This is a genomic window from Hymenobacter jejuensis, assembly GCF_006337165.1.
In the GTDB taxonomy this organism is placed as follows: Bacteria; Bacteroidota; Bacteroidia; order Cytophagales; family Hymenobacteraceae; genus Hymenobacter; species Hymenobacter jejuensis.
Genome location: NZ_CP040896.1, coordinates 1,844,353 through 1,902,023 on the forward strand (window position 1 = coordinate 1,844,353; position 57,671 = coordinate 1,902,023).

The window sequence follows — 57,671 nt, forward strand, 5'->3', positions numbered from 1 at the left end:
ACCCATCGATCGTCTGATAGGTCTGCGTCGTATCCACCACGATTGTCGGATCCTGATTAACTGAGGTCGCGAAGTACAGAGACACTTTCTGCTTGGTAAAAAGCGCTGATTTATCGGGGTTCGTCAGCCAAAAGGCGACCTGCGAAGGCACGCTTGCGGTGGGCGTAGCTGGAGGCGTCGGCTGCGGGTTAGAATTCGGATTTTCTTTCTTCTGACAGCCGCTTACGAGCAACAGAGCCAACAACGAGCAGCCGAGCAGCCGACTTTTTAGGGGGAATAAATTCATGAACTTTAGCAGAGAAGAAAGAAAATAGTAGAGATTCAACGAGAGGCTACCAGACGTAGGTGCCCACGGCTCCCGCGTTCAGCGTGGCGGGCGCGAGCTTGCCCTGGTAGCGGATGTTGAACGTTTGGGGCGTTGGCTGGTCGTTCTGCACAATCAGTACTTTGTTGCCGTTGGGCACTTTGAAGGCCACGTTGGGGAGTACGCTGGCGCTCGTAGAAGCAATGCGTACCGAGCCAGCCCGCACAAATTTGCTGGCGTGCGCAATGATATAATAGGCCACGTTGCGCGTCGTTGCGTTGCCGTCGAGCGTGATGGCTCCCAGGCACTCGGTGCAGCCACCCGGCGTGTGCGGATTCTGCTGCGGATCGGATGCCAAGTTCCACTCCAGTACGGTGCGCGCCCAGTTGCGCGTAGCCCCGATAATCAGGGTCTTGACGTGCCAAGCCAGGTTGTCTTCGAACTTGCTTTTGGAGCCTACCCACTGCTCCGTGAAATATAGGTTCTTGTCGGGGTAGGCGTCGTGCACCTGCGAAAGCGCCTCAATTTTGCCGCCGTACATGTGAAACGCCGACCCATCGACGTATTGGCGCGCCTGCGCGTCGTTGAGTACCGTGATAGGATATTCCGGTTTGTCAGCGTTGTGGTCGTAGGCAATGATTTTCGTGTCGAGCTTAGCCGCTCGGAAAGCCGGCCCGAGGCTCTTCTTGATAAATTCTGCCTGCTCGGTCGCGGGCATCAGCAGGCTAGGGTTGTTGCCTGGGTGCAGCGGTTCGTTCTGGACCGTAACGGCGTCAATGCGAATGCCTTCTGCTTTCATGCCCATGATGTACTTTATAAAGTACTGAGCATAAGCATCATAGAATTCGGGTTTCAGCGAGCCGCCTTTCGAGTTGTTGTTGGTCTTCATCCAGGTTGGCGGCGACCACGGCGAACCCAAAATTTTGAGGTCGGGGCCCAGAGCCAAGATTTCCTTCAGAATCGGGATCAGATACGGGCGGTCCGGCGCCAGGCTGAATTGGCGCAGTTCGGGGTCGGTTTGCCCCTCGGGCAGGTCATCGTAGCTGAATACGCGGTCGTCGAGGTCAGAAGCCCCGATGCTCACCCGCAGATAGCTCACCCCGATGTTATTGCCGCTGGTCGTAAACAGTTCTTTCAATAAAGCCGCTCGCTCGCCGGCGCCCATCTTGCTGAGTAGCAGGGCGCTGCCGCCGGTCAGGCAGTACCCAAAGCCGTCGATGGTCTGAAACTTCTGGCTGTCATCTACTTCGATGGTCGGCCCTTGGCTGGTAGCGGTGCTGAAAGCCAGCTTCGCTTCCTGTTTTTGAAACAGCGCCGATTTATCGGGTGAGGTAAGCCAAACTCCTGTGTCAGAAGTTTTTGTCGCGCCCTGGCCCGACAATTGTTCCTGGCAGGCTGCGGCACTGCCGAGCAAGGCCAGCAACAGCGTACCTTGTTGAAAAAGGCTTTTGTATTTGAGGTGCATGCGCAGTTTATAGCTCTAAATTCTAAGTATAGGAAATTGTATCAACGCCGCCAGGCAATTAGGGTTGGGCTGAGAGCAGATGTTGAGTGGCGGGAAGTATCAAAGCAGCCATTTAATCTTCAAATTATTGATATTCATATACTTACCTACACCAAGAATTCATCCTGCTACTTGCTCCACAGCTCCTGAGGGCACTTGGCATCTTAATATACACGGCCGTAGTTTCTGCGTATCTTTAAGAACACTTCCACCCTTGTTGCCTTATGGACTGGATTACGGTTGCCGTGCTGCTACTATTCGGCTTAGCGTTTCTAATCGCCGAAGTTCTGTTTATTCCCGGCACTACCTTGGTCGGGCTGGTCGGATTTCTGCTGCTGGCTGCAGGTATCTGGCTGGGCTACCGCGACTTAGGCACCCCGGCCGGGCACTACGCGCTCGCCCTTTCCACAGTGCTGACCGGGCTGATTCTTTATATAGGCTTGCGGCCCAAGAACCTGGCTCGCTTCGCCCTCACCGACGTCAATGACTCGCGCGTGCGCGATGTCCGCCGCCCCGATGTGCAACCCGGCACGACCGGCCGCGCCCTGTCGGCGCTGCGCCCCTCCGGCACGGCTCTCTTCGACGACGACCGGCGCGAAGTCGTGACGCGAGGCGAATTTGTGTCGGCGGGCACGCCGGTGCGGGTGCTGCGCATCGAGCAGAATCGCATTGTGGTAGAGGCTGCTTAGTCGGCTGGGGCTTGGCTTTTTCGACTATTTACTGCCGAGTCAAAACTACTTGTACATTCGTTGAAGCGGAAGTACTGCTGGCCATTCGGCCACTGAAACCACCAAAACACAAGTACTTATAAATCAATAATTTACCTTATGAATTTACCGATCGTTCCGATTGCCGTTGTGGCCATTGTGCTGCTGGTGATTTTATACTTTTTCCCCATCAGCCTCTGGATCACGGCTATTTTTTCGGGCGTACGGGTAAGCTTGTTGCAGCTGGCTTTTATGCGGGTGCGGAAAGTGCCACCGTCCCTGATTGTCAACTCGCTGATTACGGCTACCAAAGCGGGGCTCGAAGTATCGGCTAACGATCTGGAAACCCATTACTTAGCCGGTGGCAACGTCCCGAGCGTCATTAAAGCCCTGATTTCGGCCGACAAAGCCAACATTCCCCTGACGTTCAAGCAAGCAACCGCCATTGACTTGGCCGGGCGCAATGTGTTTGAGGCCGTCACGACCTCCGTCAACCCCAAAGTAATCAACACGCCAAACGTGGCGGCCGTGTCGCAGGACGGCATCCAACTCATTGTCATTGCGCGCGTTACGGTTCGCGCCAACATCACCCAACTGGTAGGCGGCGCTGGCGAAGAAACGATTCTGGCCCGCGTGGGCGAAGGCATCGTGACTAGCATCGGCTCGTCGCGCTCGCACAAAGAAGTGCTCGAAAACCCCGACAAAATCTCGAAGCTGGTGCTGAGCAAAGGCCTTGACGCGGGCACGGCTTTCGAAATCCTCTCCATCGACATCGCCGACATCGACATCGGCGAAAACATCGGGGCCAAGCTGCAAATCGACCAAGCCACCGCCGACCTTAAAGTAGCCGAAGCCAAAGCTGAAGAACGCCGCGCCATGGCCGTGGCCATCGAGCAGGAAAACCGCGCCAAAACGCAGGAAGCCAAGGCCCGCGTTGTGGAAGCCGAAGCCGAAATTCCGAAGGCCATGGCCGAAGCCTTCCGCTCCGGCAACCTGGGCATTATGGACTACTACAAGATGCGTAACGTGCAGGCTGACACCGACATGCGCGATTCCATTGCCAACCCCGGCAACCAAAGCAGTAGCAGCAAACCGGGCCGCGATGAAACACGCCTGAGCTAGTTTTCACGATCCTACAAAAAGCCGCAAGCCCTTCTCCTGACGTTCGGGAGAAGGGCTTGTGGCTTTTTGTAGGATCGTGTGAGGGCGGCTGGCTTGCCGCCTCAACGCAGTCCCTTTACTTCTTCGTAATCCGGAATTCTACCCGGCGATTGAGCTTGCGGGTTTCCTCCTGGTCGTTGCTGGCGATTGGGTTGGCGCCGCCCATTCCTTCCGTGGTGATGCGCGTGCTGCTGATGCCTTTGCCTACCATGAACTTCTTTACCTCATTCACGCGGTCCTGGCTAAGCTTTACGTTCAGCTGCGGATCGCCTTGGTTGTCGGTGTGGCCTTCCAGCTTGATTTCCAGGGCCGGATATTCCTTCATAATTTTCACCAGGCGCAGCAGCTCCGGGAAAGAATTTTCGCGCAAGTAATACTTGCTCTGGGTGAAGAAAATGTTGTTGAGCTTGATGGTCTGTCCCACGGCAAACGGCACCAGGAACAAGTCTTGATTGACCTCAGAATACTTGTCCCGGTCCACTACGTCCAGGTTGTCGCTTTCGGCCAGATAGTCCTTCGCTTCGGCCCGATACCCATACTGCACGCCCGAAGGCAGCACGATGGTGTAAGAACCGTCCACGGGGTTAGTTTCTGCAACCCCGATTTCTTCGCCCGTCAGCAGGTTTTCATAGTGGATTACGGCCATAACGGGCTTTTTGGTCGAAGCATCCAGTACCTGCCCGCGTACGAGCGTTACGACTTCGGGCTTAAACTGCGGCGTCAGGTTGATGCGGAAAATGTCGCGCGAGTTGCTGATGCCGTTGCGGGAAGAAACCAGGAAAGCTTCGTCACCGGCGGCTGAAAGCGTGAAATAGGCGTCGAAATCCGGCGAGTTGATGCTGGAGCCCAAGTTGCGCGGGGCCGTCCAGTTGGTCCAGGTATCGTCGAGGCGCTTGCTGTAGAAAATGTCGCTTTTGCCGTAGCCGCCGTGGCCTTCCGAAGCGAAATACAACGTCTTGCCATCGGCCGCCAGAAACGGCGCAAAGTCCGCTTTTTTGGAATTGATGGCGCCGCCTAAGTTGCGCGGCTTGCTCCACGTCGAGCCATCTTCGTTCAGAAAGCTTACGTACAAGTCCTGCTCGCCTTTGGTATCGTTGCGCTCCACGGCCATCAACAGCACCTTGCCCGACGTACCCAGGAAGAAGTCGATGTTCTCCTTGTCGTTGTTGTAGAAGTCGTCGATTTCCATTTTCACCGGCAGCGTCCAGCCCGTACGGGTGCGCTTGGAAAGCGAAGCACCCTGTCGGTCAAACGAGCCATCGGGCTTGTAGAGGCTAATCAGCACGGCCGCATTGCCGTCCGTAGATACCGACGCCACCCCGTTGCCTTCGGCATTGTTGATGGGAGCCCCAATGTTTTTGGCGGGGCTAAACGCCTTGGTTTTGGCGTTGGCCAGAGTTGAATACCATACGTCCTGCGGGTCGTTGGTGCCGCCCACGTTTTGGGGATGCTCTTGTCGGGCAAAAAACAGCGTCCGGCCATCCGGCGAGATAACCGGGTGAGTATCAACGTATTTTGAATTCACGTTGGGTCCCAAGCTTACCATCGACGAGTCGAAGCTAACCGCCGCGGGCTGGCCCTGGAATTCTTTCTTTACCATGGTTTCAACCACATCGGCAATGCCAATGGCATCGATTTGGTTGACGCCGTTGACTTTGGCCGTGTTCATGGTCACGGCCACACCGATGGTCCGGTAGGTAGCCGCCGGAAACGTAACCTGCAGAGAGCGAAAGGTTTCCGGAATCGGACCGGGATTTTTATTTTCGTAAACCTGGTGCCGCTCGCCGCGGGTGTCTATCAGCTCAATTTTAGTAATGGAGCCAGGGTTGAAGTTCTCGACAACAGTTACTTGCTTGGCTATCAACGATTTAACGAATTTAACTTCGATCGACTCGTTATTGCCTTCCTTTTTCGGAATCCAGGCTTCGTTGCTGATTTGCCCGAGCGGCTGCGCATTGGGCTCGCCCAATACTTTTTCGGGCGAAAAGGCTTCTTTGCCCTCGGCTTTCTGCGACGATACCTCAACGACCTTAGCGGCCCACACGGCATGTTGCGCTTGCGCGCCGCATGCCACTCCTACACTCAACCCCAACGACAGAAATAGTTTCCGCATACTCATAAACTCGGCAGAACGTGTAAATGCCTTTGGTACTATGAAATAGCCAGTTGCTTCTGCCACCTAGTAAGTTCGCAGATGCTCTTAGGCGATCTCAAAATTACGTAGATAATGCAGGCAAATAGGCTTATGTTTTGTCTAACGCGATACACCAAGTGCACGCTTACCACATACCAAACGAGTAGGCTGGCTATGGTAGTACCGCGGTAATACAAAAAGACCTGTCTGTGTTAAACACAGACAGGTCTTAAAATAAGATAAATTATCTTAGGGTTGCAACGTAAATGTGCGAGTGACCGAATTAAATGGGCCGGGAATTAGATTTCCGCTGTTGTCGATCAATTCCAGCTTCACCGTGTTTTGTCCTGTTGGCAGGCCTTCCATCATGTAGGGTGCCCATTGTTCCAGTACAAATTCCGTTCCGTTGATGGTGGCCCGCACTTTGTTGCCTTCGGGAGTCAGCGTGGTGTTCACCAAGTAGAAGTCCAACATCACACGCTTGGTATCGTTACCGGAGTACGTGTCTTTGGGGCGGCTATAAAACAAGTGCTGCCCTTTGACGTCGAAATTCCGTGGCTGCGGCGCGGCCTGGCCCACGTTGATTACGCGCAGGTCGTAGGCGCCGCGGTGCTTGAGGCTTTCGTGGTAAGAGCGCGACAAGAACGAGAGAACCACGTGCTGGCCATCGGCAATGTTCTTGGTAAACTCCGTTGTGTAGTGCGCCGTGTAGGGCTCGTTGTCGACGATGTTGTGGATGTGTTGGCCTTTTTCCGAGTTTGCCATTTCCCCGGCGTGCATGCCGCCAGTCATCTTGGTGAGCTGAAAATTGGTGATGTCGTAATCAAACGCAACCGCGCCGGAAGGCGACGTCGAATTGGGCGCCGGGGTTTTCAGCTGCATTTGTGCCTCCGGGTATCGCGGCGAGTCGTTGAAGGGCGTGAGCCGGATACCGTTCTTCTCCATGCTAGCCGTAGAGGGACCCGTCGTTACGGTTTCAATAGTAGACTGGGTGGCGGCCGACTCTGTTTGCTGTTTGGCCGTATCGCAGGCCGCCAAGCCGAGCAACAGGGCACTACTCAGCAGTAAAGCAGATGCTTTCATGAGAAATTGGTGGAAGGGGTTAAACAGACTACCGGACCCGTTGCCCGGCTGCGTTCCCGACTGGAACGACACGTGAATTTTAAGTACCTTGCGCAGTACGTAAGGTTTGCTCAAAAGTATATTGATTTTCCGCTATGGAAGAAAAATTGTTGGAAGAAATTCCCTCCCTCGATCTCGCCGACTTCCGTTCGGGCGATCCCGAGCGTAAAGCTCGTTTTGTTCAACAGCTCGGCGAAGCGTATCAGAACATTGGTTTTGTAGCGCTGAAGAACCACGGCCTCAACGACGAACAGACGCAGCGTCTCTACGCCGATGTGAAAGCCTTTTTCTCTCTGCCCGACGATGTGAAGCAAAGGTATGAAAATCCGGCACTGGCGGGCCAACGCGGCTACACGGGCAAAGGCAAGGAGCACGCCAAAGGCCGCAACACCGGCGACTTGAAGGAGTTCTACCATGTGGGCCAAGAGGTTGACGATGAGAACGATCCGATCAAGAATGAGTACCCCGACAACATCTGGCCCAACGAGGTTCCGGGTTTCCACGAAAGCACTTTCACGACCTACAAAACGCTGGAAGCAGCGGGCAAAGACGTCCTGCGGGCAATTGCGCTCTATCTGAACCTGCCCGAAAACTACTTCGACGATAAAGTGCGCAACGGTAACTCTATTCTGCGCCCTATTCACTATTTCCCCATCGAAAACCCCGACGCGGTGCCTTCCGATGCCGTGCGCGCAGCCGAACACGGTGACATTAACCTCATCACTTTGCTGATGGGCGCTTCTGCCGACGGTCTGCAAGTACTCCGGCGCGATGGCCACTGGATCCCGATCACGGCCCTGCCCGACCAAATCGTGGTGAACGTGGGCGATATGCTACAGCGCCTGACCAATGGCGTTCTGAAGAGCACCATTCACCGCGTGGTAAATCCGCCTCGTGAAAAAATGAACTCGTCGCGGTATTCAGTACCGTTTTTCATGCATCCTCGCTCCGAAATGAGCCTCGCTGCGCTCGAAAGCTGCGTTACGCCCGAGAACCCTAAGCAGATGCCCGACATCACGGCTGGCGAGTTTCTCAACGAGCGCCTAGTCGAGTTGGGCCTGAAAAAGTAAGCTTGTCCTTGGGTGCAAGTCTCCGGTTGCCAATGCGCTAGAAGCTGTTTTGTGGCTCTTCGCGTTGGCAACCGATTTTTATTGCGTAAACCCTGAGTAGCAATGGTCTGCTATCGGCGGTTGCTCATCACGAGCCTCTTTTGCCACTAAACCACTGCTAATCAGCAATTAGCAATTTATTGCGTGGAAGATATTAAGCTTGCTCCCCCACCTCGCCGGCTCCGCACGAAGCACGTTCGGCACTTCATCTTTCTAAAAGATGTCGCCGCGCTGGGCCTCACCGCCTTTGGGGGGCCGCAAGCGCACGTAGCCATGATGCTACGCCTGCTGGTGGACAAGCGACGTTACCTGACGGCGCCTGAGCTACTGGAAATCATGGCATTATGCCAGATTTTGCCGGGCCCAACCTCCACCCAAACCATTACGGCCATTGGGTTTCGCCTCGGTGGCCCCAACCTAGCGTACCTCACCATCCTCGTCTGGATGCTGCCGGCCGTCACCATCATGACGCTGGCGGGTCTCACAATCAGCTACTTAGACAAAGAGCTGGTATCCCGCCTGGTGCAGTACGTGCAGCCCGTAGCCGTAGGATTCGTGGCGTATTCAGCTTACAAAATCGCGGAGAAAGTTATTCACACCAAAACCTCCGTTGCCCTGATGGTAGCCTCGGCGCTTTTGGCATATTTCTTTCAGTTACCGTGGGTGCTGCCTATTCTGCTGCTCGCCGGCGGGCTCATTACCACGTTTCGCTACCGCAAGCTGCCGCAGGTCGAGAAGCAGCCGCTCCACATTGAGTGGTCCAACTTTGTGCTGTGGCTGGCCGTGCTGGTGACAGCGGCCGTACTTGGCAGCTATACCAAGCTGCTGCCTGTCAGGCTCTTTGAGAATTTTTATCGGAACGGCAGCTTGGTTTTTGGCGGCGGACAAGTACTTGCCCCCTTGCTGTTTGCCGAGTTCGTAGAGTTTAAGCACTACTTATCAGCCCAGGAGTTTTTGTCAGGCTTGGGGCTAGTACAAGCCATTCCGGGGCCTAACTTTTCCTTCGCTTCTTACATCGGCGCCTTGGCTATGCGCCGGGAAGGCAGCGGCCTGAGCGGTCAGATTCTGGGCGCATTGGTCGGTGCAACGGGCATTTTTATGCCGGGCACGCTGCTGATTTTCTTTCTGATCCGCTTCTGGGATCAGCTCAAGCAATATCGGGTGATAAAAGCCTCTCTCGAAGGCATCAATGCGGTTTCGGCTGGGCTTGTATGCGCTGCCACCTTTCTGCTGTATCATCCCCTGCCCGATACGCCCATTAATCTGGCTTTGGTCGGAATCACGTTTCTGGTATTGCTCTGGAATCGTATTCCTTCTTTTGTGATTATTAGCGTTGCCCTGCTGGCTGGTGTAATATTCTGACAATCAGTAACATACAAAAGCCCTGCTTACTGACCGTAAGCAGGGCTTTTGCGTTAAGATTCAGAAGTCTAATCTTCTAGCATCAGCGTTTCGGGCAGGTGCAGGAGGTAGTCCCCATAACCGCTTTTGCGCAGGGGCTCAGCGATTTTACGCAACTGGTCGGCATCGATAAAGCCTTGGCGGTAAGCCACTTCCTCAATCGAGCCAACCTTTAGGCCCTGCCGCTGCTCAATGACGCGCACAAACTCAGACGCTTGCATCAGCGATTCGAAAGTACCGGTATCGAGCCACGCGGTGCCGCGACCTAGAATGCCGACCTTCAATTTGCCGCGCCGCAGATACTCTTGATTCACATCCGTGATCTCATACTCGCCACGCGGACTAGGCTTCAGATCGCGCGCAATCTGGATCACGTCGTTGTCGTAGAAATACAAGCCTGGCACCGCATAGTTGCTTTTGGGCTGCTTGGGTTTCTCCTCGATGCTCAACGCATTTTTGTCCGCATCAAATTCCACAACGCCGTACCGCTCAGGATCTTGCACGTGATAGGCGTACACGACGCCTCCGTCGGGGCTGCTGTTGCTTTGCAACAATTCTTCCAAGCCTTCACCGTAGAAGATGTTGTCGCCGAGCACCAAGGCTACTTTGTCGTTGCCGATAAAGTCGGCTCCCAAAACAAACGCCTGCGCCAGTCCATTGGGTACTTCCTGGATGGTATACTGAAAGTCGCAGCCCAGATTCTTGCCATCGCCCAGCAGCCGCTTAAACTGCTCTTGGTCGTGCGGGGTGGTGATAATGAGAATCTCCCGAATGCCAGCCATCATCAGAATGGACAGCGGGTAATAGATCATCGGCTTATCGTACACGGGCATAAGCTGCTTACTAACTGCCAGAGTAAGAGGGTGTAAGCGCGTACCGGAGCCGCCGGCCAGAATGATGCCTTTCATCGAAAAAGTTAGTTTCGCTCTTGAATAAAATCCTGATTGGCTTTAAACCACGCCAATGTCTTTTGCAAGCCTTCCCGAATGCGAATCTGCGGGTCGTAGCCCAACAGGTTCTGGGCCTTGCTGATATCAGCCAGCGAGTCGCGGATGTCGCCGATGCGATCCGGGCCGTACTCAGGGGTGATGTCGGAGCCGGCTTCTTCTTTCAGGATGTTGAACAGATCGTTGAGCGACGTGCGGTCGGCGACGGCAATGTTGTACACCTGATTCACGGCGTCGGGATTGTTGGTCAGCCCAGCTTTGATGTTGGCCTGCACGCAGTTTTCGACGAAGGTAAAGTCGCGGGTCTGACCACCGTCGCCGTTCATACGCGGCGGCTTGCCTTGCAACACGGCATCGATGAACAACGGAATCACGGCTGCATAGGCCCCGTTGGGGTCCTGGCGCGGGCCAAAGATGTTGAAGTAGCGCAGCCCGATGATTTCCATGCCGTAGGTTTTCCCAAATACATCGGCGTAAAGCTCATTGGCATACTTAGTTACGGCGTACGGCGACAACGGCTTACCGATGCGATCTTCAACCTTTGGCAACGCCTTGTGATCGCCGTAGGTAGAGGAAGAAGCCGCGTACACAAAGCGCTTCACGTTGGCGTCTTTGGCCGCTACCAGCATGTTTACGAAACCACCCACGTTCACATCATTCGACGTGATGGGGTCATTGATCGAACGCGGCACCGAACCGAGCGCTGCTTGGTGCAGCACGACGTTCACGCCCTGGCAGGCATCGCGGCACACTTGTGGGTCGCGGATGTCACCTTCGATAACTTCCAGCGCTGGGTTGCCTTCAAAAAGACGCACGTTTTTGCGGAAGCCGTTGGAATAGTTGTCCAACACCCGCACGCGGCCGGCGCCATACTTGAGCAAGTATTCAACCAGGTTAGAGCCAATGAACCCAGCACCGCCGGTCACCAGAAACGTCAGATTATCAAGCGGTTGCTCGTGAAAAGGGGTTTCGTACACGTTAAGAATTCTGAATGTGAAATGGCGGCTGGTAAAGCCAGATTTGCTTTGCCAGCCGCCACGAATATTTTATCGCGCCGCGTATTGCTGCTGATAGTAATCCTGATAAGCGCCGCTCGTAACCCGCTCCAGCCACTCGGTATTTTGCAGGTACCAATCCACGGTTTGCGCCAGGCCTTGTTCGAAAGTTACCGAAGGCTTCCAGCCTAACTCGTTCATAATCTTGCTGCTATCGATGGCGTAGCGCAAGTCATGGCCGGCACGGTCGGTGACGAAGGTGATGAGCTTGCGCGAAGTGCCCTGGGGCTGATTCGTCTTTTCGTCCAGCACATCGCAGAGCAGGTGGATGAGATCGAGGTTTTTCCACTCGTTCACTCCGCCGATGTTGTATGTATCGCCAACTTTGCCTTTGTGGAAAACTGTGTCGATAGCCGTCGCGTGGTCTTTTACAAATAGCCAGTCGCGCACGTTCTCGCCCTTGCCGTATACCGGCACCGGCTGGCTCGTGCGGATGCGGTGAATGGCCAGCGGAATAAGCTTTTCGGGGAAGTGATTGGGGCCGTAATTGTTGGAGCAATTGCTCAGTTTCACCGGCAACCCGTAAGTGTGGTACCACGCCCGTACGAAGTGATCGGAGCTGGCCTTGGAGGCCGAATACGGCGACCGCGGATCATAAGGCGTGTCTTCGGTAAACATCTCCGTGCCCATTTCCAACGAGCCATACACTTCATCGGTGCTGACGTGGTAGAAGGTTTTGCCTTCGTAACCGGCAGACTTCCAGAGGTTTTTGGCAGCGTTTAGCAGGTGAACAGTGCCCAACACGTTGGTGCGTACAAACGCCAGCGGATCGGTGATGGAGCGATCGACGTGCGACTCGGCCGCCAGATGAATCACGGCATCGGGCTCTTCGCGGGCAAACAATTCGTCAACAAACGGCTGGTCGGCGATATCGCCTTTCACGAAGCGGTAGTTCGGCTGATTCTCGATGTCGCGCAGGTTTTCGAGGTTACCGGCATACGTCAGAGCATCCAGATTAAGAATCTGATACTCTGGGTATTTGGTTACAAAAAGGCGTACAACGTGCGAGCCAATAAAGCCTGCTCCGCCGGTAATGATGATTTTCATGCTTCAGAAACTAACTGGGAAAGGAATGCAAAGTATTGAACGTAACTATTTGATAATCATATAGTTATGATGCATGACTACTTACTTCCTGCAAGTGCAACTGCCATTTCCAGGCGCTGGCTAAGGCTTCCTCAAGGGTAGAAGTGGTTTTGAAACCAAGCTCGTTGACGGACTTGGTCACGTCGGCGTAGATGGCCGGAACGTCGCCGGGACGCGGTGGTCCGATGGTGTAGTTAAGTTTTTTGCCCGTTGCTTTCTCGAAGGCGTGGACTACTTCCAGCACGCTGTTGCCACGGCCCGTACCCACGTTAAAGACCTCGACGATAGCTTCTTTGCCTTTCAAGAGGCGCTCTACTGCTACCACGTGTGCTTTGGCCAAATCCACTACGTGCACGTAATCGCGGATGTTGGTGCCGTCGGGCGTGTCGTAGGTATCGCCGAAAATGGTCAGTTTCTCGCGGATGCCAGCGGCCGTTTGGGTAACGAACGGAATCAGGTTCTGCGGGACACCCAATGGCAACTCGCCGATTTTGGCCGATTCGTGTGCGCCGATCGGGTTGAAATACCGCAGCAGAATGGTGCGCAACTCGCTGCCCGTCGCTTTCACCACGTCGGTCAGGATGTCTTCGCAGATCTTCTTGGTATTGCCGTAGGGCGAAGTAGCTGGCTTCGTGGGCGTTTCTTCGGTTACGGGCAGGTGGTCAGGGATGCCGTAGACGGTGCAAGAAGACGAGAAAACCAGGTTCTGCACGTGAAACTCCCCCATCACCTTGAGCAGCACGAGCAGCGAGTCGAGGTTGTTGTGGTAATACTTCAGCGGCTTCTGCACTGATTCGCCCACGGCCTTGAACGCCGCAAAGTGAATGACGCCCTGAATGTTCTGCTCCTGCTCAAACACTTCGTGCAGAGCACTCTCGTTGGTGCAGTCGACGTGGTGACAGGGAATCTCGACGCCCAGAATATCCTTGATTCCCGTCAGCACCGACTCTTGCGAGTTGCTGAAATCATCCAGTATAATGGGCTGATAACCACCATTATACAACTCCACCACCGCATGAGACCCGATATAGCCGGCACCTCCCGTTACAAGTATTTTCTTCCGTTCCATCTCCTGTAAGTAACTGACCAAAGAAAGTAACGCAATAGCTGCCCTTAGTACGCAAACGCACTACGGGCAGCCACGCCTTTTACAAGCTCCAATATTGCATTTCCTGAATCTTGCCGCGGTATAAGCCTTTGATGTCGACTAAGACGGGGTTTTCAGAGGTAATGGACTGGAAATAACCCTCTTCCATCTGCGCGTAAGGCTTGTGACTAACGGCCACCACTACGGCGTCGTAATCTTCCCGCACCTCCGACTCAGGCGTCAGGCGGAACCCATATTCATGATGCAGTTCGTCGGAGTCGGCGTGCGGATCGACGATGTCCACGTTAACGGAAAAGTTGCGCAGCTCATGGATCACGTCGGCCACTTTCGAGTTGCGGATGTCTTCCACGTTTTCTTTGAACGTCGCGCCCATCACCAGCACCCGCGACTTGGCCACGTCTTTGCCCTGACGAATCATCATCTGCACCGTTTTGCGGGCAATGTAGGCGCCCATGTTGTCGTTGGTGGTGCGGCCCGATAATATCACCTTGGCATCGTAACCGAGCTCTTTGGCCTTGTAAGTCAAGTAGTAAGGATCGACGCCGATGCAGTGGCCGCCCACCAGACCCGGCGAGAACTTCAGGAAGTTCCACTTGGTACCGGCGGCTTCCAGCACTTCGTAGGTGTTGATGTTCATGCGGTCGAAAATCATCGATAGCTCGTTCATCAACGCAATGTTGACGTCGCGCTGAGTGTTTTCGATGATTTTGGCTGCTTCCGCCACCTTAATGCTGCTGGCGCGGTGCACACCGGCTTCTACCACCAGCTCGTAGGTTTTGGCAATGGTTTCCAACGATTCTTCGTCGCAGCCCGACACCACCTTGATGATGCGCGTGAGCGTGTGCTCTTTATCGCCGGGGTTGATGCGCTCGGGCGAATAGCCCACTTTAAAATCGGTGGGAAACGTCAGACCCGACAGTTTTTCCATCACCGGAATACAGTCTTCCTCGGTGCAACCCGGATATACCGTCGATTCGAAGACCACGTAATCGCCTTTCTTCAGCACTTTGCCCACGGTGGTCGAAGCCGACAGCAGCGGCTTCAGATCGGGCATGGCGTGCTCGTCGATGGGCGTAGGCACGGCCACAATGTAAAAAGTTGCGTCGCGCAATACTTCCAATGAATCCGTGAATTCGATATCGCAACCTTCGAAATCCTTGGCTTCCAATTCGCCGCTGGGGTCGATGCTGTTGCGCATCATTTCCACGCGGCTGGCATTGATATCAAAGCCGATCACCTTGATTTTGCGGGCGAATTCGAGGGCAATCGGAAGGCCTACATAGCCCAGGCCGATGACGGCTAGCTTGGTCTGTTTCTGGATGAGTTGCTCGTACACGGGAGAAATTCTGATATTAAGAACTTATGAATTCGGAATGGAAACGGGTTTTACCTGCCGGCTAGGCGTAAGCTCGTAGTGCTGGCCGCTCTCAGGGCAAGTGGCGTGGCCACCTCCGTCGAACGCGAGGCGATGGCCGTAGGCGCTCATCCAGCCGCGCGGGCGCGCCGGATTGCCGTACACCAAGGCATACGGCGCCACATCTTTGGTCACCACGGAGCCGGCTCCGACGAAGCAATATTCGCCTAGTCGCACGCCGCACACTATGGTACTGTTGGCCCCCACGCTCACGCCTTTTTCCAGCACTGTGGGTTCGTATTGGTCGCGGCGGGGCACAGCGCTCCGCGGGTTGCGCACGTTGGTGAATACTACCGAGGGGCCCAGGAACACGTCGTCGGCGCACTCCACGCCGGAGTAAAGGCTTACGTTGTTCTGTACCTTCACATTACGACCCAACCGGACGCCGTCGGCGATCATCACGTTTTGGCCGATGCTGCAATTTTCCCCCAACTCGCACCCCGGCATCAAATGGGCAAAGTGCCAAATGCGGCACCCGGCGCCAATGCGGCAGCCTTCGTCGAGGACGGCAGTCGGGTGCGCAAAATACGGGGAGGCGTCGGTCATGCCGGCGAGGATTGTTAGAGCCTGTTTAACAGCCCGCAAAGGTAGCGCTTTTGCATTTGAGAGTTAAACGATCCGGGCATTTAGGAATTTTTGCTTTGCCAAAGCTGGCCCCGCAAGCCGTTAGCACACAACCAGATAGATATTCCGGCAATAATTTAATTTCCTAAGTCCAACTACCGGCAAACAGAAGCCTAAATATAACCGATTGACTATCAATTGCTTATAAAATCAAGGTTTCGTAGCCCGCATCATGCGGTCTTTGCCAAACAAATCGGCCTGCGCCTGCACCTTTGCATACCCCAGATTTGTGAGCAGCGCCGCTAGCGCAGCCGCGTACTGCTCGTTGATTTCGAAGTAGAGCCCGCCGCCGCTCCGTAACAACTGCTGGCTTACGTCGGCAATGCGCCGGTAAAACAGCAACGGATCGTCGTTGGGCACGAATAACGCCGTAGCGGGCTCGTAGTCGAGCACGTTGCTGCGCATAGTTCCGCGCTCGCTTTCTAGCACATACGGCGGGTTGCTGACGACCACATCGAGCGAGCCCGCCGCAATTCCTTTCGGGGTATCCGCCAGAATATCAAGCTGTTGAAATTCAATTTCGCACCGATAGCGCTCGGCATTGCGCCGAGCAACCGCCAAAGCAGCTTCTGAGATGTCAACCGCTACAGCGCGGTGTGGGTGCAGGGCGCGACTCAAAGCCAAGGGAATACAGCCGCTTCCGGTGCCAATATCGAGCAAGGAGAGGCCTCGCGTCTGTTGGTTTTCGTGGATGATGAGCTGCACTAATTCTTCGGTTTCGGGGCGCGGGATGAGCGTGGCGGGCGTTACTTCCAGCTCCATGTCGGCAAAATGCGCCACACCCAGCACGTACTGTACCGGCTCGTGCCGCAGCAAACGCGCTTGAAGCGCCGGCCACTCTTGCAGAACCTCAGGCGGCAAGGGATCGTTGGCTTGCATGCGGCGTTGTAGCGGCGTCAGGTGGAGCAGGTGCTCAATCACCAGCCCGGCGATGGCCTGCGCTTCGGACGCCGGATAAATGGCCTCCAAGGCGGTAGCAAGGTCGAGGGCAGCTTGGCGGATAGTGGCGTTCATAAACGATATGGAATAAGCACGGTGCGCTTGGGTCGTGGCGCTTGCCTAGGCAGATTCGTGCGTACTTTGTTCTTGCAAAACTACCACCCACTTTGCTATGCGCACTTTCGACGAGCTGATGATGCGCCGCGCCCTCGATCTGGCGCGGCTGGGAACTGGCTTCACCCGGCCCAACCCACTAGTGGGCTGCGTCGTGACCCACGAAGGCCGAATCATCGGCGAAGGCTGGCACCAACAATACGGCGGTCCGCACGCGGAAGTCAATGCCTTGGCCGCCGTCCGCGATCAAGCCTTGCTCGCCCAAAGTCGGGTGTACGTCACGCTCGAACCGTGCTCCCACTATGGCAAAACGCCTCCCTGCGCCGATCTGCTCATCGAAAAAGGCGTCCGTGAAGTGGTCGTTTGCAACCTCGACCCTAATCCGCTGGTGGCCGGCCGCGGGCTTCAGAAACTTCGTGATGCCGGCATTCAGGTAGAAACCGGCTTACTGGAGGCTGAAGGGCGCTGGCTCAACCGGCGGTTTTTCACTTTTCAGGAGAAAAACCGGCCTTACATCATTCTAAAATGGGCCGAAACCGCCGATGGCTTTCTGGCGGGGCGTTACTTTCAGCCCATTCACATCAGCGGCGAGCTGGCCCGCATGGTCGTGCACCAGTGGCGCGCCGAGGAGCAGGCCATATTGGTAGGCACCCGCACGGCCCTGCACGACAACCCGCACCTCAACGTGCGCGAGTGGCCCGGCCTCGACCCCACCCGCATCGTCATCGACAAAAACCTCAGCCTACCGCCCAAACACCATCTCTTTGATAGTCAACAACCTACACTAGTATACACCTACCGCCAGCGCGACAGCAAACCCAACCTGGACTTTGTAGTGCTCTCGGAAGCCGACAACCTTTTCCCGCAGGTTTTTGCTGATCTGCGCCAGCGCAACGTGCAGTCGGTGTTGGTAGAAGGTGGCCCAACGGTGCTTAACTCTTTGCTGCGGGCGGGCTTGTGGGATGAAGTACGGGTGTTGCGTAACCCCAAAACACTCGGAGCTGGCATAGCGGCCCCGCATTTTGGGCTGGCCGCCTTGCGCGAGCACTTGCCGCTGGGCGAAGATGAGCTATTCGTTTACCATCGGCCGGCTGCCCAAACAAACGAGTAGTAACTTTGCTTTAGGACCACAGGGTGATTTTCTAGTCGCCTAGCCTGCCCACAACCTTTCCAAACCTCGCCTTCTCATGGCCGAAGAACTTATCCTTGACGCGCAGCTTACCAAAGCCGAAAAATATCGCCAGCTCCTTCCTCAAATTGAAGCTCTGACCACTGGCGAACCCGATTTAGTAGCCAATCTAGCCAACACTATGGGTGCCCTTAAGCAGGCTTTTGGCTTCTTCTGGGTGGGCGCTTACCTGGTGAAGGACAATGAGTTGGTGCTAGGTCCCTTCCAAGGGCCTATTGCCTGTACCCGCATCCGGCACGGCAAAGGTGTGTGCGGCGCGAGCTGGGCACAGGCCAAAACTCTGCTGGTGCCCGACGTCGAACAGTTTCCGGGCCATATCGCCTGTAGCAGCGACTCCAAATCGGAGATTGTTGTGCCGGTACTAAAGGATAATCAAGTAGTTATGGTCTTGGATGTCGACAGCAACCAACTCAACGACTTTGACCAAGACGATCAGCGCTATTTGGAAGAGCTGGCGCAGCTGATGGCGCAGTGGTTTGTCTGAATCACGGATTTCTGCGGCGGATTTGCCGGATTCTGCAGCTTCTGTGAACGCCATGATACTGTTCATAAATAGCTATTTATCAGGAACTTACAAATAAAAAGGCCTCGCTGCAAGTGCAGCGAGGCCTTTTTATTTGTAAGTGGATTGCCTTGTTCACAATGTCTGCGGATTTCGAAGAATCCGCTCAATCCGTAGTTCAGAATAAGCTCGGGGTTTCTGTTTTAAGTTGCGCGATGATGGTTTCGCCGCCTTTTACTTTCTCACCAATCTGAACGCGTATCTCGGTATCGACGGGCACAAAAACATCGACGCGCGAGCCGAACTTGATAAAGCCAAACTCTTCACCCTGAGACACTTCGTCGCCTTCGTTTACGTACCACACGATGCGGCGGGCCATGGCGCCGGCAATCTGCCGGAAGAGCACAAAAGGCCCCGCTTCCGACTGCACAACTACGGTGGTCCGTTCATTTTTGGTACTTGACTTGGGGTGCCAAGCCACCAAGTAATTGCCGGGGTGGTACTTGAAGTAACGTACGATGCCCGAAATCGGGTTGCGGGTGATGTGCACGTTGATGGGCGACATGAAAATGCTGATCTGCTTGCGCACGTCGTCGAAATACTCCGGTTCGTGCACGTCCTCGATCACCACTACTTTGCCATCGGCCGGGGCCACAATGAGGTCTTCGTGGGTGAGCAGGTTGCGAAACGGGCTGCGGAAAAATTGCAGCAGCAACAGGAAAGCAACGGCGGACGCGCCGGCAAAGATCTTGTTGAACGTATCGTTCTGCGCATTCAGACGAAATAGCAACAGGTTCACGGCCAGCAAGGCCAGCAGCGTAAAGAAAAGTATTCGTCGTCCTTCTTTGTGAATCTTCATAAATCGCAGATTGACACCAAGTTAGCTGCTTACGCTACCTTAGGCGTCAGACCAATCAAACAAGCAAGCAGGCGGTTAACGTTACCAACGCTCAGAAAAACAAACTTCAACATCCCGCCCAACGATAGGTCCGGGCCGCTCGGCTCGGACCTATCTGAAGGATAATATTACTACAGAGCGGCTTACAATTGGCACAGCCGCCTGCATTTGATTATAACGTGGCTTAGAAACCGCCGCGGTACTTATAGGTTTGAGCCACTTTATCGATGGCTACCACGTACGCAGCGATGCGCATGGGCACTTTATACTTCTGCGAGGTGGCGTACACTTTCTCGAAAGCATCGGACATAATGCGCTCGGCACGCTCGATGACCATGCCTTCGCTCCATTTGTAGCCGAGGCGGTTTTGCACCCATTCGAAGTAAGAAACCGTCACGCCGCCGGAGTTGGCCAGAATGTCGGGCACCACCATGATGCCTTTCTCATTGATGATGGGGTCGGCCGAGGCTGAAGTTGGGCCGTTGGCGCCTTCCACAATGAGTTTGGCCTTGATGTCGTGGGCGTTGTGCTCCGTGATCACATCTTCCACCGCAGCCGGCACGAGTACGTCCACGTCGGAAATGAGCAGGTCGTCGGGGTTCATTGTTTGGGCACCAGTGAATCCTTCCAGACGACCGTTGTGAACGTTTTTGTAGGCAATGGCCTCGTCGATGTTGATGCCCTCTTCGTTCCAGTAGGCTCCGCTGATGTCGGATACGCCCTTGATTTTCACGCCTTTCTCAGCGAGCAGCTTCGCCGCCCACGAGCCTACGTTGCCGAAGCCCTGTACTACTGCCGAAGACTCTTCGGGTTTCATGCCAAGCTTAGCCATAGCGGCCAGCGCCGATACCATCACGCCCCGGCCCGTAGCCTCGGTGCGGCCCAACGAGCCCCCCATTACCAGCGGCTTGCCGGTCACGACGGCAGGCGAAGTAGCGCCGGTCGTCTTGGAAAATTCGTCCATGAGCCACGCCATTTCGCGGGGGCCGGTGCCCATGTCGGGAGCCGGGATGTCGCGGTCAGGACCGAATACGTCTTTGAGAGCCAGCGTATATCCGCGCGTCATGCGCTCGATTTCGCCGGGGCTCATGGTGGTCGGGTCGCAGATGATGCCACCCTTGGCGCCGCCATACGGAATGTCCACAACGGCGCACTTCCACGTCATCCAGGCCGCCAGGGCCTTTACTTCGTCGAGGTGCACGTGCATGTCGTAGCGAATGCCGCCTTTCGACGGACCCAGAATCGTGTTGTGCACGACGCGGTAGCCTTCGAACACCCGGACCTTACCGTTGTCCATAGTCACGGGTATGTTGACAATGACCTGCTTATCAGGCGCTTTCAGAACGTTATAAGTTTGGTCGTCCAATCCCAAGATTTCGGCCGCGATATTGAAGCGCGACATCATTGATTCGAGGGGATTTTCGCGGTCCACGATTGGGGCCGGCTCTTTGTACACCGTGGTGGCAGCCATGCGGAAAAGGTAAAAATGGGTGGGTGGGTGAAAAGAAGAACTATGGCCCGCGACGGTGGGCATCGGGGCGCTAGGGCAAATTAAGGCGTCAAATGTACTAGGTTTATGGCATACGCTGAATACAGCGAAGGAGGTGCATTAGCTGCCAAATAGCATTTGCAGCAGCGCCAGCACCGGCAGTATAAACAGGAAGGCATCGAAGCGGTCGAGCAGGCCGCCGTGGCCGGGCAGGATGCGGCCGGAGTCTTTCACGTCCACGCTACGCTTGAGCATGGATTCGACCAGATCGCCCAGCACCCCAAACACGGCTACTACGCCCGCCACCACCAAGCGGTGCGTCAGCGGCATATCGGGCAGCAAATAGCCCAGTACCCAACCCATTGCTACTGTGAGAATTGTGCCGCCAATCCACCCTTCCCACGTTTTGCCGGGCGAGATATTTGGGGCGAGTTTGTGCTTGCCGAAGGTTTTGCCGGCAGCATAAGCGCCGATATCCGCCGCCCAGACGAGGAGAAGAAGGGCAAGAATGCGGCGGTAATCGTAACCAGTTGATGTAAAGGCAATTACGTTAAGTAATGCCATTGGCACACTTACATATAACAGCCCGACGATAGTTGAAGCAACATCCGCGAAGGGCTGCTTATGACGAGGCCATAATACCATCTCTCGTAACAACAACACCAGCGGCGATATCAGCAATGAAGCCGCTGACACAATCAGCAAGGTTTGCATAAGCTCTACAGCAGCCGCGGCATTTTGCTCCCCTGTTGATGTATTTATCTTGGCAAATAAGCTGACGGCAGCGAATAGAATTAGGCCTATCGAAACACCCCACCACACGGCCGGGTAGTAGCCCGCCTTCCGCATCATCCGATAGAATTCCAACAGCATCTTGGCCTGCACCAAGGCAAAAAATACAGCAAAGCTCCAGGCGCTGTACCAGATACAGCCGAATAAAATAGCCGCCCCAATTGCCCCAAAAATGACGCGCTGCGCCAGATTGGACATGGGTTTCTTTTCAGCGGGCGGCTCAGTCACAGAATTAGGGGAGGCGGAAGAAGTGGGCAAAGCCTTTGTATAATATATTGATAATCAATTATTTACAAACCCGCAGTTTCGCGGCTTGTATCGATTCCTTTGCTGTTGATCGTCCGGCCGCGGGCCCCCGCCACCTCCAGATCGATGGCGGCTACTCCTTTGCTGCTGAGCGTGTGCATTTCGGTGGGCGGCGCAATAGGGACGGCAAACCTCCGCTGCAACACAATTATCAGGCCGGCCGTGAGCCCCAGCGACACCAGCATGTAAGGCCACGGCATGGCCTCGGTAGAGTCGGGGTCGAGGGTAGTAGTCCAGTTGTGTTGCTGATAATACAGCATGATTAGCTGCAAGGCGTTTTGGGCAAAATGCGCGGCCATTGGCACCAAAATATTGCCGCTCCAGGCATACAAATAGCCCAGTAGCACGCCCAGCACCACCCGCGGCACAAACCCAAAAAACTGCATGTGCACGGCGCTAAAAATGATTGCCGACAGCCACACGCCCCAGTGCATAGAGCCCGTAAAACGTATGATCTGACGCTGCACAATGCCGCGGAAGGTCAGCTCTTCGGCAATGGCCGGAATCACGGCCACCACGAGCATCGCCACCCAGAAACGGGTGGCTGTGGTGAACTGTGTCAAGAAGGTAGTAAGCCCTTGCGCCTGGTCTTCCGAAGCACGTGCCTTTTGTTCTAGCCACTGAAATGTAGTGGGCAGATGCACGCCCGCATTCCAAGCCACCAGCGCCGACAAAGCCGGTATGCTCACCAGAATGAGCGCCATGGCAGCCAATAACCACCAAAACGGGGCCGGTCGGCGCGGCGCGAAGTACGGCACCGGCGCCTGCCTATTGACCAAGGCGACTCCTACAGCACCGCCCCCAAAACCCAGCAGCAACGATAGCCCTTGCATCAGCATCAGCACCGACCAGCCGTAAGAATAATGCGACGGATTTGAGAGCACCACCGGCAACGTGCTGAACGACACGCCATAAGCGGCACCTGATATCGCTAAGGCGACAAACATGCCCACACTCATGCCCGCTGCGATCAGTCCGACGAGCAGCAACAGGTTGAGCAACGGGTGCATTCGGTCGGTGGTGAAACCTTTCATCGGGGGGGGGTGGTTACGACAAGTTATACGACAACCTAGAAGTGTCGTAAATTTGCGCAAATTCCTGTAACCGTCTTCCCTGTGGTACACATCCGCGATCTTGCCCTGCCCGATTTTCCGCTTTTGCTCGCCCCCATGGAGGACGTGTCGGACCCACCGTTTCGGGCCGTGTGCAAAGCCAACGGCGCCGACCTGATGTACACCGAGTTTATTTCTTCAGAAGGCCTGATTCGTGACGCGGCCAAGAGCAAAAAGAAGCTCGACGTATTCGATTACGAGCGCCCCATCGGCATCCAACTATTTGGTTCTGACGTCGATACGATGGGCGAATGCGCCCGCATCAGTACTGCCGCCGGTCCCGACCTGATCGACATCAACTACGGCTGCCCGGTAAAGCAAGTCGCTTGCCGAGGCGCCGGTGCCGCCTTGCTGCGCGACGTTCCGAAAATGGTTGAGATGACGTCGGCCGTGGTAAAGGCCACGCATTTGCCCGTGACGGTAAAAACGCGCCTCGGCTGGGACGAAAGTACGCTCAACGTTACGGAAGTCGCTGAGCGATTACAAGATATTGGCATTGAAGCACTTACCGTACACGGCCGCACCCGCGTGCAGATGTACAAAGGCGACGCCGATTGGCGCCTGATTGCCAAGATCAAGGAAAATCCGCGCATCAAGATTCCCATCTTCGGCAACGGCGACATCGACTCGCCACAGAAGGCCTTGGAATATAAAAACCGCTACGGCGTCGATGGGGTCATGATCGGGCGTGCCAGCATCGGCTACCCCTGGATTTTCCGCGAGATCAAGCACTACGTTGCCACCGGCGAATTGCTCGCCCCGCCCACGGTGGAAGAGCGCGTAGCCATGTGCCGCATGCACTTCGAAAAGAGCATCGAGTGGAAAGGTGCCCGCGTAGGCATCTTTGAAATGCGTCGTCATTACGCGCAGTATTTCAGAGGGTTAGAAGGCGCGAAGCAGTGGCGGATGCGCCTCGTCGAAACCGATTCGGTAGACGAAGTGCAGGCCATTCTGGAAGAAATCGCTGCCGCTGAGCCGATGATGGTTGGGTAGGCGTTGCTCGCCTCACACTATCGCTCCTACACAAGCTCAACCATCAAACCGTCTGGGAGCCTACGCTCCGGCTCCCAGACAGTTATCAAATTACTTCTTCAGCTTTCCCCTCAATGCCCTCCACCACTACTGCGCCTGCGTCGCCCACAGTGACTACGCCCCACGGCGCGCCACTCACGGCTTGGATACTGCTGATTATTCTGGCTTGCATCTGGGGTACTTCTTTCATTCTGATGAAGAAGGGCTTGGAGGTGTTTTCGCCGTTGGAACTGGGTGCAACGCGAGTGAGCGTGGCGGCACTGCTTCTGCTGCCGTTTGCGCTACGTCATGTTCGCCGCGTCGAGCGCAGCCGATTTAAGTACTTGTTGCTCAGTGGCGTAGTCGGTACGTTTATTCCGGCTTTCCTTTTCGCATATGCCGAAACCAAGCTCGCGTCGGGCCTGGCCGGCGTGCTCAACGCCCTGACGGTGGTGTTCACGTTGCTGATGGGCGCCCTGTTTTTCGGGCAGCGCATCACGCCTTTGCGGGCCTTAGGCATTGGAGCGGGACTGCTGGGTACGGTTGTGTTGATGGGGCTGGGCGGTAGCGGTGGCGAGGCCACGCCAACGGGCGTTGGCAATGCGTGGTATGGCCTCTACATCGTGCTGGCAACGCTGGGTTATGGCCTGAGCGTCAACGTGATTAAGCACCATTTTCAGGGCATGACCTCAATCGCCGTGACGAGTTTGCTGCTCATGCTTATCGGCGGGCCGGCCTTGATTTACCTACTGGGCTTCACCGATTTTGTGCACAAACTGGCGACCGTTGCGGGCGCGTGGCAGGCTTTCGGCTACATCGCGCTGCTAGCTACCATGAGTACGGCCGTAGCGATGGTGCTGTTTAACAAGCTTATCCGCGAATCGACGGCCCTGTTTGCCAGTTCCAATACGTACTTGGTGCCCATTGTGGCGCTGGGCTGGGGCCTGCTCGACGGCGAAACCATCAACCTCATGCATTGCTTGGGCATGGTCATTATTCTGGCGGGCGTTTTTATCATCAACCGCGCCAAATAGCCTCGCTATCAAGGCTTTGCCGGCAACGTCAGGCGCAGAATAGTTGGGTTAAGTAATTCGGTGCTGCGGCGCAGTTTTCCGCGCTCGTCAATGGCTCGCAATTGGCTGTTGGCAATGTACCAGAACTCGTTGCCGTAGAGCGTGCCGGTGGTCGGAATGCGGTATTCAGGGCGGTTGGCTTCCAGCACTTGCTGAGTTTGCACAGTATCGCCGTTGGGGCTGAGCAGAAACTGCACGACCCGCTCTGGATTTTGGTTCTGAATGGCGATCAGCGAGTTACCGTACGTATAAAGGCCATCGACGCCTCCCGTCGAAAGTCCCTCGGGCGTCCAGAGGGCCTTTATGGCACCGGTGGCTACGTCGATGGCTGTAATTCCCCGAAAATCAGCCACATACACGCGCTTATTATCCGCCGACAGGCTGATGCCGTTGGGGTACACGAGGGTTTCGGCGGGTAACCACGGCTCTAGCACTTTGCCACGCTTTTTGAGACGGTACACCGTACCGGCGCGGCTGTCAGTGACGTATACTTCGCCCTTTGGTCCGATGGCTAAGTCATTGAACAAATGACCATTGCGGTTCTTTTCTGGCTCGTAACGCCGCACAAGCCGGCCGTTGCGGAGCTTGTATTGGTAGAGAGCCGTACGGCCTTGCTCGGCGGGGGCGGCTTCTGGCCCGGCCAGCGAGCACACCCACAGGCGTTTGCGACGACTATCGACTTTCATGCCCAGCGTACCGCCCAAACCATCCTGTGCATCAGTGGTGAAGTCGTGCGCTTGGCCGCTTTTGTCGATGCGCACCACTTTGTGCCGGTAGATGCTGCTGAGGTAAAAGTCGCCCCGGCGCGGATCGTACGCCAAGCCTTCCGGAATCAGGTCGGGCTGTGGCACCGTGAACGCTACGGTGCTATTGCCGACTACGGCACGGTTGCCGGCAAATTGCTGTATCAGAGCCGGATACGCCGGGCTTGCGTGCAGACTGGCAAAGTCGGCGTCCTGGGCCAGCGGATAGCTGACGCCCTGCTGTACCAGCTTCAGAAGCGTTGTGCGGGCCGCGGCTGTGTCGCCTAGCAGGGCATAAGCACCGGCCAGTTTGTAGAGTAAAAAGGGCTGCGTGCCGTTGTCGCCTAGCATTTGGCGTAGCCCATCGCGGTAGCGCACAAAGTCGCCGGTGTCGCGGGCCTGCATGGTGGCTTGATAAAACGCCTGCGGATCTTGCTGCGCGTGGGCGGCACGTGTGGTCAACAAGAGAAAAGGCAATATGCCACAGAGGAAAACACGACTGTTTAGCATATCACCTAACCTCCTGATTTACTATATATTACAAAGCAGCACTCACGCTATACAACGGCGCTGGCCGGCTCCTGATTCAGCTTGCTATTCTTGATGCCGTAGCTGAAATACAAGGCCAGACCGATGATGAGCCAGCCGCCAAACAGCATCCAGTTGCTGATGCCTAGCTGCGTCATCAGATACAGGTTGGTGAGCAGGCCCAGCACCGGTAATAACGACAAACGGCGCAGGTAAGATATTACCGACAGGCCCACGCAGAACAGCAAAAATACCGTCATCGGGATTTCGTGCCGGAACTGATCGTAACCGCCTTCGCCGGCCATGGTGCGCCAGAACTCATTGACAGCGTTGCGGTTATACGAGAAAACCAAGCCCCCAATTACGATCAGAATCAGGGCGACCAGAAACTGGCCATTGACGTACGGCACTTTGAAACGGGCATTGGAAGTGCCGCGCGGATCGATGATGAGGATGCCGCCGCACACCAACGCAAAAGCGAACAACGTACCGATGCTGGTCAGGTCGATGACCAGGTCCATGTTGAGCAGCAAGGCTGGAATGCCCACGAACAAACCGGTAACAATGGTGCTGAACGAAGGCGTGTGAAAACGCGGATGCACCCGCGCAAACACCTTGGGCAGTAAGCCGTCGCGGCTCATAGTCAGCCAGATACGCGGTTGGCCGATCTGGAACACCAGCAGCACGGAGGTCATGGCAAACACGGCGCTCACGGCCACCACGCCCGCCAGCCAATCGACACCAACCTTCTTGAACACAAACGACAACGGATCGCCGACGCCCAGCTCGGTGTAACTCACCATGCCCGTAAGCACCAGAGTAATAATCACATACAGAACGGTGCAGATTACGAGTGCATATATCATGGCGCGGGGCAAGTCACGCTGTGGGTTTTTGCATTCTTCGGCCGTGGTGCTGATGGCGTCGAAGCCGATATAAGCGAAGAATACCGCCGACACGCCTTTCAATACGCCCCCGATGCCGTTGGGCGCAAAGGGCGTCCAGTTGGCCGTTTTGACGTAAAAAACGCCCACGCCAATTACAACGGCCACTACAGTTAACTTCAACAACACCAGCAAGTTGGACGCTGTCTTCGATTCTTTGATCCCGATGTACACCAGCGCTGTCACCAAAACGGTAATGCAAAACGCAGGCAGATCGCAAACCAGACGCGCATCGCCGAACAGCACAGGTGCCGTATTCCAAACCTTATAGGCTTCGAGTTGGGCTGGCGTGGCACTGGTGAGCGGTTTGCCACCCATCATCAGGTCCAGCACGGCGTGGTAGCCAGCATAGGCGCTTTGGGTGCCCATGGTCAGGTAGGTCGGAATGTGCACCCCGATGCCGTCCATGAGGCCCGTGAAATAATCGGACCACGAAATGGCCACCACGATGTTGCCAACGGCATATTCCATGATCAGGGCCCAACCAATAATCCAGGCCGCCAGCTCCCCAAACGATGCATAGGCATAGGTATAGGCCGAGCCGCTAACCGGAATGGTAGCGGCAAACTGCGCGTAACACAGCGCCGAAAAGGCGCAGGCTACCGCCGTAAATACAAACAGCAGCGACACGGCCGGCCCCCCGTCGTGTGAGGCGTTGCCGATGGTACTGAAGATGCCGGCCCCGATTACGGCGGCGATGCCTAAGGCCGTCAGGTCGCGGACGGTGAGGTGCCGCTCCAGACCGTGTTCGCCGGGGTGCGAGCCGTGTAGGTCTTCGTCGGCCGGCGGATTTTGGAGAAGGGCAGAAAGGCTTTTGCGGCGAAATAAAGCGGAAGGGCGCATTTCAGGTAGTGAGAGAGCAGAAGTTTAAGGGGCAAAAGATACAGAATAATGCAGCGAGGCTGCTTTTCTTAAAAAATCTCTGCGTCCCGTATGGAATCCCGAAACGGCTGGCATCTACCGAGTAGGTTTCGCTCTTGCCTTAATCCTATGCCGCGCCTCGTCACTTTATCCGTTCCGCAGCCCTGCCACGAAAGTTGGCACCAGATGACACCCGTACAGCAAGGGCGTCATTGTGCGGCATGCCAAAAGACTGTTATTGATTTTACGCAATTATCTGATTATGAAATAATTAACCTTATAAGCCAAAGTAGCGGTGCGCTCTGTGGACGCTTCACCGACCGACAACTAAACCGCCCTTTGCAGTAACCTGTTACTGTGCCGTCGACGCGCTGGCAGACGTGGTTAGCCGCCGCGGCAGTAACCTGGGGATTGCGAGAAATAATGCCTGCCGCTGTGCACGCGCAAGCGCCAGTAGAGCAGCGCGTTCCGGCAACCAAAACTGACTCGAACTTAGTACCGCTGCTTACTGAAGAGCCAATCGTGCTTCGGGGACGCGTCATCGACCAGCAGGAAAACCAGCCGTTGCCCGGCGTCACAGTTCTGCTGAAAGGCACGCAAATCGGCGTTGCTTCCGGCGCCGATGGCACGTTCGAGCTGGCTATTCCTCAAGAGATGAGGCTGGCACAGGGAGATGATTTGGTAGTAGTGATCTCGAGCGTCGGCTACGAAAGGAAGGAGATCCCGGTTAAGGATTTTTCCAGTGGCACCTTATTATTCGCACTCGATAGCAGAGCTTTAACCGGTTTGACTGTGGTTACTGTAGGCAGCTTGATCGTGTACAAACCCTGGCCTTGGCATCCGCGGGCACTTTGGAATCGCATCCGCTATGCGTTTAGCCGTTGAAGAAATCTTGCCCCTAAACTTGGCTTGAGTATGCTACTACAGAAGGTCGCGCCATGCCTGTTACTGTTCTTAAGTAGCTAGATCACAATAGCCTCAAACCTTTTGCCCCCGAAATGCCTTTTGTCGGGGTATGAAGAATTTGCTGCTCTTTGCCCTTACGCTTTTCTTGGCCACCGCTTGTGCCCTTAAGCCTACCAACAAGTTTGATGTTTTTACGGAGTTGGCGCAGTTACCGAAGGAAGAAGCGCCGCACCTGCGTAACTCCTTGGAATGGTGGTACTTCACAGGACACCTAAAGGATAAAGAATCGGGCAAACTCTACGGGGTAGAGTATGTGTTTTTCCACTTCAACCCCAACGGCAAGCAGGATTGGCAGATGGTAAACTTTGCCCTCACCGATCCGCAAACCCAGCAGTTTCGCTACGACTACAAAGTCAGCAAGCTGCCGGGCGTGCTTCCGGCTACCTTGCCCATCGACCTGAGCATCCAAAAGCAGGCACAAGACTGGCAGCTCACGGGGCAAGAAGGCACGTATCATTTGCAGGCGCGCATGGCCGCCCACGCCGGCTCGGCTATTGATTTACAGACCAAGCCGGCCAAGCCCATTTTGCTGCACGCGGGCACGGGCTTCGAAAACTACGGTGGCCTTGCCAAAGCTGGCTACTACAGCTATCCGCGCCTTGCCACTACGGGCACCCTGGAGATAGACGGCAAAGTCCGCCACGTGGAAGGCGAGCTGTGGTATGACCGCCAATGGAACTGTAACTCCGTGATGGCTAAGGATACCGGCTGGGATTGGTTTTCCATCCAACTCGACGAGCCCCGCTCCGATTTGATGCTTTATACGCTTTACAACCGCGCCACGGGCCAAAGCATCGGCGGCGGTTCGCACAACTCGGCCCGCTCCGAGAATACGCACCTGAGCCAAGAGGATTTTCAACTCGAAACGCTCGCTTACTGGACGAGCCCGCACTCCAAGCAACGCTACCCGGCCAAGTGGCGCGTCCGCGTCCCGAAGCAAGGCTACGAGCTGACCATCGAGCCGCTCGTACCCGACCAAGAGCTGGGAATCAAGCTGTTGCCGGGCATCAAGATGCATTACTGGGAGGGCATGTGCCGCGTCACGGGCACCCACAACGGCAAACCCGTAACCGGCACAAGCTATGTGGAGATCACCAACCGCAAGGAGAGCAAGCAACAGCAAAAAGCGGTAGAGGCCATTACCACCCTACAGTAACATATTGCTAATCATGAGTTTAGCAAAATACGGAAAGTAGTCCCTTTGCCTACCTCCGACCACTTCACGAAGAGGCGGCCTTGGTGGTAGTTCTCAATAATACGTTTGGCCAACGCTAGCCCCAGGCCCCAGCCGCGCTTTTTGGTGGTGTAACCCGGCTGGAATACGCTTTCCAGCTTGCTCTTCGGAATGCCCTTGCCCGTATCGGTGATGTCGATGGCAATCTGGGTTTTGTTGCGGACCGGCCGGCGCAGGTGCAGCGTAATACTGCCCTTGCCATCCATGGCGTCGATGGCGTTTTTGCAGATGTTTTCCACCACCCAATCGAAGAGCGGAATGTTGACTTTGGCCGGCGTGTCGGTGGGCAGATCAGTCTTGATTTCGATGGTCACTTTCTTCGAAACGCGGCTTTGCAGGTAGGCAATGGCATTTTTGGTGACCTGCAGAATGTTCTCGTCCTTGAGTACCGGCACCGAACCGATGTTGGAAAAGCGCTCCGTGATGATTTCGAGTCGCTTTACGTCCTTGCCTAGCTCCTCGATAATCGGCTCATCCTTAAAGCGTTCTGTTTCTTTCAAGTACGAATGCCACGCCATCAGGCTGGACAGCGGCGTGCCAAGCTGGTGAGCCGTTTCCTTGGCCAGACCCACCCACACCCGGTTTTGCTCGGCCCGGCGCGAGTAGCTGAACGCGAAATACGCGATCACGCCCAGGCAGGCAATAATAGCCAGTTGTACCAGCGGATAAAACCGCAACTGCGTGAGCAACAACGAGTCTTTATAGTAGATGTAGGTACGTAGCCCCGCTCCCAACTCCACCACAATGGGCGGGTGCTGGCTTTTCATCTCCTCGATTTCGCCGCGCAAAAACCTGATGGTCTCCTTTTCCGACAGGCCCGGCGGAATGTTCACATTCTCAGCCCCTTGGATATCGCCTTCGCTGCCCGTCAGGATAACGGGAATGGTGGTGTTAGCCGAGATGATCTCGTCGTAGATAAAGCGGATGTCCGACTCCTGCTCCGTGTTGATGAGGTAGCGCTGGGCCTTGGCATACAGATCGATAGCGTGTTTTTCGCGCTCTGAAAGGCGCTGCACCAGAATGTTGGTGTACACGACCGTAGCCGCCGCAATGAGGCACGCCCCGACAATAATCAGCAGCTTGATGCGGGATTTCTGGTCGTGAACCGGGATGAAAGACGGGATACTCGGTGAAATCATGAACGGGATGCCAGCAGAACAGAACGGCAGCGGTTGCCTCAACGACGAAGGTAGTCACTTGGGTTCAACGCAGACGCGGGAGCCGCCCAGTAAGAAAGCCGCACACTGCACATCCGGGCCGGGTCTTTCTTTCGTAAGCACGACAGAGATGGTTTTTCCGTGTCGAAAGCACCGACATGCGCCTATATAGCAAGAGTTTAAATGATGATTTTTGTCAGATCTCGACTCTCCTGAACGCCCTTTCAGCGCGTAAAAGGGCATTCTCAGCGAGAATAAAATGCCGGCGAACCTCTAGTGGGTAACGGCTGTTTTTACCCTACCGATTTGTGCTGTAATTTTGCACTCTACAATCTGAATTCGTCGTAGCCCTGCTATGCTTCATCCCTTCAAGGCCGTCAGCCTCTCCTTCAAGAAAGCCCCGCTCGAAATCCGGGAGCTTATCGCTTTGGATGAGGCCGCCTGTCGCCGCTTCCTACACACCCTGCACCACGATCTGGGTCTTTCGGACCTGCTCGTGCTAAGTACCTGCAACCGGACGGAAGTATACTACGCCGCCGACCGTGACCAGAGCCCCGCAATTATTGAGGCGCTGGGCCAGTTGAAAGGCCTAGCTGACATCAGTGCGCATTACGCCTATTTCGACATCCTCGACACGTACCAAGAGTCCGTTCAGCACCTGTTTGAGGTAGCGATGGGCCTCGACGCGCAAGTCGTTGGCGATCTGCAGATTAGCAATCAGGTGAAGATGGCCTACCAGTGGTCGGCGGATGCTGATGCGGCGGGCCCGTTTCTGCACCGCATCATGCACACGGTGTTCTTCACCAACAAGCGCGTGCAGCAGGAAACCTCGTTCCGAGATGGAGCCGCTTCTACTGCCTACGCCGCCTTGGAGTTGGTAGAAGAGCTTACGACCGATGTAGCCAACCCGCGCGTACTGGTAGTAGGCTTGGGCGAAATTGGGGCTGATGTTTGCCGCCACCTCGGCGACAGCAAGTCCTTCTCAAACGTCACCATCTGCAACCGCACCCGCGCTAAAGCCGAAGCGCTGGCCGAAGAATGCGGCGTACAAGTACTTGATTTTGAGGATCTTGTACAAGGCATGAAAGAAGCTGATGTGGTCATTACTTCCATTGCCAGCGACACGCCTTTCTTTACCCGCGAAATGGTTGAGCACCTTGACGTGCTGAGCTACAAGTTTTTCATCGACTTGTCGGTGCCGCGCAGCATCGAAAGCGACGTAGAAGCCGTGCCGGGCGTACTCGTCTACAACATCGACGCCATTCAGAGCCGCGCTAGCGAAGCCTTGGAGCGTCGCCTGGCCGCCGTGCCGCACGTGCGCGCTATTATTGCCGAAAGCATCATAGGCTTGGCCGACTGGACCAAGGAGATGATGGTGTCGCCCACGATTCAAAAGCTCAAAAATGCGCTGGAAAGCATCCGTCAAGAAGAGATGGACCGCTTCCAGAAGAAAATGTCGCCGGAAGAAGCCAAGCGCATGGACGAAGTAACGAAGTCCCTGATGCAGAAAGTATTGAAGCAGCCCGTGTTGCAGCTCAAAGCGGCTTGCAAACGCGGTGAAGCCGATCAGCTCATTGACTTGCTCACCGATTTGTTTGATCTGGAGCGCCAAGCTGAGTCAGCGCACTAAGGGCGAGCGAAAAGGCTTAAAAACGCAAAAGGACCGTCGGTTGGCGGTCCTTTTTTCGTTCAGCAGGTGTGTGTTTTAAATGCAGCTGTACTACAGCGTGTCGCAGCAGTCTTCGAGTGAGTCGATCACATCGAGCAGCTTGGGGATGGAGAGCGAATAATAGATTTTGGTGCCCACCTTGAACGACGACAGAATGCCGCGGTCTTTCAGGGTAATGAGGTGCTGGGAAGCAATGGCCTGAGGCAAATCTAGCGAACGATAGATCTCCGTTACGGTCATTTTGTCTTCTTTGCCCAACAAGTCTACAATAGCAAGGCGCTTGGGATGAGCGAGCACCTTGAGCATTGCGGCAGCCTTATCTACTTTCTTGGATTCTACGCGCGAAAGCAAAGGTTTCATACAGAAGTGCAACAGTGAAAAAAAAGCTGGTATGGGAGGGATATCGTTAATACGATATTTAGCTCCTGCAAAGTTCCTATCGAACGCAAACGCTTACGAAAAGATTTGACTTTAGGGGGAGAAGTTGTATGATATTATGTCCTTTTTATCTAAGGAAAATCCCATACCTACGCCGAAAATCCTGCGCATCGGGCATTGTGCGTACCTTTAGCACAAATTCTGATGCACTCCCCCACCCACCCAATTAGTATGAAAAACCTGCTGGCAAAATTTGAAAATAAACGTCCGGAAATCGTCTTCGAATGGAAAGACGCTGAAACTGAGGCAGAAGGATGGGTAGTCATTAACTCTCTGCGCGGCGGGGCAGCCGGCGGCGGTACGCGCATGCGCAAAGGCCTCGACAAGCGCGAAGTAGAAAGCCTAGCCAAAACCATGGAGGTAAAATTCACCGTTTCAGGGCCGGCAATCGGGGGCGCCAAGTCGGGCATTAACTTCGACCCGCTAGACCCGCGCAAACGCGGCGTGCTCGAGCGCTGGTATCGGGCCGTTATTCCGCTGCTCAAAAGCTATTACGGCACCGGCGGCGACCTGAACGTGGACGAAATTCACGACGTAATCCCGATTACTGAAGACTACGGCCTGTGGCACCCGCAGGAAGGCATCGTGAACGGGCACTACCGCGCCACCGAGCCCCAAAAGATTCAGAAGCTGGGGCAATTGCGCCAAGGCGTGGTGAAAGTGATTGAAGACGCACAGTTTACGCCTGACCTGAGCCGCAAATACACAGTCGCGGACCTCATTACGGGCTACGGCGTGGCCGAAGCCGTGCGACATTACTACGAGCTGTGGGGCAGCGGCGATGTGCGCGGCAAGCGGGCCATTATTCAGGGGTGGGGCAATGTGGGCGCGGCCGCTGCTTACTACTTGGCCTTGCAGGGCGCCCGCATCACGGGCATCATCGACCGGGCCGGCGGGCTGCTGAAGCCGGATGGCTTTTCGCTCGACGAGATCCGGGAGCTGTTTCTGAGCCGCAATGGCAATAACTTGACTAGCAATGAGTTGCTTTCATTTTCAGAAATCGACCAACGCATTTGGTCTTCCGGCGCGGAGATTTTTATTCCGGCGGCCGCTTCTCGCCTCGTCACACGCGATCAGATTGAGCAGCTGCTCAGCGGTGGCTTGGAAGTCATTTCGTGCGGCGCCAACGTCCCCTTTGCCGACCCCGAAATCTTCTTCGGCCCCACGGGCGAATACGCCGACCAACACACCACCGTCATTCCCGATTTTATCGCCAACTGCGGCATGGCCCGCGTGTTTGCGTATCTGATGGAAACCAACGCCGAAATCACCGACAAAGCCATTTTCGGCGACACCTCCCGAATCATCCGGCGCGCCTTAGAACGTACTCGCCAACAGGGCAATAGCCGCACCGGCGTTGCCCAAAAATCGTTTGAGATGGCCCTACGCGAACTGGTGTAGGGACCTTTACGGGCAACATGTTTGCGCGTGCGCGGTACTGTATAATCCCTGCTAACTACACAACGATGGGCGCACAACGCGCTCTTACCGCTATGAATTTCAACGACATCCTGCACCAACGTTTTTTGGGGAATGACGTGCAAGCGTATTTGTTGTGCGCCGTTATTCTGCTGTTGGGTTACGGCTTCAAGAATCTGGTTTCGCGCCTGCTGACCAAGCTGCTGTTTCGCTTTGTAAGCCAGAAGTCGGAGGGCGTGAACGTTGCCGAGTTCAGCGCCTTGCTGATGCAGCCCATTGCTGTAGTTATCTTCTTGATAACCATCTACTTCGCTTTTAACATTTTGGATTACCCCGTGCGACCTTCCGAGCTGTCGCACAACGAGCCGTGGCCGAAGCTGCTGGCATTTCGGGTCTACCAGCTTGGTTTTATCACGGGCGTAGCCTGGATTGTATTGCGCCTGATCGACTTTGCGGTACTTGTGTTTCGGCGCCGGGCCGAGCTTTCGCCTTCGCGCCTCAACGACCAGCTCGTGCCGTTTGCCAAAGACTTGCTGAAGGTGTTGGTGCTGGCAATGGCTTTTCTGGTGATTTTGGGACAGGTATTTAGCGTCAACGTTACGGCCCTGATCGGTGGATTGGGCATCGGCGGTTTGGCCGTCGCGTTTGCCGCTAAGGAAAGTCTAGAAAACCTGATCGCTTCGTTCACCATCTTCCTAGATCAGCCGTTTGCCGTCGGCGACCTCGTCACGGTCGGCGGGGTGACGGGCACCGTGGAAAAAGTAGGCTTTCGGAGCACACGCCTGCGCACGGCGGAAAAAAGCTACGTCACGGTACCCAATAAGTCCATGATTGACAAGCCCTTAGACAACCTTTCGCTGCGCACGTCGCGGCGCGTCAGCTTTACGCTAGCCCTGAGTCACTTCACGACCAGCGACCAGCTCCGTCGCATCGTGGCCGATGCCCAGCGGGTCATCCGCGAACATCCGCTCACCACCGACGAAGTCCAGATCAAGTTTGCCGCCCTCACTCCCACGGCCAAAGAAGTGACGGTGCAGTATTTCGTCGAAACCAACAGCTACGACGAATATCTCGACGTCAAAGAAGAACTCAACTACCGCCTGGTAGAGCTCGTGGAGCAGCACGGCGGCAGCTTTACCAACACGGCGACCACCGTAGTGCAGCTAACCGAACCGGATCGTTTGCGCGGCTTGCAGTCGCCGGCACAGCCGCTGATTTAGTTTCTACCGGTTGCCCTACCATTCCCCCAAAACCAAAAGAGCCCGCTATACTAGCGGGCTCTTTTGATATACAAATGCTTGTATTTTAATTATTTATCGGCCAAGCAAGCCCCCTAATAGGGAGCCCATTCCGCCGCCCAGCAGGCTTCCTAGGCCACCACCACCGGCGCTGCGAGGGGCAGAGTTAGGCTGACCACCAAGTCCGCCCAGGATGGAAGTGAGCGAGCCTAAGCCACCGCTACCAACGTGCGAGCCCTGTGCAGGCAGGTCGCTGTACTGTCCCGAAGACTGTCCGCCACCGCCCAATACGCTGCTTAGCAAGCCACCACCGAGCAGACCGCCGAGCAAACCGCCCATGCTGCCGCCCCCGGTTGCGCTGCCCATAGCGCCGCCGAGCAAGCCGCCCATGGAGCCGCTGCCGCCCATCATGCCGCCTAAGCCGCCGGAGCCGCGACCGCCGCCCATCACGCGCGAAATCACCATCGGGGCGACAACGCCGAGCAGACCCGCCATCAGTGCACCTTTTGGAATGCCTACGCTGTCGAGCTTGCTGCCAATGCTGTTCAGAAAGCCTTGTTTGCCAGGATCATTGGGATCGTGTGGCACCGAGGCCGCTTGGTCTACGACTGTTTCCAGGGCTTGCTTTTGCTCTTGGTTGATGCCGAGGTAAGCCGAGATCTTGTTGACCATCGCTTCTTCATCGTTGGAGTAAGCTCCGTCGGCCCGCGCAAAGCTGATCAGGTCGGTGACCAGCGAAAAACGCAGGTCGCTGCTTTTCAGCGCATCCAGGTTTTGCTTAATGCTTTCGTTGCTCGAATCTTTAGCGGCAGCCAGTACCTGCTGCGTTGCCCCACCCGACAGGCCGGCAGTGTGGGCTAATTGCTGCAGGAATTCTACTTCGGGGGCCGAAGCCTCGCGGTCGGCCGAAGCCAAGCTGGCAATGACGCTCAGGTACGCTGCTTTTTCCTGGTCGGAATAATTTTGCAGTAGTTGGGTATCGTTCATGGCAAAAGGGAGGGCTTTAGTGAGAAAACCGTCTTGCCCTTAACGATAACTCCGCGATTAGGTTGAAAAGCAGCGCCAATAAACTTGCACGCCGTTCGCCAATGGCAAATTGCTGCCCTGAGTCAAACTTTTCCATGCCTCAACCTCGACAGTTAGAAAGAACTTGCAAAGAAATTGTCAAGTTATAACTTATTGATATTCAAATACTTAAAAACTTAGAAGTCAAAGTATTCCCCGGTCTGAGGCTGGGCGGGTTTCTTGACCGGCTTTTTGAGCTCGAAAGGTTTGGGTGCGGAAGCCGGCACTGCGGCAGGCGCTGCCGCCGAAGCGTCCGCGCTGGCATTATCGGGCCGGGCCACATCGCCGATCGTGCTTTTAGTGCGGGCAGGCATAGCACCACCGCGATTGGCTTGTGCTCTGGCCCGGTCGTAGCGCACACTAAAGTTGTCTTCGTCACCCTGAATGGCCAGCAGGATGGTAGGACCAATAGGCGCCGCACCCGCGGTTCCCGGCCGGTGCAGCACACCTGGCAACAGCGGAATGGACAGGTGATAATCCATTTGCTGGTCGAAGGTGTGCGTGCCGGTCACCCGGATCAGCGAGGCCGTGCGCACGTTGGAGCGAATGTCCATGTCGGGCAGGTACACCGTGCGGCTTTGGATGTAGAAATTATTGGTCAGCTCAGCGAATCGCAGGTGCCGTAATTGCGCCTTGCTGGCTACCATCGAAAGCTTTTGCAGCGGCTCGAAGTTATTGAGTTCGCCGTTGCGCACGGTGGCCCGCACCTCGGCTTCCAAGCGATCTGTGAGCGGATTCAGCCGCCGATCTAAGTACACATCCGACTCGACCGTAGCGGTGAGCGCGCCACGTAAGTGCTTGGCTGTGATGAAGTTCTGTCCAAAGTCTTCAAACACATAAAACAAGCTGTCGAGCGGCAGTTGCGTGCACGAAGCCGTGGTGCTAACCTTGATCAGGTTGGGCTGCCGTGCATCAATTGTCCCGCGCACGCTGGCCTGCCCACCGGCCGCAGCAATGCTCAGCGAAGGCGAGGAAATAACCTGGTTTCGCAGCTGAATTGTGCCATGCAACGCCCGCCCCCGAAAGCGGCGAAAACGCACATGGCGCACCGCCGCGTTGATATTAAGGGCCAGATCAGGCTGCACATGAAATTCGTACTCGCCGCCGCTTCCGGCCCGCCCGGCCACCGTCGCCGATTGCCCCCGTAGAAGCTGGTCGAAGTCAAGAAGGTTAGAAGCAATTTTTGCCTCGATCAAGAGTTGTTGTCGCTGCAGCAGCATCCACGCTAATGCATTGCGCAGCAGCCCATTAGCCTGAAAGTCCGAACGCCCCAGATGACCGCTGAAACCGCTCACGGCTATGTCGTTGCGCCGAAGCGTAAAATTGCCCGTCAGGCCGGTAAAAGGCTGATTTAGGTCGCGCAGGCGCAGGCTCACGTTGCGCAGCACTACTTCTCCCGCCGACTGCACGCTGGCAGTCGCTGGGTGGGCCCGGAACTCGCGCAGGTTACCGGTCAGCTGAATCGCCAGCTGGGCGTCGCCGCTTGCCGACCGCACCGAAGCCAGCGGGTAGAACCGCAAGGCCCGCGCCACATCGAGATCGGCCCGTAGATCGAGGTTGACAGTGGGGTCCTGAAAGTTTGCGTAGCGCAGACTGCCGCTAAAATCGCGGCCCTGAAGCTTGCCGCGCACATTCTGCAGCGCCAGCACTGCCGTTCGCACGTTGTTCTGCGCACCGTTGTCGAAGCTGCCCGTCAGAAATACGTGCTCGACGGTTTGCTTGAACTCGGGATGATAAAAGGACGCATCGCGGCAACCAAACCGAAAGTCAAGGCGCGGATTGTGGCGCGAGGAGAGCAACCCGCGCACCGTTCCCCCAAAATATACGTCGCCCTGGCTGCAGTACGCGCTCAGGTGGCGAGCCATGCGCGGAGGCAATAGCGATATAATAGACTGCACATCCGTGTTTTTGCCGTCCAGGCGCAGGTCCAGATCGGTTTCGGCCGCGTAGCCTACTTTGCCTTTTACCCGGTAGGTCGCTTGGCCCACCTGCAAATCAGATGGCTCAATGGCTACCCGTTGGCCCGGCCGGTCAATTGCCAACTTCGTATTGATTTTCAGTTCTTTATCTCGAAAATAGGCATCGTTTCCCAGTTCGATAGCTTGCACATGCGTGGCTCCTTCAGCCTGGATGTCGATACGCGTGTCTGTTACTGCCAGAGCGGCTCGCAGGTCTTGGGCCTGCACCGTATAGCGTTGCTGCCGGGACGCATCGGCATACACCACGGCCACATTTTTTACACGGATTTTCTCCAGATCAAGGGCAAAAGGCTGTTCGCTGGTACTGGTTGTGTCGTAACGAATGACGTCGTAATTGGGCACAGCCTGGGTGTTGAGGCGAACCTGTACGGTGCCATCTGCAACGGTTACGGAGCGAATGCGGTAACGCCCGGCCACGATGTCCCAGGCGTCAAACGCGCAGTATAGCGCCCGGACGCGCGCCAGCGGAATGGTATCCTGCGGCAGCGAACCCGTCACCACTACGTCTCGCAACGTGACAGAGACCCGCGGAAACTGATCGAATAAAGACAACTCGATTTTCCCAACCCGCACCGGCGTGCGCAGATAGCGGTTGACTTGCTCCACGAATAACCTGATGATCTGATCTTGCCCCAACCATATGCCCACCGCGGCTCCACCTAGCACAAATACCAGGGCAAGAATTGAGTAAACGAATTTTTTTTTCAGACCCACCAACAACCGAATTTTCTGGCAATGAAAGAGTTGGACTTGATTAGCCGCTTCCGGCAGAAAAAATCTTTACCGAAGGTCGCACATTTTGTTGCGTAATCGGAAATCACCCTCCATATTTGCAATCCCAAACGGGACATACCCCACGGGAGATTAGCTCAGCTGGTTCAGAGCATCTGCCTTACAAGCAGAGGGTCGTAGGTTCGAACCCTACATCTCCCACATTGATTAACAGGCACTTAGTCGCAAGACTGGGTGCCTGTTTTCGTTTTGGTTTACACAATGGTTTACACAATCGCTTCTAATACCATATAGTAAAAACTATGTAGATACTTGGAAGCCTCGTTAGTGCCTTTATAACAACAAAGCTTAAGTCCTGCGACAATCTGCTTGCTATTGAGTATGATTACAAACTTTTATTACCTATGTATTAGCCTCATATCTTAAGGTAGCTAGTTCAAAGCCTTTCGTTCTAAAATTCAATTTATCGAACTTCACTAGAAAACATAAAACACATAGATTGCACCTGCAGATTATTAGAGCCTATTAGTGCAGACAATTGCAAGTTTTGTTCTAGCATACGAAAACTTATATGGTTTTTTCAGTTTTCTCTTGCTACCCAGTTGAGTTCAAGCACATGAACATCAAGATAAATTAGCTCCACACTTAAATTCACTTGCCTATTCATTATTACTATGGCTTTAAAATACATGGCACTTCTTTATAATGCCTCACAGAAAACGAATAACGTATGTGCCATTTGCAGACAAATGTATTTAGTTCTTCTTCAATTTTCTAAGGTCTATATCTACGATAAAGTTGCTTTACATCTAAATTAAATAATATCAACTCAAATATACTCTCACTAAATTATGCCAATAAAAGGGTTAGATATTAGCTCAGTTCGGCGATTAAAAGAGAAATTTAAAAGTAAAGGATGGGATGAAGTAGATACACACGATTTCATATTCGATAACTTTTGTTGTTTATTATCTTTTTTAAACGAAAGAGAGAAAGAGTTACTTATTGAATTAACGGAAGAATATTTATGGGTAAGAAACAATGACTACTATTCCTTATTAATATATGGATTTGAGTTGATTGCTAAATCTAATTTATCCATAAATAAAGTTTATATATTAGCTATGATCTCACCAGATGACAGAAGGAAGAATAAAATTAAAAGTGCCAATAAGGTCGCTTATGATTGCATGGATTTTACCATCGGCGCTAAAATACCCTTCTTTCACAACGTTGATTTTCAGCTTATTCATAATATAGATTCAACTCTACCGAACCCTAGAAAAATGAATAATTCAATTATACTTATGGTTGATGACTATATTGGTTCAGGGGAAACAGCTTTGGAAGCTTTGGCTGAACTGGAGGCGGCAAAACCTTTTAACAAGGACAAAATATTTATATTAGGGCTAGTCGCCCAGCAAAAGGGTATTGATAAAATTAAAGATGCAGGCTACAATAATGTATTTTGCAGTGTTATCAAGAACAGAGGTATAACAGATAGATTTCCGATTCCACCTAGAGAAGATTATTTAAAGATGATGGGAGATATCGAAACTAGAATGGGTGTAGAAGATGATTTTCGTTTAGGCAAAGGCGCTTCAGAAGCTTTAGTAACAATGATAAAAACTCCTAACAATACTTTCCCAGTTTTCTGGTTTGAGCCCAAAAAGGTTAATAGTAATTGGAAAGTACCTTTTAGAAGAAAAAGTTAATTACACATGGGTACTAATATTGAGCTAATATTACTTTTAATTGTAAAAAAAAACGGAGCACTTACTCCTGTTTTAGAACAGGGCTTCACTTATTCGCAAATATCACATTTTATGTCCCTGCTAGAGCAAGAGCATTTAATAATATTCACAGAAGGCAAGTTGTCCTTGACAAAACAAGGCGAAGAAAGAGCTGTTTATCTCCAGAAAGAGTTGGCTACTTCACCTAAACAAGGATGGATTTTACCCGAAACTAGAAGTAAGATTGATTCAATTAGCATAAATGATATATATTTACCCGCAATCAAAAGGAAGCCTAAGGTTTGAGCTCTTTTAGTATCAGGTAGCTTTTAAAGCTACAGGGTTGATGAGTCTGTCAACCTGATGAGAACTTACATTCGAGCAATTAATAATGAAATAAAGTCAAAGGGATTTGTCTTCATCTCATTATTAATTACGGCATGACATATGCCCAGGATCGCTCACCTAATTGTAAAAGTTGCTTAAATTTTAGGTTTTCTTTTGTATGGAGTGGCAGCAATACAAAGCCTTACTTATTGCGGAGGCGCAGGCCAAAGGTTATTCTGACGAAAAGTTATTAGAGACGCTCGACTATGCGAATAATTTAATAAACAAATCTTTGCCTGTAATATATGATCTTAAACATTTATCGCTATTAGTTGGATATAAAACAGCATATATACAAAGAGCGACCCATAGATCGCAATTTTTCTATAGACGTTTTGAGATTAGAAAAAAATCTGGCGCCACTCGGGTTATATTCGAACCTCTTCCAAGCTTGAAAGAAATTCAGCTCTGGATATTAAAAAATATCTTAAATAATTGCCCTATTAGCAAATACGCTAAAGCATACGTCAGAAAAAAGTCGATTAAAGACGCAGCAAGATTTCACAAGAATCAGAAATATGTAGTAACAATTGATATTGTTCAATTTTTTGAATTTATAAATTACCCAACTGTTTTGGGCAAATTTATACTTATGGGCTATAGTCGAGAAGTGTCGACAATTTTAACTAAATTATGCTGTAAGAATGATAGTTTGCCTCAAGGGGCCCCAACTAGCCCATCGCTTTCGAATATCGTTTTTGCTGATATTGATTTTGAAATTTCAGAATATTGTTATGCTAACAATATTAGATACACAAGATACGCAGATGACTTAATTTTTTCAGGTGATCTAGAGCCTAAATTACTCATAGGGAAAATTGAAGGCATTTTACTTAATAATGGCTTTATTTTAAATAATTCAAAGACAAGGATTATGCGCCCTTGGCAAAGGCAAATAGTGACGGGGTTGATCGTAAATGAAAAGAGCAAAGTCCAAGTACCAATCGAAGCCAGAAGAAAGCTAAGGCAAGAAATGTATTATATCAATAAATTTGGCTTAGACTCCCACCTCTCTTACACAAAGAATTATAAAGCAAAATATTTAATCCACTTATTAGGGGTAGCTAAATACATGTTTTTTATTAATCCAAATGATACTAAAGTAGCTAATTATATATATCAATTGGAATCTTATATAAATAATTGAGTAAACTAAATGTCATAAATCTATATTTTTCAAGTAAAAATGTAATTATTTTACAAACTACTGCACGCAGACAATCCAGATTTAGAAACCTAAATTCTAGAAGCACATTTAATTTAGGCAACTTATTTTATTAGGCATATTATATATCTTTCACAATGCGGTCTAATCCCAGGATCATTTCCAATCAGCGTAGCAGGAGTAGCGAAGCAGCAGGAATCAACAGTGGTATAGTCCACCATAGGTGTTGAGGAAAGCGGTAGTTTCTGCTTGCTATCCTAACCTTTTTTAAATCTTGTATTACATATAATCAGGAACTCTAGCCTGTAAGTCACTTATTAACGAGCCTTGAATAGTTCGGTTAGGTTTGTGGCATGCATACTCAGTTGTGCTGCTGCTTGTTGCAGTTCAGAAACTGTATTGAATCGCCCTAGGCCTACTCGAACTGTTGCACGAGCATCTTCACGTGATAAGCCGACAGCTAAAAGGGTAGCAGATGGCTCGACGGTACCGGCATCGCAAGCAGAGCCCATGCTGAGAGCCAAGCCCGGCAGACGAGCAAGCAAAGCATCGGCTTCAATGCCCGGGAAGGTTAAGCTGCTGTTGTGAGGCAGGCGTGCTTGCACATTGCCGTTGATGCGAACGGTGGGAATAGCAGCTTGTACGGCATTTTCGAATATGTTGCGGAGAGCCGCTAGACTTTGGCTCTCAGTAGCTAAAAGCCCGGCACAACGAGTGCAGGCAGCGCCTAAGCCGACAATACCGGGAACGTTCAAGGTACCAGGTCGCCAGCCCCGCTCCTGCCCGCCGCCGTAGCCCAAGGGTTCTAACTGGGTACGGCGTGGACTGCGCACCACGAGGGCCCCGATGCCTTGGGGACCGTAAAGCTTGTGCCCGCTAAGGGAAAGTAAGTCGACGCCCCATGCCTGCATATCAACTGGCACTTTTCCTACAGCCTGTGCTGCGTCCGTGTGCATAATAGCGCCAGCGGCATGAGCTAAATGAGCTAGCTGTGGGACGGGTTGAATAGTACCTATTTCGCCGTTAGCTGCGTGAACAGAAACGAGGAGCGTGTCCGTCGTGATAAGCTGAGCGGCGGCTGATAAGTCGACTGTTCCCTGGTGGTTAACGGGCGCTAATACTACCTCAAAGCCTTCGCGGGCCAGCACTTTAGCGGGGTTGCTGATGGCTTTGTGCTCGATGGCCGAAATGACAATGCGGCAGCGGGAGCTGGTAGCTCGCGCAGCTCGGGCATATCCCAGCAAGGCCAAGTTGTTAGCTTCCGTGGCGCCACTGGTAAAAACTACCTCTCCTGGTTGAGCGCCGACCAAGTTTGCTACCTGCTCGCGGGCGAGTTGTACAGCGTCAGCCGTGCGGCTGCCGGCGAAGTGCGGAGAGGATGGATTGCCGAATTGGCCCTGAAAGTAGGGCAACATGGCCTCCACCACGTGTGGGTCGCAGGGTGTAGTGGCGTGGTGGTCAAGGTAAATAAGAGGCTGCATAAGCGCGGATTAAGGGGCCACGTAACGCCCATATTTGCGGTATTCGAGATCGAGATTGTATAGCTGGTCCCAAATGCCCTGCCGCAATTTAATAGCTGGGTCTACGCAATATTTTTTAAAGTCGGCATCGCTCACCTCTCCGTTAGGAAAGAGCAACTTCATATAACCGCTAGCCAAGGCACGCACACTTTCTTGGTTGCGCTGGTAAGCATCGGGGCCTAGTTGGATGTGACGGGCGCAGTAGGCGTCAGTTTCCAGCTCTTGGCGTAAACAGAGTAGAATGTCACTGAAGTAATCAGCCTTCAGTCCGCTTTGCTCGGCGAAGCTTAGGGGGGAGAGTTTGGGGACTTGCCAACCAGGAATAAGGCCACGGATGCGGTCAAGGAAAGCCGTTTCCTGCAGGAAGGTGGGCAATTCACACACTATAGGTTCTTTAGCAGGGCGTTGGTCAGCATCGAGGGTGATGTTGGCCAGTAACACGAACCCACAGTCAGAAGCCATTTCGTGTTTGCCACCTCGTGAGATTTTACCGTTGGCCAAATACCCTTTCAGGCCTCCAACAATTTCAGCGGGGTTTTCAAATTTAAGAGTCTGCACCTCATCGAGTACCACTACTGCATAGCGGGCCAATATGCCGGGCTGGTTGGTTTGATTGTTGACGAACAACACCGCTGGTGACACGTTTCCGCCACTGATAAGACGCACAAGGGGCGAAATATTCTCGTAAACATAACTCTTGCCAGTTCCTTTGGGGGCAAGCTCCATAAGGTGGACATTCTTCTGCACGAGGGGCAGCAGCCTTGCCAACACTAATAGTTGGGCATCCGGTGAGTAAGCAGCTGGGTTGTAGCCCATTGTGAGCAGCAGTAGAGCACGCCACTCCGCAAGATTAAACTCGCCCCGAGCTTCGCGCCAACGGTTCAAGTCAACAGAAGCTTGCATAGGCTGGAACTCTGTGATGACAATGCCTTGGTCGCGGATGTAAAGTAGCTGGGCTACCCCCCACATGCCCTGTTGCAACAAAGCAGGATACGATTCGAGGAGGTGCTCGGCAATCTGGGCCCGCTCCTCCCCTATCATGGGAAGTTTAGCTACGCGCTCCCCTTTTTTACCGGTCAGGCTTACTTCTACCTGCACAGGGGTAAGTATACGTACGGCCTCGCCGTTGAGCAGGCGGTTACGGATGAGGTTGCCTTCGTCGGCTTTGGGCACTACGCGGGCTGCCCACTCCAATACCTTAGTCGCATCTTCGGCTGACAGTGGCCCCCGACCAGGCACTTTCGATTCAAGTACCCACTCAGCTACATACCCAGGAATGCCCCGGCTTTGCAGCTTAGAGGCTGGCAGGCGACGCTTATCAATTGAGACATTGCCAAAAACGCGTTCCACCTTCGATTCCAAAGCAGCCATGTCGACCCCATGCACGAGGCGGGGAAGCGCAGGAATAGTCTCGTCGAAGAGGCCAAACAGGTCATCATTATTCGTGGCCATAGTGGCTTATTTCTAATCTTTAAAGGTCCCCCAGCAAATCGGCCTGGCGGGTTTGAAATTCATCGGTGCTGAGTTCATTAGTTAATCCGAACTGCTGTTCACTGCCATCGGGAAGCTCCACCGTGATGCTTAGCTGGGCAGCCGTAATACGCAGACCGTTAGGCCAATTTGCTAGCAGAACCGCAACAGATGTGTTTTGCAGTCCAGGCAGAGCGGTATTAATTTCTATTTCCAAAGGGGCTTCTGTAGGCCAGCTAAGCGTAAGGCTGCGTAGACGTACAGGGCGGTCAGCTTGGTTGAATAACTGAAGCATGGCCGTGCCAGAAAGTCCAATTCGGGCTCTGCCAGTAGCCGAGCCTAACACCTGCACCGGTACAGCATCGCGCTGAAGCATGAGCCAAGGCACTACTACTTCTTCGGGCCAAATGCCACCGTGAGAGAAGTTGTCAGGGCCTCCTACCTGACTGCCATCGTTGCGACAGATCAGGAAGCTGCGCTCATCCCGCACCACACCTACCCAGCCCGGCAGATTGAAATACTCTGGATCAAGCCACTCAATATCGGGGGATTCCGGTGGACGGGAGCCAGGCACTTCCTGATAAGCTACGCGTCCGTGCGCCTCGAAGCCATCGGGAACAGCTACGGCACGGGTACCAGGACCCAGCATCCGACCGTGGTCGGTGGTAATCAGGATACGAAGCCCAAATGCATGAGGCACCTCCTTAGCTGCCGCGACAATGGTTTGCGCCATGATATCCAGCGCTCCCAGAGCGTTGCGGCGTACAGTCGAGGCTTCCGCTTTTTCGTGGTAAGCCGAGTCCGGCTGCAAGGGCTTCCATACCAACGACTGGCCACCCGTGAGCTGGCGGACGCGGGGTACAGGGTCTTGGTGATCTCTTACGTCGGCGGCCATTTCGGCAGTTAAGTCAGGCAGACGGCTTAACGTGCGCAGAAAGGGAATACCAGTCCGCACGGGCACTTTGGTGAAGTGAGTAATGGTAGGCAGCAAGCCGAAGCAAGGAGCAGCTTCAGTAGTAACAATGCGACCTAAAGACCGTTCGCGCACTTGCTGGGCTAAGTGGAGGGCATCAGCCCAGCCTAGCCCATCTGCAATAATCCAGAGTATTACTTCACTGGCATTCTGAGGATGTACCCGGCTATGCTGAGTCCAGTAAAGGTGCTGGTATGGATGCGTAGCACCAGATAAGCGACTCGGGTAGGTAGCCAGTAGCCACTCCCCGAATGCCAACGCATGGCGGCGCACAGTAGCTGTTATAGCCGCATCTGGCTTCTCCTGCTTAGCCTGCCACGTACGGTAGGGGAGGTATTCCTCCGTAGTCCATCGGAGGACCGCTTCAGGCTCTTGAGGCAAAGGCCCGGGCTCGGGTGGAGGCAGCCGGCTAGCCAGCTCTGCATACTCATCAGGCGGCATGCTACTCCGCAGTACTCGCAGGAGGCCCACAGTAAGAGCGGCGCTATTTTGGTGCACGTAGTGCAACGCTACGCTGAGAGATATAGGCAGCAGATCGGGGTGCAGCCCCTGACTATGTACTTGTGTCCACCAAGCAGCTATGGCAGTACCCACATCTGTATCAGCAGGGCGATTGACAACGAAGCGGGGCAAGTCGGCCTCCCATTGTTGGCGGGCCGCCGTGAGCCACTCGGCTGGCACCGGCGCCGGACAAGGTCCTGCCCAGGTAAGAGCTTGGCGAATAGGGCGCGTTATGGGCGCGCCGGGCAGGCCGACCCAAGCGCGGTGGACGACGAGAGCAGCAGCGGGGTCAAGAGGCATCAGTATTTCAGCCTGCGGTTCCTGCTGCTGCCAACTCGCCAGCCAAGCAGCTACTATGGGTTGGTGCGCGGTGGACCAGTCGTAACGATCGGTTTTGTGAAGCCACGTCAGCCATTGCCCTGCGGCACGAGCCACGTCTTCAGGCTCGGCACTGGGAGCCAGCTCCCATACTGCCTGGGCAGCAGGGTAAAGAGCGTTCAGGACAGTGGGCACGGATAGACCAACAGGCCAGTGGTCCTCACCCCATAGCGCATGCAGTTCACGCGCAACCCCTTGGGCTTCCGCCATCGGCAACGCAGGTACTAACCGCTGCAAGGTGTATCCAGGCGATACCAACTCTGTACACCTACCTCCCTGGATTTCCCACCAAGTGCGGGCCCACTGGGTAAGCGCTTGACCCCGAACAACGACCTGTGGTACTGAAGCCCCCACATTGGCAGTTTCGCGCAGCCAATCCAACTCGTTATCCACGAGTTGGCAGCTAGCAGGCACAGGGGCGTCGCCGTGAGGGTCGAGCAACAGAGAGTTAACAGAATGCACGAGTAAGGAGCTGATTATAGGTCGAGTAGTCCCTGAAGGCGCACCAAACAGGCTTTTTGTTCAGCACGATTGCCGATATCGAGGAAAGCTTTTTCGGCAACACTAGCCTTATCTTTGGCCACACGGCGGCGAAGATCTTTATCAAGGGCGTCGCGACGGGGCTTGTCCTCATCGGGCAGGAATTCGAGTCGACGCTCAAGTTCGGTGAGCAGTGGCGCAGGAGCGTCCTGCGCCTCGTTGCGTGCAACCAGCTCGTCGAGCTTCTGGCGGGCGGCTTGGCGCTGCTCATCAAAACGGCGCTCGAAGTCGGCGCGTTCTTGGCTTACCAGGCCTATCTGCACTTCGGACAGGCCTTCGCGGGCCGCCAACCGTTCGTATTCGCGCACCACCTTACGCACATCATCGGCTGTTTTAGGCTTTTCGCGGCGCTGGTCTTTGAGGTTGGACAGCAGTTTGCTCACCCTATCGGCCTTCCGTTCTAACTCCTTAATCTGATCAGCTTCTGGGGTGCCTTCAAACTGCGCAGCTTTGCGGTTGAGGTCGCGCTCAAAAGACGCAATTGCAGGAGCTTCCGTGAGCGTATTGGCACGTTCGCACATAGTCAACAACCACGCTTCAGTTTCGAGGCGCTTGGTGTTGAGCGTGAGCGTAGCCTCGGCTACTAGGGATACCGTGGAATCGGCTTTAGGGTTGGCACCTTGAAAATAGGCCAACAGTTCGCGCCAATCCGCCAGAGAATTTGCGCGGCGGGCTTCAGTTATTTTCTCACGGATGCCGGCATCCTGTCCCTCCTTGCTAAATTCATCGTGGCGTTCTTCCAACAGTTGTTCAGCGTCACGTATACGGCGGTCCAAGTCAGGTTCACCTAAGGGCGAAACTAGCGACAGAAGAACTCCTAATTGGCGTTTAGAGAGGTCGTAACCTCGTAGAGAGCTTATGTTAGCCAATTCGGCAGCTACTTCAGTGAGCAACTGGCGGAGCTTGGCCGCAGCCCGCTTTTGCCCTTGGCCGATGGTTTGTTGACTGGGAGGAACTACCATTCCCAACGGCACGCCAGCCTTGGTAGGGTCGTTGAATAGCTGAACGAGTTCGATCAGCTGTTTGATACCCCCAGGTGTAGTAGGCACCGTTTCGAGCGCCGCTATTCCTTCGGTAATGCGCCTCTCATACTCCTGAGCCTGCTTCAACTCGTGCCCCAACTGCTCAGCAGCTTGTTTTGCCTCTTTCCGTAGGCCTGGATTTCCACCTTCCGTATCGGCATACTGAGAAAGCTGTTGAACAGCTGGTTCCGCCTCAGCCAAGCTTATGGACTCAGAGTGAGCATAACGAAGCTTGGTAACTAAGCTTTGCACTTCCCCTTCGACCACCTCTTCATTCCGCCGGCTTGCTCGAATGTTATAGGTATGCAACATGGTTTCCAAGATTCCCCGAAAATCATTGCTCGTACCAAGCCAGCTCTTATATTCGAGAGGACGTTTATGCTGGTCCGTAATTTCGAGTTGGTGGCGGTTTACGCCGTACCAAGTCCCAAACAGGATGCCCAAAGACCACGGATCATAGCCGTACGGAGCATTTAGCAATTGAAGCAGCGCTGGGCGTAGGGAGTGGTTTTTGGCACCAGGAGGCACAGCAGCTTCGAGAACCTCCCAAGCATGCTTGACCAACGGCAGTTTAGGAGCCGTAACCCGCTCACTTGTATCGACTACTCCCCAGGATGCAGGCGTACCAACGCGCAGCACCTTGCTGTACAAGTCGCGAGCACGCCCCATATTGCGGGCAGCCTCATCCCAATCCACAAAAGAGCCTCTATACAGCTTTGGCACTGCTAGCCCTACGGCAGCTCGGAGGTTAGTTCCCCGCGTTGAGTCGCCCAAGTAAGGAGCGAAACGGTAGTACACGGTTTCGTAGGCTGCCTGCAGCACGTGTGCTAGGTTCACGGTCTTCTTACCAGTTAGCCTAGACTCAATACCAGATAGATGCAAAGAAGGAACCTGGTATTCGGTCGCTTTGCGGAGATCATCTTTTAACGCATCCAGTGCACTCTGCACGTTGTTGCGAACGGTAGTGCGCCGCTGAGTAATAGGCTCTGTTCCCAGCGTACGTTTCTGGGCTTCCGATAAGTTACCTAACACATTCAGCTCCAGCAAGCCATTGAGCAGGGCCTCATGTGACTTTTTGGGCAGTATCACTACAACAGGAGGCACCTGTTTCTGGTCGGAGAAGCTGGCTATGGCCTGATTTAGATCTTTCTCGGCATGCTGCCGGAGCCACTGCACCTCTGCTTCATCCGCAGCCAGTGGGGCTATCACGTAACCTCGGGCTGCATCAGCCAGTCGACCATTAGCTTCTAACGTCTGCAGCTTGAGCAAAGTAGCCAAGCGAGGAGCGCTCCATTGCGCACGCGGGACGAATACTACGCGGGCGCCCCAGTCGCCGCCGGTGGTGTTATGAAAGGCTACTTCTCCTACCGATGTGAACTTGGCTTCTTCGCTAAGCAGCCCCTCGTTGACTGCAGCTAGCCATTTGATTTCGTCACGTTTGAGCTTTTCAAGGCCTTCTACAACGGCTTGGCGCACCTGCGAGCCATCCTGATTGTTAGCCCAGAAGCGGTATGTTTCGCTTACGGAATCGTACTCAATGTAACCAGCCGTATCACAGAGAGTGGTAAGGGCGCGGCGCACGGCGGTACGAGATAAGCCAGTAAGCACTGCCAAGGCCCCGTTATAATCGGTTGCTTCCGTATCGCCGGGTTTGAAGCCTGCCGTTTCGTACAGCAGAATAGCTTGCAGTATAGCCTCCGTATCGGGAATGTTCGCAGGAATGGCTTTTCGGAGGGTGGTTTGGTATTGTTTCCAAGCATCGTCAGATACAAGTTGGTGCTGATAATAGGCTACCAGAGCAATGGGGCGTATCCAGCAGAGCCGGCCATCGGCGGCTATGGCAGGACGGCGTTTGCAGTGCAGCATGGTATCTTTCACGAAAGAAAGAACCGTCCGAGCCCCAGAACCGGCGCGCAGTGTAGCTGAGCAAAGCAGCGCGGTGGTGACTGGGTGTAGGGGGTGACAGCCATAGGCCATGGTCATCCGGATTTTGTCCAAGTCCCACCCGGCAGCGGCAGTGTAACGCATGGGGAAAAAGTTGCGAACGGAATCGACCGCATCTATCACGTCGTTATCCGCCACCGAATCATCGGGTGTCAAGGCATCCCATACCGCCTTGTCCTGTTTCAGGTACGCATCCAATACGGCTTCCATGGGCGAATAGAGCGGATGGCGAGCCTCATTAGGCAAGCGAGTTAGCTCCTTTTTAAGATCTGCCAATGCACTTTTGCCGGCTCCGCGCTCCTGCATGGCTAGCTCGGCTACGTCGTCGGGGTCCTGCTGGGAGAAGGCCAGGAAAACGGCCTTGTTCAGCTTTACCGGATTGCCTGGCTCGGCCTGACGCAGATCGCTGATACCATCAAGAAGGCTCTGCAAGGGCAGGCTGTCTGTATGCAGACCGTACTGGCGAGCGTATGCTTCGACGAAAGCAGCAAATTCATCGAAGAGCACGAGGATTCCAGTAAAAGGCTTGCCTGGACCGCAGTACTCGCGCCCCATGTGATTCATCAGCTCGCGAGGCGAAAGCGCAGCTCCAAAATTGGGGTATACACCTAGCACATGCTCAACTAGCTTGTGTATCAACTCGCGGTGGCGACCATCTCGGTGCGCGCCTTGCAAAGTAGCGCGTAAGGCACCTACATCAAGATTTTCGGCGGCGGCGTGAATTTCGAGATAGGAATTAGCAATTGTCACCTGCTCAGGTGAAAACTTGGCAAGAGCTGCCAAGGCCTTATCGAACCACAATCCAAGATCGATGCCTTTAGTAGCAGGGTTTTCTTGCAGAGCGGTTTCAAAACCGCGCACTACGGCAGCGGAAAGGCTATCGGCCCCACCACCTGTCAAACGCAGCACCAAATACGGGGTGCGTTCTTCTTTGAAAGTGCGGAGGCGGGCCTCTACCCCAGGGGCCACGTGCTTTACTCCCGCAAGTACGGCTTCCACCTCAGGTGAGCCCGCTGGCTGGCCGAAGAAGTTGGCTAGTGCTAAGGCTAAGTGCGATTTGCCGTGCCCATATGTAGCCTGCAACACGCGACGCGGCTCTTCTTTTTCAAATTCGAAAGCGTTGCATATCGTTTCCAGTACCTGCACTGACGGAAGCTCGCTGCCGATTTGCTGGTTGGTCCACTGATAGGCTTTGGCCAGGGCCAAGTTGTCGGCATCGGTAGGGTATTGACTGAGCCGCACGTCGTATACAAAGCGGAAGTCGGGATTGGGCACCGTTATGTCCCCAATGAATGTTGTGATAGTAGTGGTAGAGGTAGAGGTTTCAGCCATATGAGAGTATCTTAGCTATAAATTGGGTGGCAGGAATAGAATCATGGGGTTACAGCACCAGCCCTCGGCACGGGTCAGCCGAAAGCCAGCGATCGGGCTCGGCAGGACCAAATTCGCGATAGGTATGCGGTAAGGCCAATAGTAACGGCGGATGTTGGCGCAAATTGAAGAGCGCATCCCAGAGGGAGCACCGCTCGGGAGCTGGGAGCCGGGCCAAGAGCGCATCGAGACCCCAGAGCCAAGTACCAGCGTGTCCAGCAGCCGGATGCACCGCCAAGATATGCCGGAGTAAGGCCGAAGCGGCCGCCGGAACTCGCTGGGTTTTCTGGGCCTCGCAGGTCGCTACCACTTCACGGCCTAAGTGCCGGGGTAGCAGGCCCAAGCACTGAGTAGCCCACTGTGGCCCAGCGGTGTAGGCTGGCGGCGCTAGCCACAACACGGCAGATCGGCGACTGGCGCTGCTTGTTGCCAACGAAGCTGCTAATTCCTGTAGAGGTGCGGGAACATCAGTGCAGTCAGCAGGCGGCACGGCAGTAAGCCAGTCGGAGGAGACAGGAGGAGACATAAGATGGCAATGGCAGGCTTAGCGGTAGAGGTGGGTTTCCCAAAGCATGGCGGCATCGAGGCCGGGCTGCCGAATAATTTGGTATGGCAGGTGCTTGCGTTGGCGCTTAATGAGTGCCACATCAGGAGCAGCGAGGGAGCCCAGCAGGTCGTTTACCTTGTTCTCACTGAGTAATAGTACACGGGCCAATTCACCTTGGGTTATCTGCTCTAGCACTATATCTGACCGATCAGGCCAATAGCGCTGCCAAAAGTCGGCTAAGAGGCAAGCGAATGCACCTACCGACAACGCTCGGGGCTGTCGCACGCTGTATTGATGGCGGACATTTGTTTCTTCTAGAATACCCAGTGAACCGAATCCATCTTCTTTACCATAAGTGCTTACATACGCCGTGGCACCCGCTTTTATAGTGCGATCGGAAGGTTCCCATCCTGATACTTCTTGCGAGTATTCATTGATTGCTATTCCAATTTGCGCTTGACCTAACTGGCCTAATAACGTCAGATTATTTAGCGTCAGATTAGCCCAATAGTTGGGTGCGTTAATTGCCGGGCTAGATAGGAAATAATGCATAGCCCATTGGGTCGCAGATTCTGATAAAGAAGAATCGTGCTCCAATGCCGCTAGACCGAAGGCGGTGGGTTTTTCTTGATAAATTAACCCACTACGTTCGCAATAATTTATGGCTGCTGTAAACTGATCTGGGCCTAATGTTAAATCGGCTTCTGCTTGTTTTCTCGTGTTGCCTTCAGTAAGTGAACGAAGTACTGCTGCAACAGCAGCTCTAACCAATCCAAATCCACGATGGTAACTAATTGCTATTTTCTCTTCTCTTATGGGCTCCATAAAGTGCTATTTTATCCTCTATTACAAATGACAAATTAGACACCCCTCCTCGCTATCATCGTCGCCTAGAATATCTAGAAGGTTTGCGGGAACGAAATTCTTTTGACGCTCCAGACGCTGTTGATGACCAGCTTTGATCTGCGCCATACGATCTGGATCTTCCAACTCATCTAAGCCTTCACGTTGATTCCAAGTATATCGAGTGCCGCTTTCTTCGTCTAACCGCTCAAACGCCTTCGACTTCTCGAACAAATCAGGATGCCGCTCTTTTAATCCTACCCACTCATTGCGCTGCTGGTAGAAGCAGAAGTAGCAGCCGGAGCGGCTACGCCATTCATAATATTTCGGCAAGCCTAGACCGGAGTCGTCTAGAATTTGCATCACATCATCATACCCCAACCCATCGTCCTTGAAAGGCAGGATTGGAATAATATTGGGCTTGCTAGAAATGTAGCCTGAACGATTTTCATCGGCACGAATGCCAACATAGGAATACACGAGGTCGTCGCCTACGAATGCCTCAAAGGGTTTGATTTTGAGTAAATCAGTACACCAACGCTGACGAGCAGACGGTAGGAAACCATTGCGAATGTCGAGATGATGCTGAAATGGTCTATCCGGATTCAACCGCTCAATGTTCTTTCCTAACTGAGCTTCTAGCAAAGCCAAGTAATCATAAGTTTCCGGCAGCTCTTCCCCCGTATCGGCGAAGGCATATTCCATCTCGGGCACTTTATCGCGCATATAGAGGGCCAAAGCAGTAGAATCCTTGCCACCAGAGAGGCAAAGGATGTGGCGCACCTTTTGGCCTTCGGGGTGCAGGGGGCCAGTATAGTTAGGGAGGTTCACGGCAGGATAGGATTATTGTTCTTTTTCCAATTCGTCCAGCCACTGCAGTACAGCAGCGCGGAGCAGGTGGGCTGGTGGATGGACGCCTGTAGCGGGGCGGGCAAAGGAATCGAGCTGGGCCACAAGCTGCTTTACCTGCTTGCGCTCAGTGGCCGTAACTACCGGACGAGTAACCGGTACAACAGCTGAATCAAAGCCACCCCAAGCAGCCTGCAAAGCCGCTGCAAATGGCATTACGTGGCTGGGGAAGGCCGCCAAGTCAACGTCACGCCACAAGAGTGGCGGACGACTGGCAACGAGGGCCAGCACGCGGTCCAGGTCGGCCTCAGCGTCAGGCGATGAGCACCGGCCAACTAGGGGCACCAGTGTGGGCGATGGATTGGGCAGCGCTTGGATGCGCTGGTGCGCTTCCGCCCAACTTTCTAGCCCAGTAGACAAGCCGCAGGCTTTCAGCAACATGTCACGCGCGTCGGCACGAGCGGCAGGAAAGGCCTCTGCCCAAGCGCTCAGGGTTGCATTAAGGCTTTTGAAAAACACCTCAATTTGTTCCGAATCGGCCGCTGCGTCAGCTGACCACGATGGGAGCCCGAGGGCTCCCGGGGCCGCGAAGAAGAGCAAATGCTCGGGGGAGCGGCTTTCCTGGAAGGCATCGCGCAGGGCTAAGGCGGTGGCGGGGAGACGCCGGGTTTGCTTGGTAAAGTCGGGCAAACTATCCTGCATCTTCAGCAAGCGTCGCACTACCGGTACTAATTGGGCTTTGACACCGGTAGCCTGCGCAATGCGCTCCACGACTGCAAGGCGCGCACCGCTCACGCGACTGTCGGCTAAGGCGAACATATCGGGGCGGCGCAGCAGCAATTCCCAGTCTGCCTCTTTCTCTTCAGCCAAGAAGTTACCTTCGCGGTACAGGGACGTATCGCCAGCGTGCACGCGGCGGAAAGCTGCCACCAATACAGGTAATAGGCCATCTGAGACACCGTAAGGTGCGGCTCGCAATTTTTCGTATAGCTCTGCCAATGGCACCAAGCGAACGGCACCAAACACCATCTTCTCGATGGCTTTCCAGACGGGGCGCAGGTTCGCACGGTCGGTAGCTATTTCGGCAGGCCCACGCCAGCCCCACGTACCGTCTTCGGTTTGATAGTGCAAACCGGTTGCATGCAGCACGGAGGCATACATGGCATACTCAGGCGGAAAGCCGGTAAAGCTTAGGCGCTCCTGCTCACCTTTATCCAGCATCGCTTTTACCAACGCGCCGCGGGCAGCAGCTCCGGCGGAGGACAGCTGGCGACGGTTCAGCAGCTCATTGCGTAAAACCGGGGTGGACGGGAACGTAGCATCGGCTAGGACCGACAGCTGCCGGCTGAATGAGCGGGCATCGGTCAAAGCTAGGGGCTGACCCTGACTATACCAGGTTGCGGCTGGAATATGGTCGGGAGTAGTCACACCTTCAGCACCCAAAGCTGGGCCAAAGAGTCGGCCCCACTCTTTGCGAAAGTTAGTTTCAGCCTCGTACCGGCGCAGGGCTAATTCGCGACGTGCAGCGCGGTCGCCCTGGATAGCGGGCACGTTGTCTAGAACAACTCGGGCCGCCGCCAGGTCGTGAGCGGCATCTCGCAGGGCCTCGGTTTCAGGAGCTATCGCAATTAGCAGATTAGGATGTGCTAATGATTGGGCAGTAGCCAAGGCCTGAAACTCGGTGGCAGAATCGGTCGCGAGGCAGAGTAGCACGGCCAGCTCAGTTGGGCGCTGTACGGCGCGGACTTGCAGGGCTTCAGGCCGAATGACTTCTACCACTACCGGGCGCAGCGTACCGGTACGGAAAGCGTGGCGGCGGGCTACCAAGCGGGGCAAAGGAAACAGGGAAGAATCGGTAGCAGCGGATAGCAATACGTCGCCGGCCAGACTGGCACGGGCGTTTGATAGCTCGGCCGTAACATCGACGTCGCCACCTTCCCACAGACGGAAGCTACTGCGGGCGCGGCTCCAGATGATGAGGCCCCGTTCTTCTAATTCCTTGATGGCCTTGGGCGTATCGGGACCTAGCGCAGCAGCAAGTACCGCCGGAGAAGCAGGCAGCCGCAATTCGCGCAGCCAGCTGAGCAATGCCACACACTTTAGCGCACGGACAGCCAAGGCATCAAGGGGTTGTTTAGCCACATCCCGCTCCACCAGTTCAACGGCCTCGTGCCAAGGACGAGCAGTAGGGCCCGTGTAATGCGAGAGCAGGACATCACGGCCATAGTCGAAGAGGCTATCAAGACGGAAGAAAGCGGGGTTAGCGGGGTCGTAGGGCTGTTGCAGGAAGCTGCCAAGGGCTCCGTTTTCCTGGCCTTCGAGAAAGTTAAAGACACTGCGGTGGCTCTGGCCAG

The 57,671-nt window shown here is 54.3% G+C and carries 45 protein-coding genes and 1 tRNA gene (2 of these 46 only partly in view); 17 read left to right on the forward strand and 29 right to left on the reverse strand.

Going from position 1 to position 57,671, the window contains the following annotated elements; all coding sequences use genetic code 11:
- On the reverse strand, positions 1-286 hold the 5' portion of the coding sequence (locus FHG12_RS07470) for a glycoside hydrolase family 30 protein (protein WP_139515138.1). The gene continues 1,178 nt to the left of window position 1, outside the view; 286 of the gene's 1,464 nt are visible here — the first part of the coding sequence; it begins with the start codon at positions 284-286; its stop codon lies beyond the left edge, outside the window.
- Between the two features lie 46 nt (positions 287-332).
- On the reverse strand, positions 333-1,769 hold the full coding sequence (locus FHG12_RS07475; protein WP_139515139.1) for a glycoside hydrolase family 30 protein: 1,437 nt from the start codon (positions 1,767-1,769) through the stop codon (positions 333-335).
- Between the two features lie 263 nt (positions 1,770-2,032).
- Here FHG12_RS07475 and FHG12_RS07480 point away from each other — a divergent pair, with 263 nt between their 5' ends.
- Positions 2,033-2,497: an NfeD family protein gene (locus FHG12_RS07480; protein WP_139515140.1), complete on the forward strand. Its 465-nt coding sequence runs from the start codon at positions 2,033-2,035 to the stop codon at positions 2,495-2,497.
- Positions 2,498-2,635: 138 nt separating this feature from the next.
- A complete protein-coding gene (gene floA, locus FHG12_RS07485) occupies positions 2,636-3,637 on the forward strand; it encodes a flotillin-like protein FloA (RefSeq protein WP_139515141.1) in 1,002 nt (333 codons plus the stop codon).
- Positions 3,638-3,752: 115 nt separating this feature from the next.
- Here floA and FHG12_RS07490 read toward each other — a convergent pair whose 3' ends face one another.
- Complete coding sequence (locus FHG12_RS07490; protein ID WP_165699329.1) at positions 3,753-5,789, reverse strand: OmpA family protein; 2,037 nt, start codon at positions 5,787-5,789, stop codon at positions 3,753-3,755.
- 270 nt (positions 5,790-6,059) lie between these two features.
- Entirely contained in the window at positions 6,060-6,893 is an 834-nt protein-coding gene (locus FHG12_RS07495; protein ID WP_139515143.1) for a hypothetical protein, read from the reverse strand.
- 134 nt (positions 6,894-7,027) lie between these two features.
- Here FHG12_RS07495 and FHG12_RS07500 point away from each other — a divergent pair, with 134 nt between their 5' ends.
- Both FHG12_RS07500 and chrA read left to right on the forward strand, forming a co-directional pair.
- Positions 7,028-8,002 carry an isopenicillin N synthase family dioxygenase gene (locus tag FHG12_RS07500; RefSeq protein ID WP_139515144.1) on the forward strand — a complete coding sequence of 325 codons (975 nt, stop codon included), beginning with the start codon at positions 7,028-7,030 and terminating at the stop codon, positions 8,000-8,002.
- 183 nt (positions 8,003-8,185) lie between these two features.
- Positions 8,186-9,403, forward strand: a complete 1,218-nt coding sequence (chrA, locus tag FHG12_RS07505; RefSeq protein ID WP_230471320.1) for a chromate efflux transporter — start codon at positions 8,186-8,188, stop codon at positions 9,401-9,403.
- Positions 9,404-9,471: 68 nt separating this feature from the next.
- Here chrA and rfbA read toward each other — a convergent pair whose 3' ends face one another.
- From rfbA to prmC, 7 genes are all read right to left on the reverse strand, one after another.
- Positions 9,472-10,350, reverse strand: a complete 879-nt coding sequence (rfbA, locus tag FHG12_RS07510) for a glucose-1-phosphate thymidylyltransferase RfbA (RefSeq protein WP_139515146.1) — start codon at positions 10,348-10,350, stop codon at positions 9,472-9,474.
- Positions 10,351-10,358: 8 nt separating this feature from the next.
- A complete protein-coding gene (locus FHG12_RS07515; protein ID WP_139515147.1) occupies positions 10,359-11,366 on the reverse strand; it encodes an SDR family oxidoreductase in 1,008 nt (335 codons plus the stop codon).
- A gap of 69 nt (positions 11,367-11,435) precedes the next feature.
- The gene (gene rfbB, locus FHG12_RS07520; RefSeq protein ID WP_139515148.1) at positions 11,436-12,491 is read right to left on the reverse strand and encodes a dTDP-glucose 4,6-dehydratase; all 1,056 of its coding nucleotides are present in this window, start codon (positions 12,489-12,491) and stop codon (positions 11,436-11,438) included.
- Between the two features lie 64 nt (positions 12,492-12,555).
- Complete coding sequence (gene galE, locus FHG12_RS07525; protein WP_139515149.1) at positions 12,556-13,599, reverse strand: UDP-glucose 4-epimerase GalE; 1,044 nt, start codon at positions 13,597-13,599, stop codon at positions 12,556-12,558.
- Positions 13,600-13,678: 79 nt separating this feature from the next.
- Positions 13,679-14,974, reverse strand: a complete 1,296-nt coding sequence (locus FHG12_RS07530; RefSeq protein WP_139515150.1) for a nucleotide sugar dehydrogenase — start codon at positions 14,972-14,974, stop codon at positions 13,679-13,681.
- Positions 14,975-14,998: 24 nt separating this feature from the next.
- A complete protein-coding gene (locus FHG12_RS07535; protein ID WP_139515151.1) occupies positions 14,999-15,598 on the reverse strand; it encodes an acyltransferase in 600 nt (199 codons plus the stop codon).
- 228 nt (positions 15,599-15,826) lie between these two features.
- Complete coding sequence (gene prmC, locus FHG12_RS07540; RefSeq protein ID WP_139515152.1) at positions 15,827-16,690, reverse strand: peptide chain release factor N(5)-glutamine methyltransferase; 864 nt, start codon at positions 16,688-16,690, stop codon at positions 15,827-15,829.
- Positions 16,691-16,787: 97 nt separating this feature from the next.
- Between prmC and ribD the strand changes: the two genes are divergently transcribed.
- Positions 16,788-17,840, forward strand: a complete 1,053-nt coding sequence (ribD, locus tag FHG12_RS07545) for a bifunctional diaminohydroxyphosphoribosylaminopyrimidine deaminase/5-amino-6-(5-phosphoribosylamino)uracil reductase RibD (RefSeq protein WP_139515153.1) — start codon at positions 16,788-16,790, stop codon at positions 17,838-17,840.
- A 76-nt stretch (positions 17,841-17,916) separates the two neighbouring features.
- The gene (locus tag FHG12_RS07550; protein ID WP_139515154.1) at positions 17,917-18,402 is read left to right on the forward strand and encodes a GAF domain-containing protein; all 486 of its coding nucleotides are present in this window, start codon (positions 17,917-17,919) and stop codon (positions 18,400-18,402) included.
- A gap of 196 nt (positions 18,403-18,598) precedes the next feature.
- Here the strand turns inward: FHG12_RS07550 and FHG12_RS07555 are convergent, their stop codons facing one another.
- The 4 genes from FHG12_RS07555 to FHG12_RS07570 form a co-directional block, all read right to left on the reverse strand.
- The gene (locus FHG12_RS07555) at positions 18,599-19,279 is read right to left on the reverse strand and encodes a phosphatidylserine decarboxylase family protein (protein ID WP_139515155.1); all 681 of its coding nucleotides are present in this window, start codon (positions 19,277-19,279) and stop codon (positions 18,599-18,601) included.
- A gap of 223 nt (positions 19,280-19,502) precedes the next feature.
- A complete protein-coding gene (locus FHG12_RS07560) occupies positions 19,503-20,789 on the reverse strand; it encodes a Glu/Leu/Phe/Val family dehydrogenase (protein ID WP_139515156.1) in 1,287 nt (428 codons plus the stop codon).
- A gap of 138 nt (positions 20,790-20,927) precedes the next feature.
- Positions 20,928-21,827 (reverse strand): phosphatidate cytidylyltransferase, encoded by a 900-nt coding sequence (locus FHG12_RS07565; protein ID WP_139515157.1) that lies wholly within the window; start codon positions 21,825-21,827, stop codon positions 20,928-20,930.
- A 62-nt stretch (positions 21,828-21,889) separates the two neighbouring features.
- Entirely contained in the window at positions 21,890-22,939 is a 1,050-nt protein-coding gene (locus tag FHG12_RS07570) for a CPBP family intramembrane glutamic endopeptidase (protein WP_139515158.1), read from the reverse strand.
- A gap of 135 nt (positions 22,940-23,074) precedes the next feature.
- Between FHG12_RS07570 and dusB the strand changes: the two genes are divergently transcribed.
- Positions 23,075-24,010, forward strand: a complete 936-nt coding sequence (dusB, locus tag FHG12_RS07575) for a tRNA dihydrouridine synthase DusB (protein ID WP_394348455.1) — start codon at positions 23,075-23,077, stop codon at positions 24,008-24,010.
- Between the two features lie 113 nt (positions 24,011-24,123).
- Complete coding sequence (locus tag FHG12_RS07580; protein ID WP_139515160.1) at positions 24,124-25,062, forward strand: DMT family transporter; 939 nt, start codon at positions 24,124-24,126, stop codon at positions 25,060-25,062.
- A gap of 8 nt (positions 25,063-25,070) precedes the next feature.
- Here FHG12_RS07580 and FHG12_RS07585 read toward each other — a convergent pair whose 3' ends face one another.
- Positions 25,071-26,309, reverse strand: coding sequence for an SMP-30/gluconolactonase/LRE family protein (locus FHG12_RS07585; protein ID WP_165699330.1), 1,239 nt, complete (start codon positions 26,307-26,309; stop codon positions 25,071-25,073).
- A 92-nt stretch (positions 26,310-26,401) separates the two neighbouring features.
- Complete coding sequence (locus tag FHG12_RS07590) at positions 26,402-28,159, reverse strand: amino acid permease (protein WP_139515162.1); 1,758 nt, start codon at positions 28,157-28,159, stop codon at positions 26,402-26,404.
- Positions 28,160-28,600: 441 nt separating this feature from the next.
- Here FHG12_RS07590 and FHG12_RS07595 point away from each other — a divergent pair, with 441 nt between their 5' ends.
- Both FHG12_RS07595 and FHG12_RS07600 read left to right on the forward strand, forming a co-directional pair.
- Positions 28,601-29,062 carry a carboxypeptidase-like regulatory domain-containing protein gene (locus tag FHG12_RS07595; protein WP_139515163.1) on the forward strand — a complete coding sequence of 154 codons (462 nt, stop codon included), beginning with the start codon at positions 28,601-28,603 and terminating at the stop codon, positions 29,060-29,062.
- Positions 29,063-29,192: 130 nt separating this feature from the next.
- The gene (locus FHG12_RS07600) at positions 29,193-30,299 is read left to right on the forward strand and encodes a lipocalin family protein (RefSeq protein ID WP_139515164.1); all 1,107 of its coding nucleotides are present in this window, start codon (positions 29,193-29,195) and stop codon (positions 30,297-30,299) included.
- An 11-nt stretch (positions 30,300-30,310) separates the two neighbouring features.
- Here the strand turns inward: FHG12_RS07600 and FHG12_RS07605 are convergent, their stop codons facing one another.
- On the reverse strand, positions 30,311-31,516 hold the full coding sequence (locus FHG12_RS07605; protein WP_165699331.1) for a sensor histidine kinase: 1,206 nt from the start codon (positions 31,514-31,516) through the stop codon (positions 30,311-30,313).
- Between the two features lie 373 nt (positions 31,517-31,889).
- Here FHG12_RS07605 and hemA point away from each other — a divergent pair, with 373 nt between their 5' ends.
- Positions 31,890-33,164 (forward strand): glutamyl-tRNA reductase, encoded by a 1,275-nt coding sequence (gene hemA, locus FHG12_RS07610; protein WP_139515165.1) that lies wholly within the window; start codon positions 31,890-31,892, stop codon positions 33,162-33,164.
- 90 nt (positions 33,165-33,254) lie between these two features.
- Here the strand turns inward: hemA and FHG12_RS07615 are convergent, their stop codons facing one another.
- Complete coding sequence (locus FHG12_RS07615) at positions 33,255-33,563, reverse strand: ArsR/SmtB family transcription factor (RefSeq protein ID WP_086594744.1); 309 nt, start codon at positions 33,561-33,563, stop codon at positions 33,255-33,257.
- Between the two features lie 249 nt (positions 33,564-33,812).
- On the opposite strand from FHG12_RS07615, the gene FHG12_RS07620 reads away from it, so the two are divergent.
- Complete coding sequence (locus FHG12_RS07620) at positions 33,813-35,042, forward strand: Glu/Leu/Phe/Val dehydrogenase dimerization domain-containing protein (protein WP_139515166.1); 1,230 nt, start codon at positions 33,813-33,815, stop codon at positions 35,040-35,042.
- A gap of 92 nt (positions 35,043-35,134) precedes the next feature.
- Positions 35,135-36,280, forward strand: a complete 1,146-nt coding sequence (locus FHG12_RS07625) for a mechanosensitive ion channel family protein (protein WP_165699332.1) — start codon at positions 35,135-35,137, stop codon at positions 36,278-36,280.
- Between the two features lie 93 nt (positions 36,281-36,373).
- Here the strand turns inward: FHG12_RS07625 and FHG12_RS21265 are convergent, their stop codons facing one another.
- On the reverse strand, positions 36,374-37,285 hold the full coding sequence (locus tag FHG12_RS21265) for a TerB family tellurite resistance protein (RefSeq protein WP_139515168.1): 912 nt from the start codon (positions 37,283-37,285) through the stop codon (positions 36,374-36,376).
- Between the two features lie 215 nt (positions 37,286-37,500).
- Entirely contained in the window at positions 37,501-40,008 is a 2,508-nt protein-coding gene (locus tag FHG12_RS07635; RefSeq protein WP_139515169.1) for an AsmA-like C-terminal region-containing protein, read from the reverse strand.
- A 192-nt stretch (positions 40,009-40,200) separates the two neighbouring features.
- Here FHG12_RS07635 and FHG12_RS07640 point away from each other — a divergent pair.
- The 4 genes from FHG12_RS07640 (at position 40,201) to FHG12_RS07655 (ending at position 43,341) form a co-directional block, all read left to right on the forward strand.
- Positions 40,201-40,275 (forward strand) — tRNA-Val (locus FHG12_RS07640).
- A 650-nt stretch (positions 40,276-40,925) separates the two neighbouring features.
- On the forward strand, positions 40,926-41,789 hold the full coding sequence (locus FHG12_RS07645) for a phosphoribosyltransferase-like protein (protein ID WP_139515170.1): 864 nt from the start codon (positions 40,926-40,928) through the stop codon (positions 41,787-41,789).
- Positions 41,790-41,795: 6 nt separating this feature from the next.
- Positions 41,796-42,113, forward strand: a complete 318-nt coding sequence (locus FHG12_RS07650; protein WP_139515171.1) for a hypothetical protein — start codon at positions 41,796-41,798, stop codon at positions 42,111-42,113.
- Positions 42,114-42,312: 199 nt separating this feature from the next.
- Positions 42,313-43,341 carry a reverse transcriptase family protein gene (locus FHG12_RS07655; RefSeq protein WP_139515172.1) on the forward strand — a complete coding sequence of 343 codons (1,029 nt, stop codon included), beginning with the start codon at positions 42,313-42,315 and terminating at the stop codon, positions 43,339-43,341.
- Between the two features lie 335 nt (positions 43,342-43,676).
- Here the strand turns inward: FHG12_RS07655 and FHG12_RS07660 are convergent, their stop codons facing one another.
- The 8 genes in view from FHG12_RS07660 to FHG12_RS07695 are tightly spaced (at most 49 nt apart) and all read right to left on the reverse strand, a layout consistent with a single transcriptional unit that may run on beyond the window.
- On the reverse strand, positions 43,677-44,840 hold the full coding sequence (locus tag FHG12_RS07660; RefSeq protein WP_139515173.1) for a cysteine desulfurase family protein: 1,164 nt from the start codon (positions 44,838-44,840) through the stop codon (positions 43,677-43,679).
- Positions 44,841-44,849: 9 nt separating this feature from the next.
- A complete protein-coding gene (brxL, locus tag FHG12_RS07665) occupies positions 44,850-46,331 on the reverse strand; it encodes a BREX system Lon protease-like protein BrxL (protein WP_165699333.1) in 1,482 nt (493 codons plus the stop codon).
- A gap of 19 nt (positions 46,332-46,350) precedes the next feature.
- On the reverse strand, positions 46,351-48,663 hold the full coding sequence (locus FHG12_RS07670) for a hypothetical protein (RefSeq protein WP_139515174.1): 2,313 nt from the start codon (positions 48,661-48,663) through the stop codon (positions 46,351-46,353).
- Between the two features lie 14 nt (positions 48,664-48,677).
- Entirely contained in the window at positions 48,678-53,039 is a 4,362-nt protein-coding gene (locus FHG12_RS07675) for a coiled-coil domain-containing protein (RefSeq protein WP_139515175.1), read from the reverse strand.
- A gap of 49 nt (positions 53,040-53,088) precedes the next feature.
- Positions 53,089-53,604 carry a hypothetical protein gene (locus FHG12_RS07680; protein WP_139515176.1) on the reverse strand — a complete coding sequence of 172 codons (516 nt, stop codon included), beginning with the start codon at positions 53,602-53,604 and terminating at the stop codon, positions 53,089-53,091.
- Positions 53,605-53,622: 18 nt separating this feature from the next.
- Positions 53,623-54,450 carry a DUF4007 family protein gene (locus tag FHG12_RS07685; protein WP_139515177.1) on the reverse strand — a complete coding sequence of 276 codons (828 nt, stop codon included), beginning with the start codon at positions 54,448-54,450 and terminating at the stop codon, positions 53,623-53,625.
- 21 nt (positions 54,451-54,471) lie between these two features.
- The gene (locus FHG12_RS07690; protein WP_230471321.1) at positions 54,472-55,299 is read right to left on the reverse strand and encodes a phosphoadenosine phosphosulfate reductase family protein; all 828 of its coding nucleotides are present in this window, start codon (positions 55,297-55,299) and stop codon (positions 54,472-54,474) included.
- A 12-nt stretch (positions 55,300-55,311) separates the two neighbouring features.
- Positions 55,312-57,671 carry the 3' portion of a hypothetical protein gene (locus FHG12_RS07695; protein WP_139515178.1) on the reverse strand. 982 nt of this gene lie beyond the right edge of the window, so the window shows 2,360 of its 3,342 coding nt (coding positions 983-3,342); its start codon lies off the right edge, out of view — the gene reads right to left on this strand; its stop codon occupies positions 55,312-55,314.

What these genes read in the sequence shown, in the direction of transcription:
- FHG12_RS07560 (WP_139515156.1), bottom strand. Translation starts at nt 20,789, where the DNA reads ATGGCTGCCACCACGGTGTACAAAGAGCCGGCCCCAATCGTGGACCGC.
- FHG12_RS07615 (WP_086594744.1), bottom strand. Translation starts at nt 33,563, where the DNA reads ATGAAACCTTTGCTTTCGCGCGTAGAATCCAAGAAAGTAGATAAGGCT.
- FHG12_RS07600 (WP_139515164.1), top strand. Translation starts at nt 29,193, where the DNA reads ATGAAGAATTTGCTGCTCTTTGCCCTTACGCTTTTCTTGGCCACCGCT.
- dusB (WP_394348455.1), top strand. Translation starts at nt 23,075, where the DNA reads ATGGAGGACGTGTCGGACCCACCGTTTCGGGCCGTGTGCAAAGCCAAC.
- FHG12_RS07570 (WP_139515158.1), bottom strand. Translation starts at nt 22,939, where the DNA reads ATGAAAGGTTTCACCACCGACCGAATGCACCCGTTGCTCAACCTGTTG.
- FHG12_RS07475 (WP_139515139.1), bottom strand. Translation starts at nt 1,769, where the DNA reads ATGCACCTCAAATACAAAAGCCTTTTTCAACAAGGTACGCTGTTGCTG.
- FHG12_RS07655 (WP_139515172.1), top strand. Translation starts at nt 42,313, where the DNA reads ATGGAGTGGCAGCAATACAAAGCCTTACTTATTGCGGAGGCGCAGGCC.
- ribD (WP_139515153.1), top strand. Translation starts at nt 16,788, where the DNA reads ATGCGCACTTTCGACGAGCTGATGATGCGCCGCGCCCTCGATCTGGCG.
- prmC (WP_139515152.1), bottom strand. Translation starts at nt 16,690, where the DNA reads ATGAACGCCACTATCCGCCAAGCTGCCCTCGACCTTGCTACCGCCTTG.
- FHG12_RS07605 (WP_165699331.1), bottom strand. Translation starts at nt 31,516, where the DNA reads ATGATTTCACCGAGTATCCCGTCTTTCATCCCGGTTCACGACCAGAAA.
- FHG12_RS07625 (WP_165699332.1), top strand. Translation starts at nt 35,135, where the DNA reads ATGAATTTCAACGACATCCTGCACCAACGTTTTTTGGGGAATGACGTG.
- FHG12_RS21265 (WP_139515168.1), bottom strand. Translation starts at nt 37,285, where the DNA reads ATGAACGATACCCAACTACTGCAAAATTATTCCGACCAGGAAAAAGCA.
- galE (WP_139515149.1), bottom strand. Translation starts at nt 13,599, where the DNA reads ATGGAACGGAAGAAAATACTTGTAACGGGAGGTGCCGGCTATATCGGG.
- FHG12_RS07490 (WP_165699329.1), bottom strand. Translation starts at nt 5,789, where the DNA reads ATGCGGAAACTATTTCTGTCGTTGGGGTTGAGTGTAGGAGTGGCATGC.
- FHG12_RS07580 (WP_139515160.1), top strand. Translation starts at nt 24,124, where the DNA reads ATGCCCTCCACCACTACTGCGCCTGCGTCGCCCACAGTGACTACGCCC.
- floA (WP_139515141.1), top strand. Translation starts at nt 2,636, where the DNA reads ATGAATTTACCGATCGTTCCGATTGCCGTTGTGGCCATTGTGCTGCTG.
- FHG12_RS07500 (WP_139515144.1), top strand. Translation starts at nt 7,028, where the DNA reads ATGGAAGAAAAATTGTTGGAAGAAATTCCCTCCCTCGATCTCGCCGAC.
- FHG12_RS07620 (WP_139515166.1), top strand. Translation starts at nt 33,813, where the DNA reads ATGAAAAACCTGCTGGCAAAATTTGAAAATAAACGTCCGGAAATCGTC.
- FHG12_RS07495 (WP_139515143.1), bottom strand. Translation starts at nt 6,893, where the DNA reads ATGAAAGCATCTGCTTTACTGCTGAGTAGTGCCCTGTTGCTCGGCTTG.
- FHG12_RS07550 (WP_139515154.1), top strand. Translation starts at nt 17,917, where the DNA reads ATGGCCGAAGAACTTATCCTTGACGCGCAGCTTACCAAAGCCGAAAAA.
- FHG12_RS07555 (WP_139515155.1), bottom strand. Translation starts at nt 19,279, where the DNA reads ATGAAGATTCACAAAGAAGGACGACGAATACTTTTCTTTACGCTGCTG.
- FHG12_RS07650 (WP_139515171.1), top strand. Translation starts at nt 41,796, where the DNA reads ATGGGTACTAATATTGAGCTAATATTACTTTTAATTGTAAAAAAAAAC.
- brxL (WP_165699333.1), bottom strand. Translation starts at nt 46,331, where the DNA reads ATGGCCACGAATAATGATGACCTGTTTGGCCTCTTCGACGAGACTATT.
- rfbA (WP_139515146.1), bottom strand. Translation starts at nt 10,350, where the DNA reads ATGAAAGGCATCATTCTGGCCGGCGGCTCCGGTACGCGCTTACACCCT.
- FHG12_RS07590 (WP_139515162.1), bottom strand. Translation starts at nt 28,159, where the DNA reads ATGCGCCCTTCCGCTTTATTTCGCCGCAAAAGCCTTTCTGCCCTTCTC.
- FHG12_RS07535 (WP_139515151.1), bottom strand. Translation starts at nt 15,598, where the DNA reads ATGACCGACGCCTCCCCGTATTTTGCGCACCCGACTGCCGTCCTCGAC.
- FHG12_RS07480 (WP_139515140.1), top strand. Translation starts at nt 2,033, where the DNA reads ATGGACTGGATTACGGTTGCCGTGCTGCTACTATTCGGCTTAGCGTTT.
- FHG12_RS07595 (WP_139515163.1), top strand. Translation starts at nt 28,601, where the DNA reads ATGCCTGCCGCTGTGCACGCGCAAGCGCCAGTAGAGCAGCGCGTTCCG.
- FHG12_RS07685 (WP_139515177.1), bottom strand. Translation starts at nt 54,450, where the DNA reads ATGGAGCCCATAAGAGAAGAGAAAATAGCAATTAGTTACCATCGTGGA.
- FHG12_RS07660 (WP_139515173.1), bottom strand. Translation starts at nt 44,840, where the DNA reads ATGCAGCCTCTTATTTACCTTGACCACCACGCCACTACACCCTGCGAC.
- FHG12_RS07675 (WP_139515175.1), bottom strand. Translation starts at nt 53,039, where the DNA reads ATGGCTGAAACCTCTACCTCTACCACTACTATCACAACATTCATTGGG.
- FHG12_RS07645 (WP_139515170.1), top strand. Translation starts at nt 40,926, where the DNA reads ATGCCAATAAAAGGGTTAGATATTAGCTCAGTTCGGCGATTAAAAGAG.
- FHG12_RS07680 (WP_139515176.1), bottom strand. Translation starts at nt 53,604, where the DNA reads ATGTCTCCTCCTGTCTCCTCCGACTGGCTTACTGCCGTGCCGCCTGCT.
- hemA (WP_139515165.1), top strand. Translation starts at nt 31,890, where the DNA reads ATGCTTCATCCCTTCAAGGCCGTCAGCCTCTCCTTCAAGAAAGCCCCG.
- rfbB (WP_139515148.1), bottom strand. Translation starts at nt 12,491, where the DNA reads ATGAAAATCATCATTACCGGCGGAGCAGGCTTTATTGGCTCGCACGTT.